Source organism: Massilia sp., assembly GCF_031995545.1.
Lineage (GTDB): Bacteria > Pseudomonadota > Gammaproteobacteria > Burkholderiales > Burkholderiaceae_D > Telluria.
In genome coordinates this window covers 1-40514 of record NZ_DAMAGA010000045.1, presented here as the reverse complement: position 1 = coordinate 40514, position 40514 = coordinate 1, and the positions used below count along the sequence as shown (strand labels likewise).

Below are 40514 nucleotides of genomic sequence, written 5' to 3'. Positions count from 1 at the left end.
GATGATGCGGAGGTTGGGCAGGCCGAACACCAGTTCGTCCATGCCGATGCCCGGCAACAGGCCGGATTCGCCGCGCAGCCGCTCGCTGGTGGCGTTGTCGAGGTCGAACAGGTCGCGCAGGGCGCTGTCATTTTCGGCCAGCGGAGCGAGCACCGAATCCTCGATGTCGGCGAAGCGCGACGGGATCAGGCGGCAGGTGTCGTACTGGCGCAGCAGGTTGAGTTTGGGGACGAGGCGCAGGGCCATGGGCGCTCGCTCACAGTCCGCCGCGGCGGGCGTCGAGCAGGCGGCGCACGTTCTGCATCGCCAGCAGGCCGCCGCCCAGCATGTAGGCCAGCGGGGTGCGGCCGGCGAATACTGGGTTGGTATTCGGCAGGTGCACCCATTCGTCGGCCAGCTTGTCGCCGTACAGGATGTGCAGCGCTTTATAGATGCCGAGCAGGTAGGAGATGCGCGTGATGCGGTCGACTTCGAGCACGCGCTCGGGATTCTTCTTCCATTCGTAGTACGACGACGATGACAGGCCGCCCAGCAGTTCGCGTGCATCGTCGTCGCGTACCTGCCAGGCTGTGGCCAGCCTGAAGAATCCGGTCAGGGCCGAGCGCGACAGGCGTTCGCGTTCGGCTCGGGAATTGAGGTCGACCAGTACCGCCGGCTCGAAGCGGCTCTTGGGATAGGCGTAGGCTAGGCTCATGATTCCTCCGGTATTGGAGTCTTTATACTCCGATTTAAAAAACATCGCAACCGTTGGTTGTAAAGACCGCGCGACAATGACAGAATTCCTGAATTGCCAAATCGCAAACCTCGCTCCCCATGCGCCTACGCTCGCTCTCACTCCTGGCAGTCTGCCTGGCGGCAGTCATGACGGCTGGTGGCGCGCGCCAGACCAACGCCGACCTGCGTCGGCAGGTGTTCGAGAGCGAAAGCGCGTTCGCTGCCACGATGGCGGCGCGTGATTTCGACGGCTTCGGGCGTTTCCTGGCGCACGAGGCGGTGTTCATGTCGGGGACGCAGGCGCTGCGCGGCAGCCAGGCCGTGCAAAAGGCGTGGCGCCGCTACTACGATGGTCCGCAGGCACCGTTCTCGTGGCAGCCGGAACAGGTAGAGGTGCTGGAGTCGGGCACGCTGGCCTACAGCAGCGGCGCGATCCGCGACCCGGCGGGCAAGCGGATCGGGAACTTCAATTCGGTATGGCGCCTGGAAGCGCCGGGGCGCTGGCGGGTGGTATTCGATCGGGTCGCGCAAGACCGCGGTTGCGATTGCCGGCAATAGGAAATCGAGGCGAAAAAAAAGCCGGCCCTCGAGGCCGGCTCCCGAGCCTCAGTCGCCGAGGCCCACGGTATTCATCATCGCGCTGGCACCAGCACCGGCACTCAGCATCCAGCCGTTCATGAACAGGAACAGCATCAAGAGCGCAAACAGCACCGAGATGCGGCGTGCCGAAACGCCTTCGAACAGCGCCGGCTTGTTGTACGCCACGCCGACGAAATAGGCGCCGAACACGGTGGCCATGTAGTGCACCGCGCCGAACAGTTCGCCCAGCTCGCCCTTGCGCGGGTGCTCGATGAAGATGTGCGACAGGATCACCAGGATCAAATACGGCACCGAGGCGGCCAGCGGCGGCAGGTACAGGCCGAAGCGCTCGACGAAGGTGCGGATCGCCGGACGCTTGCGCGCCAGCAGCGGCAGGATCAGGTTGTGGGTCAGGCCGGCGATGACGATGATCTTCAGCAGCACCGCCTTGTGCAGGCTTTCCTTGCCGAAGCCGAGGTTGTGCAGGTTGGTCTCGCCCTGGCGGTTATTCTGCAAGAAGAATTCCGACGACTGGATCTGCAGGATGCGCTGGAACCAGCTGATCTCTTCCAGCGCGGCCAGCGCCACCAGCGCCGACAGGCCGCCCAGCACCAGCACTTCCAGGCCGAAGCCGTTGCGCTTGTAGCGGTCCACCGTCACGTAGCCAAGCAGGCCGGCGGTCAGCGCGAAGGCCAGGAACTGGGTCCACTCGACGATGCCGTCCTCGACCAGCAGGCGCGACAGCTCATGCGGATTGTCTTTCCAGATCAGGGCCAGCAACAGCGCGAACGCGTTGATCACGCTCGCGGTGACGATCACCGGGTGCTTGTACCATTTTTGATTTTCCAACTACTTACTCCTTCACAGACGAAAATTGTTCCAGCGGTGCCGGCTGCAGCACGGGCGCCAGCGGCGCTTCCTGGCTGCCGACCACCCGGTCGCTGGCGCGGCGGCCGCTCTTGCGCACGGCGCCGGCAGCCAGGGTAAAGACGGCCCAGCCGCACAGCAGCGGATCGAGCATCGCATCCCACAGGTTGCCGGTCGGCAGGCGCAGCAGCGAGAACAGGGCGATCGCGCCCAGCATCGCCGACGCCGGGCTGCGCGCATGGCCGCGCACGATCGCCAGTGCGCAAGCCGCCGCACCCAGCGCCGCGACGGCCGGCGCCAGTGTAGGCCAGAAGCCGGCGTGATAGAAGCCGCGCGCCAGCAGCCCGAAGGTGTCCAGATACAGCAGCGTGCCGCATACCACCAGCACCCCGGCCAGCGTATGCGGCATGGCGCGGCTGCGGCGGATGCCGTGCCAGCGTTCGACCAGACGCAGCGCGCAGCAGCCGACCAGCAGGCCGCTCGGGTACTGGAACGCCAGGCCCAGCCACCAGGCCGGCGACAGTTCGCCCGGCAGCAGCATCGCCACCAATGCGCCGCCGAGGATCGCGGCCAGTACCGGCCGCGTCAGCGCCGGGCCGCGCCACAGCGCGGCGACGATGGTGGCGGCGACCACGGCCCAGCCGAGCCGGGCGTAGACGATTTGCAGTGCCAGGTCAGGCAAGGTCATCAGATGGTATCTCCGAGCGTGATCTTGTAGCGGTGGTGCGCGATGTTCTGACGCTGCCAGGTATAGGTGATGTGCAGCTCGTCGCCGACCTGCTGCATGGTCGGGTACGAGAATTCGTCGCCGGCCGGGCCCTTGGCTATGTCGGCCACCGTGCGCCAGGTGCGCAGGTCGTCCGAGATCGACAGGCGCAGCAGGTTGCGGTCCGAGCCGCCGGCAGCAATATGGTTATGCAGCATCAGGAACTGGCCGCTGGTCAGGCGGATCGCCGCCACCGACGTGCTCTTGTTCGGCAGATCCAGCGCCGGCAGGTCTTCCCAGCTGGCGCCGCCGTCGCGGCTGCTGGCGTGCTGCACGCGCATCTGCTCGCTATCGTCGCGCATCAGGGCCCGCACTTCGGTGGCGGACACCGGCACGATGGCCGGCTGCAGCGTCGAGGTGCTGTGGCCGATGCGCGCCAGCGAAGTCGGATTGCCGTCGGCGTCGAACGCCATCAGCATCGGATACTTGTTGCCGATCTCGAAATACACCGGCAGCCACCAGCCGCCGTCGCTCAGCGCCACCGGCGAGGTGCGCACCAGAGCGCTGGTGTTGAACAGCGGCGAAGTTGGCAGCACGCGGCGCACCGTGAAGCTGGCGCCGCCGTCGGTCGAGACGATATGCGCGATACGCGCCGCCGCCCAACCACCCAGGCCGGTGGCCACCACGTACAGGTGGACCTTGCCGGCGCGGTCGGTCCAGGCGACCGGATTGCCGATGCGGCGCACGCCGTAGCCGAGCGCCTTGCCGAGCGACTCGCGGCTGGCCACTTCCCATGGCGCGCTCCAGGCGCCGTTGCGCCAGCGCGAAGCAAATACCTTCACGTCCGGACCGCTCTCGCGGCTGCCGGCCCACCAGAACGCCAGCATGCCGTCGCCGGCCAGCGGCGTCAGGGCGCTGGCATGCGCCGACGGCATGTTGTTCGGGGCGGGGATGTGGGTGCGCGACAGTTCGGTCAGGGTCGCCGGCGCGGTCCTCGAGGCGGCATCAGCCGCACCCATGCTGGGCAGGGCGGTGGCGCGCGCGGCATGACTCCAGCGCAGCGCTTCGGCGCCGATCACGAGCAGCACGATGAGGGCACAAACGAGGACGGTCCAGTTGCCAATGAGGTGGCTACTAAGCGACCGGGGATTCCGGGATATTTCCATACGCTCCAGTGGTGGGAACCCAGCAGACACGTTCGGCACTCCGGGCTCGGACATCAAGTTCCCGGAATCGATGCGTTGCATCTTTGGAATCGCGGGATCGCCTTGGCAAACTTGTGCGTCGGCGAAAGGCGCTATCCTACCGGAAAGCGATCAAGAATGCATGGGCCGGGTGCAAAAATGGGGCGAATACGCCACCGTCTGTACACCTGGTTGGCGGTGTCGCTGCCGTGCCCGCCTTATGCCCGGCATGTGCTCATGTAATACTGGCGCTCCCGACAGCTTCTACTCAGCCGCATGCCCACTCTACGTCCAATATCCGTGCTGGTCCTTGGCCTGCTTCTTGCCGGTTGCGCGAACGTCAACCCGTATTTCGACTCTAACAAGCCGCACCACCGGCCTGAAGGATTCGCCAACAACTACCCACCGAACCCCGCCTATCAGCGCCCGAAGCTCGGCTTCTTCGAGGGCTGGGCGGCGCGCATCCGCAACTGGACCGAGGATGCGGATGCACGGGCACCACGCGCGCCGATCGAACCGGTGACGCCGGACCTGGCCTTCATCCACGCCAACCGTAGCGAACCGGCGCTGACCTGGATCGGGCACGCGACCTTTCTGTTCCAGACCGGGACCGGGATGAACATCCTTACCGATCCGGTGTTCGACGAGCGCGCGTCGCCGGTGCCGTTCGCGGGGCCGAAGCGGCACCAGCGTCCCGGCGTGGCGCTGGCCGAGCTGCCACGCATCGACGTGGTCTTGCTCAGCCATTCGCACTACGACCACCTGTCGAAGGATTCGCTGCGCGCGCTGTACCGACAGGCCGGCGGGCCGCCGCTGCTGGTGGCGCCGCTGGGCGTGGACATCTGGCTGGCGAACAACGTTACCGGCGGCGACCGTTCGCGCATCGTCAAGCTGGACTGGTGGGACAAGACCACGGTCGACGGCGTCGAGCTGCACCTGCTGCCGGTGTTCCACTGGTCGGCGCGCTCGCCGTGGGACCGCAACGAAACGCTGTGGGGTGGATTCGCGGTGACGCGGCCGGGGTTCTCGTTCTTCTTCTCGGGCGACCTGGCGTACTCAAAAGATATCCAGGACATCGCGGCGCGCTTCGACGGCTTCGACCTGGCGGCGGTGGGGATCGGGGCGTATCAGCCGGTGTGGTACCGCAATTCGCACGTCAGTCCGGACGAGGCGGTGCGGATTCATCGCGAGCTGAAGATCAAGCGGAGTGTCGGCATGCACTGGGGGACCTATCCGATGGGGCAGGAGCGGCTGGATCAGGCGCCGCTCGACCTGGCACAGGCGCGCGAGGCACAGGGCGTGGCCGAGGACGCCTTCTTCGTGATGAGGCACGGGGCGACGTATCGGCCGCAACAAGACCAGTAAGCGCTACGGTGCGCGCAGCGTCAGCTTGAGAATTTCGCCCGGCTGCCACAAACGCATGCGCGGTCCCCAGCCGCCGGCGCCACGGCTGATCAGGAGCTGCATGTCGCCTTCGCGGTGCAAGCCGACCATGTGCGGGAATTCGCGCGCCACCAGGTGGTTGAACGGCCAGATCTGCCCACCGTGGGTGTGTCCAGACAGCATCAGGCTCACGCCTTCGCGCGCCGCGCGCTGGACCAGCCCCGGCGCCGGGATGTGCGACATCAGGATCGTTGCACCTTCGCTGCGGCTGGGGATGGTGCGTCCCAAACCCGCGTAGATATCGCCACCACCGCGCATCGCGCGACCGATGTCGTCCAGCCCCGCCAGATGCAGCCCGGGCGCGATCTCGACCCGTTCGTCGCGCAGCCAGCGCACGCCGCCGGCGGCGAATTCCTCGATGGTGCCGCCGGCGTCGCCGTAGTATTCGTGGTTGCCGGTCACCGCCCATACGCCCATCGGCGGTTGCAGGCGGCGCAGCACCGGCGCCAGCTGGTCATCGTTGATCGGCTCGTCCTCGACCTGGTCGCCCAGCATCAGCACCGCGGCCGGCTTCAATTCGTTGATCTGGTCCACGCGCTTGCCCAGCCACGCTGCACGGCGCTGGGCACCCAGGTGGGTGTCGCTGATCGCCACCACCACGGTGCCGTCCAGCGCTTTCGGCAAGCCTTGCAGCACCAGTTCATGTTCGACGATCGCCGGCGCACGCACCGCCTGGAAGATGGCGAAGGCGCTGATCGTGACACCCGCGACCGCACCGATCAGGCGGATGCGCGGTCCGTGCTTACGCAGCCAGAAACCGAAGCCGGTAATGACGTCGGCCAGCAGCAGCCACTGCGTGGTCACGAACAGCACCCCGAGCCAGGTCATCGCGAATTGCCCCGGCCACCAGCGCCAGTCGAGCGCCGCGTCGCCCATGCGCAGGCCAAACATGTAGAGCAGCCACAGCAGCACGGCGCCGGCCCACCAGGCGCGCGCCGGAATGCGTGCGCGCACCGGGCCCAGCGCATACAGGCGGTGGGCGACGTAGAAATGCATCAGCGTGCCGATGACGTTCAGGATGATCGAAAACATGCGTGCTCCTGCCGGGTCCTGGCCGGCGACGTGAATCGAAAGGGATGTTGGCGCACCGTGGGAGCACGGCGCGGCGCGCCAATGATATTGGCAAAGTGGAATATATGTCGCCGGAATGTATCCCGGCGGCATATTTACGGGACTTGCCGGAGCGGATTCAGGCCGCCTCGGCGTGCTCGACCAGCAGCTGCACCTTGGTCACGCCGTTGTACTCGTTGGCGTCGAGCCGGAACGCGACGCGCGCACGTTCGCCCAGGCCGTCCGTATGCCCGAACCAGATCGCGTCGTAGCGCCGGCCGTTCCGTTCGAGCAGCAGCTTGAGGTGGCGTTCCTTCAGCACACGCTGGCTGACCACGCGGAATTCGTCGCAGAACACCGGCGGCGCGAAGCCCTGGCCCCACACCTGGCCGTCCATCAGTTCGATGAAGCCGGTCGAATAGAACTCGTCCTCGAGCGGGCCGTCGGTCTCGATGATGCGTTCCAGCTGGGCTTCGGTGAGCCAGGCCTGGCCGACCGCCTCGAACGCCTGGCAGAAGTGGTCGAACGCATCGTGGCGGATCGACAGGCCGGCCGCCATCGCGTGGCCGCCGAATTTGTCGATCAGGCCCGGCACGCGCTTGGACACCAGGTCCAGCGCGTCGCGCATGTGAAACCCAGGGATCGAACGTCCCGAGCCCTTGATCCAGCCGTCGCCGGCCGGAGCGAAGGTGATGGTCGGGCGGTAGAACTTTTCCTTCAGGCGCGAGGCGACGATGCCGATCACGCCCTGGTGCCAGCCGTCGTCGAACACCGCGATGGTGCTGGCGCTGGTCGGCTCGAAGCTGTCCAGGTGCAGCAGGGCGGTGTCCTGCATCTCGGCTTCGATCTCGCGCCGCTTGAGGTTGATCTCGTTGAGCTGCTGGGCGATGGCCCAGGCGCGGCCTTCGTCGTCGGTGGTCAGGCACTCAATCCCGAGCGACATGTCTTCCAGCCGGCCGGCGGCGTTCAGGCGCGGACCGACCGCGAAACCGAGGTCGAACGGCGAGGCGCAGCGCGCTTCGCGGCCGGCCACGCGGAACAGCGCCGCCACGCCGGCGTGCATGCGGCCGGCGCGCATGCGCTTCAGGCCCTGCGCCACCAGGATGCGGTTGTTGGCATCGAGCTTGACCACGTCCGCCACGGTGCCGAGCGCCACCAGATCGAGCAGGTGGTCGAGCTTGGGCTGTGATTGAGCATCGAACACGCCGCGCTTGCGCAGTTCGGCGCGCAGCGCCAGCAGCACATAGAACACCACGCCGACACCGGCCAGGTTCTTGCTCGGGAAGCCGCATTCGGGCTGGTTCGGATTGACGATCACGCGCGCCGGCGGCAGCGAGTCGCCCGGCAGGTGGTGGTCGGTGACCACGACTTCGATGCCGCGCCGGTTGGCTTCGAGCACGCCGTCGATGCTTGCGATGCCGTTGTCGACGGTGATGATCACGTCCGGCGACTTTTCGCGCGCGGTGAGTTCGACGATCTCGGGCGTCAGGCCGTAGCCGTACTCGAAGCGATTCGGGACGATGTAGTCGACGTGGGCGTTCATCGCGCGCAGGCCGCGCAGGGCCACGGCGCAGGCGGTGGCGCCGTCGCAGTCGTAGTCGGCGACGATGGTCATGCGCTTGCCGGCCTGGATGCAGTCGGCCAGGAAAGCGGCGGCGGCGTCGATGTGTTTCAGGCCGGCGGGCGGCGACAGCGCGGCCAGCTCGCTGGCCAGTTCGCGGGTGTGTTCCAGCCCGCGCGCGGCGTAGATGCGCGCCAGCACGGGATGGACGCCTTCCTGGCGCAGCAGTTCCGAGGTGCGGAACGGGCAGGGGCGGGTGGTGATGCGGGTCTTCTGGGTCAAATCGGTCTCGGTCTGTTCTTTACGTGGTCAGGCGGCTTTCAGCGCGTCGAGGGTCGGGCGGCGCCAGAATTTACGCTGCGCCATCGGCGTGGTGCTGGACTCCAGCAAGCCTTCGCGGCTGCTCAGCACCAGGCGCAGTTCGCGCACGCGGCCATCCTTGACGGCGGCCAGCAGCGGCGCGAACAGCGCGCTTTCGAGCTGCTGCATGCCCTGCAGCCAGGCGCTCCAGTCGGCGGCGATCGCCGCTTCGGCCAGGTTGGCGGCGACCAGCAGGCCGTCGTTCGTCAAGGCGCCAGCGAGCTTGTCGAGCGATGCCAGTTTGCGCTCGCCGAGCGCGGCCAGCCAGCCCGGCGCGGCGTAGGTGCTCATGGCGTGCTTCGGCGTCTGCTCGCCGCCCGCGCCCCAGACCCAGAACGCGTTCACGGCCGGCAGCCGGCGCGCCTCGCGCGCGGCATTGGCCGGATGGCCGTGCCAGGCCATCTGCACTTCGTTCTGCAGGCGCCGGAACGGCCGCGCATCGACGTGTTTGGGCATGAAGTCGGTCAGGTCCATGCCGACCACGGTGTCCGGGCTGGCGATGTCGAAGCTCCAGCCGTCGGCGCGCAGGAACCAGGTCTCGGCGTCGCCATACACCAGAGCGTGTCCCAGTTCTTCGCACAGCAGGCGCGCGCTGTCGAACAGGGCGAGGCTGTCGTCGTCGTTCAGCCGCAGCTGGCGCGGGTCGGCCATCATCAGGTGGCTGCGCGCGACCTGGATGTGGCCGGGCGTGACCAGGTGCCAGGCGCTGCCATCCGGATCGAGCCCGAGGCCGCGCATGGCGGCGTTGGCGAAGGCCGGGCGGCCGTCGGCGCTCAGGCCGAGGGTGCGCGCCAGCCAGGCTTCGTGCGGCAGCGCGCTCGGAAGCGGACTGGCCGCGGCCGGGCGCACCACCGCGCCGCGCGACAGCAGGGCGGCCAGGGACGGCGCGTCCAGGGCGCGGACCAGGTCGGGGGCGAATTCGGGGAGCGGGAGTGCGTAAGGCAGGACAAGCGTAATATGAGCCATCCCGCTATTTTAGGCCAAATGGCGCGCGTCCGGGCGGCTCGGATGCGCTTTCGCCACGGCGGTCCGAACCGTGGTTCGGCGCGTTTTCAAGGATGAAACATTGAATTCTGCGCCACGAATGTGGTTTGTCTGGCAAACTGCCGGGTTGGCACCGCATGGAGCGTGCAGTCTGGATCGATTTACCTGCTATTCGACCGCATGAATTTGACCGTATGAGCATCACCCACAAACTTCCCTACGAATGGCAGGTCGGCCTGCGCTATACCCGCGCCGGCAAGCGCAGCAGCCGCAACAGCTTCATTTCCTTCATCTCGCTGGCCTCGGTAGCCGGCATCGCACTGGGCGTGGCGGCACTGATCGTGGTGCTGTCGGTGATGAACGGCTTCCAGAAGGAAGTCACCAGCCGCATGCTGTCGGTGCTGGCCCACGTCGAGGTGTTCGACGCGCGCGGCGCCATGCCCGACTGGCGCGCCAGCGCCGCCCAGGCCCTGCGCCACCCCGAGGTGCGCGCCGCGGCGCCGTTCATCGATGCGCAGTCGATGCTGCTGGTCGACGGCGTCATGAAGCCGGCGTTGCTGCGCGGCGTCGATCCGGGGCTTGAGGGCAAAGTCTCCAGCATTGCCCAGCAGATGACGGCCGGGAGTTTCGATTCGCTGCGTCCCGGTTCCTTCAATGTGGTGCTGGGCCGCGCGCTGGCGACGTCGCTGGGCGTCGAGGTGGGCGACCGCGTGACGCTCCTGATCGCCAACGGCGAAGCGCTCGGCGCCGCAGCCACCTCTGGCCAGAACCCGCTGCCGCGCACGCGTGCGCTGACCGTCTCCGGCATCTTCCAGGCCGGTCACTTCGAATTCGATTCGACCCTGGCGCTGGCCAACGTCGAAGACGTGCAGACCGCTGCCGGCGTGTCGGCCCCCGCCGGCCTGCGGCTGCGCCTGGCCGATCTGCAGGAAGCGCCACGCGTCGCGCTCGAACTGCGTTCCATGCTGCCGGAAGAGCTGTACCTGCGCGACTGGACCAAGGTCAACGCCGTCTGGTTCGCCGCCGTGCAGTCGCAGAAGCGCATGATGTTCATCATCCTGACCATGATCGTGGCGGTGGCCGCCTTCAACCTGGTCTCGACGCTGGTGATGACGGTCAAGGACAAGCAGGCCGACATCGCGATCCTGCGCACACTGGGTTCCTCGCCGCGCTCGATCATGAAGATCTTCATGGTGCAGGGCACGCTGGTCGGGCTGCTCGGCGCCGGCCTGGGCGTGCTGCTGGGGGTGACGGTGGCGCTGAACGTCGACGTGATCGTGCCCTTCATCGAGCGCGTGCTGGGCGTGCACTTCCTGTCGCAGGAGGTGTACCTGATCAGCGAGATGCCGTCCGAGCTGGTGTGGAACGACGTGGCCTGGATCGGCGGCGTGGCGGTGCTGCTGTCGTTCCTGGCCACGATCTACCCGAGCTGGTCGGCGTCGCGTACGCGTCCGGCCGAGGCGCTGCGTTATGAGTGAGGCAAAGAGTGAAGCAAAAAGCGACGGTCGTATGAGTTTCATCCACAAACTTCCCTACGAATGGCAGGTCGGTCTGCGCTACACGCGCGCCGGCAAGGGATCGTCCGAACGGGGCGGCAATGGGTTTATTTCGTTTATCTCCTTGATCTCGGTGGCCGGCATCGCGCTCGGCGTGGCGGCCCTGATCATCGTGCTGTCGGTGATGAACGGCTTCCAGAAGCAGGTGACCGACCGCATGCTGTCGGTGCTGGCCCACATCGAGGTGTTCGATGCCTCGGGCAGCATGCCGGACTGGCAGGCCAAGGCGAAGGAGGCGATTCGCAATCCCGCGGTGCGCGGCGCGGCACCGTTCGTCGAGACGCAAGGCTTGCTGCTGCGCGACGGCGTGATGCGTCCGAGCGTGGTGCGCGGCGTGCTGCCGGGCGTGGAAGATCAGGTGTCGAGCGTGGCGCAGCAGGTGCGTGCGGGCAGCTTCGATGCCTTGAAGCCGGGCAGCTTCAACATCGTGCTCGGCTACGCGCTGGCACGCGCGCTCGGCGTCGGCCTGGGCGACAAGGTGACCATGGTGCTGGCGCAAGGGCAGATCACGCCGGCCGGCATCGTGCCGCGCACGCGCAGCTTCAATGTTGCCGGGATTTTCGAGGCCGGCCACTTCGACTTCGACGCCACGCTGGCTTTCGTGCACGTGGAGGACGCGCAGCGCCTGGAACGGCTGCCGGCGCCGTCCGGCCTGCGCCTGCGCATCGCCAACATGCGCGAAGCGCCGGAAGTGGCGGCGGAACTGAAAAAAACCATGAGCGGCGACCTGACCTTGCGCGACTGGCCCAAGCTGAATGCCAACTGGTACGCTGCCGTACAGACCGAAAAGAAGATGATGTTCATCATCCTCACCCTGATCATTGCGGTAGCCGCCTTCAACCTGGTCTCCAGCCTGGTGATGACGGTGACCGACAAGCAGCCCGACATCGCGATCCTGCGCACGCTGGGCTCTTCGCCCGCGTCGATCATGAAAATCTTCATGATCCAGGGCGCGGTGGTCGGCCTGCTCGGCACGCTGGCCGGTGTGGGGATGGGCGTGGGCGTGGCCCTGAACATCGATGTGATCGTCCCGTTCATCGAACGGTTGTTGGGAGTGGAGTTCTTGTCCAAAGATATTTACGTGTTCAGTACCGTGCCGTCCGACCTGCATTGGCCGGACGTCTACATCATCGGCATCGTCTCGGTGCTGCTGTCCTTCGCCGCGACCCTATACCCGAGCTGGGCGGCGTCGCGCGTCAAACCGGCGGAGGCGCTGCGCTATGAGTGATGCGATGAACAATGCCGGCACGCCGATCCTGGCTTGCCGCGGCCTCGGTAAAACCTTCAGCCAGGGCGATGCCCAGGTGCGGGTACTCGACAACATCGACTTCGCCGTGTATCGCGGCGAGCGGGTTGCGATCGTCGGCGCGTCGGGCTCCGGCAAGTCGACCCTGCTGCATTTGCTGGGCGGGCTGGATACGCCGAGCACCGGCTCGGTGACCCTGAAAGGCGAAGATTTCGCCAGCCTGTCCGAGACGCGCCGCGGCGACCTGCGCAACAGCGCGCTCGGCTTCGTCTACCAGTTCCACCATCTGCTGCCGGAATTCTCGGCGCTCGACAACGTCATGATGCCGCTCCTGATCCGGCGCGAGGCTCGGCCGGTGGCCTTGGAGCGCGCGCAGGCGATCCTGGAACGGGTCGGCCTGGGACGGCGCGTGGTGCACCGTCCGGGCGAGCTGTCCGGCGGCGAACGCCAGCGGGTAGCGCTGGCGCGCGCGCTGGTGACCCAGCCGGCCTGCGTGCTGGCCGACGAGCCGACCGGTAACCTCGACCAGACCACGGCCCAGGTCATCTTCGACCTGATGCTGGAGCTGGCGCAGACCCTCGGCACCGCGTTCGTGATCGTGACCCACGACATGGAACTGGCGCGCCGTTGCGACCGCGTGCTGCGCATGACCGAACACGGCCTGCAGCCGGTGGTGCCATAAGCATGTGGATCGACACCCACGTCCACCTCGATGCGCGCGAGTACGGCGGCGACGGCGCCGGCGTGGCGAGCCGCGCGGCGCAGGAGGGCGTGTCGATGATCGTGATCGTGGCGGTCGAACGCGGCAACTTCGAGGCGGTCAGGTCGCTGGCCCACGGCAGCCCGAACGCCTGCTATGCGCTCGGCATCCACCCGATCTGCGTGCCGCAGGCACAGGACGACGACCTGGTGTTCATGCGCGCGGCGGTGGAGCAGGCGATGAACGATCCGCGCTTCGTCGGCATCGGCGAAGTCGGCCTCGATTTCTTCATTCCCGAGCTGTGCACGCCGGAGATGCGCGACAAGCAGGAACGGTTCTTCCGTGAGCAGTTGCGCATCGCGCGCGACTTCGGCCTGCCGGTGCTGACTCACGTGCGGCGCTCGCAGGACCAGGTGCTCAAGCACCTGCGCCAGATCCGTCCGCCGGGCGGCATCGCGCACGCCTTCAACGGCAGCTTCCAGCAGGCGCAGAACTTCATCGACCTGGGCTTTCACCTGGGCTTTGGCGGCAATATGACCTTCACCCGCGCGCTGCAGATCCGGCGCCTGGCGACCGAGCTGCCGCTGGAGTCGATCGTGCTGGAAACCGATTCGCCCGACATCGCGCCTGCCTGGATTCACCCGGGTAGGAATAGTCCGGAGCAGCTGCCGGGCATCGGCGCAACGCTGGCCGAGCTGCGTGGCCTGCCGCTGGACGAGGTGCGGCGCGCTGCCTGGGATGCGTCGCTGAAGGCGATTCCGCGCCTGGCCGGCTTGGTATAAGCGCTGTGAGGGTCGCGCTTTTACCACGCGACAGAAGTTTTACCAGAAAAGTTCAGGCGAACTCACTCGACATTGCTGAGCCTTAGCAAGGCCCGGCCCGGGCCGCCATGCCAAGATGTTTTCCTCGCTGCGCAAGCGGCTACCTGACAGGAGAACCCCTTGGACAGCGCGAGCGAATTCCTGCGCATGTTGCAGCACGAGCGTTCGCTCACCACCGCCCACCGCCCGATCCGGCTGCGCCTCGGCCTGGCTGACGGCGGCGCCTTTGCCGACGAGGTGCTGCTGCCGCAGCGCGTCGCCGGGAACGAATCGATCTGCGGCGGCATCGACTACGTCGTCACCTGCATCGCCAGCACGCCGCGCCTGCCGCTCAAGGAACTGATCGCGCTGCCGGCCGAGATCCAGTTCGTCACCGACCAGGGCCAGTTGCGCGGCGCCTGCGGCATCGTGGCCGAGGCGCGCGCCGGCGACTACGACGGCGGCATGGCGGTCTACCAGCTGGTGGTGCGCGATGCGCTGGCGATCATGGAAAAACGCATCAACAGCCGCGTGTTCCGCAGCCAGAGCGAGCTGGCCATCGTGCAGCTGCTGTTCGACGAATGGCGCCAGTCGAATCCGGTGCTGGCCAGTGCCTTCCACTACGAACTCGACCCGCTGCTCGACCCGCGCCAGTATCCTGCGCGCGAACAGACCATGCAGTACAACGAGTCCGACGCCGCCTTCGTGCGGCGTCTGCTGCGCCGGCGCGGCGTGGCCTGGACCGTCCGACCCGGACAAGCGCGCGGCGGCAGTCTCGACGTCGAGCGCGACACCACCCCGGCCCACACCCTGGTGCTGTTCGCCGATCCCCATTCGCTGCCGCGCAACGCCGCCGGCACCGTGCGCTACCACCGCGGCGGCGCCACCGAGGAACGGGACACCATTGTCTCGTGGAGCGCGGCGCGCCGCCTGCAGCCGGGCAGCACCACGCGCCACAGCTGGGACTACCGCAATCCGGGCGGCAGCCAGTTCATGACCGCCACCGCCCACGGCAGCGCCGACCAGGGCCGCAGCGGCAACCAGCTGGCCGCCAGCCTGGACGACTACGTGGTCGAGATGCCGCACGCCGGCAACGACGTCGACGATCATTGGCGCCTGGGCCAGGTGCGCATGGGACGCCACGAATTCGAGACCAAGTGCTTCCACGGCGAAGGCACCGCGCGCGACCTGCGTGCCGGCGAATGGTTCACCCTGAGTGGACACCCCGAGATCGACGCCCATCCGGCGGCCGAGCGCGACTTCGTCGTCACCGCGCTGCGGGTCGAGGCCGAGAACAACCTGCCGGCCGACGTCGCTGGCCGCGTTCGGCGCCTGATGGGTGCCTGGCTGGACGGCGAGGGCGGCGCGTTCAGCGACACCACGCCGACGCTGCAGACGGTGCGGGTGCGGGTCGGCTTCGACGCCGTGCGGCGCGGCATTCCACTGGCGCCGGCATTCGACCCGCGCGTCGACCTGCCGCATCCGCAGCTGCAAAGCGCGATCGTCACCGGCCCGGCCGGCGAAGAAGTGCATTGCGATGCGCTGGGCCGGGTGCGCATCCGCTTTCCCGGCATGCGCCCGGCCGACCACGGCCACGCCCAGGGCGCGGGCGCCTCAGACACCGCGGCCGATTCGGCCTGGGTGCGCGTTGCCTCCAACTGGGCCGGCAGCGGCGCCGGCGCCCAGCAGCAATCAGGCACGCTCGGCCTGCCGCGCGTGGGCACCGAAGTCTTGGTCGCCTTCCTCGGCGGCGACCCGGACCGGCCGGTGATCCTGTCCCAACTCTATAACGGCCGCGCCCAGCCGCCGGCACTCAGCCGCGCCGGCGAACTGCCCGGCAACCGCTACCTGTCCGGCATGCGCAGCCGCGAAATCGGCGGTGCGCGCGGCGGTCAGCTGCTGTTTGACGACACGCCGGGGCAGATCGGCGTACAGCTGGCCAGCGAGCACGCCAATGCCGAACTCAACCTGGGCTGGATGTCCGAACCGCGCGCCAACGGCCAGGGCACGCCGCGCGGCGAGGGCGCCGAACTACGCAGCAGCAAGGCGGTGGCGGTGCGCGGCGGCGAGGGTGTCCTGATCAGCGCCGGCGGCAGGGACCATGACAGTGTCGCCCAGCTCGAGCGCAGCGGCCTGGTCGGGATTGCCGAGGTGATGCACGGGGTGCTCGACGAGCTGGGCCGGCTGGCGGCCGAACACGGCGAAGACGAGCAGGCCAGGCCGCGCCTGGCCGAACTGGCGCGCCGCCTGCGCGGCTGGCACGAGGGTAGCAATGTGGCGCCGGATGCCGCAGCAGACGGCGCGGGCGCCCAGCCGATGGCGGCGGTGACGGCGCCGGCCGGCGTGGTGCTGGCCAGCGACGACAGCATCGCCCTCGGGGCGCAGGAAAAGATCGACATCGTCTCGGCCGGCGACGCCGAGCTGGCCACCGGCCGCAGTCTGTTTCTGCGCGCCTCGCGCGCACTGAGCGTGTTCGCCTACGAGCTGGGAATGAAGCTGATCGCCGCACGCGGCAACGTGGCGATCGAGAGTCACAAGGGCGGCATCGAATTGAAGTCGTCCGGGCGCATCAGTCTCATTTCCGCCGAAGCGATCCATATCGAAGCGCCTTCCGTCAGGATCGTGTCGCAAGGCGCGCAAACCGATTGGGCGGACAGGAAAATCGTCCAGCAAAGCAGTGGCGAGCACGTGCTGAAGGCGGCGGCGATCGTGCGCGCCGGTGCCGGCGGCGGCAATCCGGTCGCGCCCGACTTCGCCACCAGCGACCTCAACACCGACGAGCGCCTGGTGCTACGGCATCTGCAAACGCGCGAACCTATTCCCGGTCAACGTTACATCGCGCACCTCGAGGATGGAAGAACGGTCGAAGGAATCAGCGACGAGCACGGACGCACGGCGCTGGTCCAGGGCGCTAGCCTCGGCACCGTTCGCTTCGAACTTCTTCCATAACCTTGCCGCAGGGGCCATGTTGTCATGAGCGAGTCGACCCGACCACTCCCATCGCTGATTCCCTTGCCGAACGGCGGGTGGCAGGCCAGTTCCTTCATGTCGTCGGCGCAGTACACCTTGCGCGGATTGGGGCTGGTCCCTCCCAACAAGATCATCCCGGTCATCTTTGTACCCGGCATCATGGGCACGAACTTGCGGGCCAAGAAGAAGCCACGGTTGGGTCGCGTCGAGGACGAGCGCCACCAGATGGTCAAGGCTGGCCAGCCTGTCTGGCGTGCGCCCAATGGAATCATCGAGGGGCTCGTCGCCGCACGTGTCTGGGACAACTATTCGGCGCGAGAGCGCCAATTGATGCTCGACCGCGCTACCCTCGAAGTAGACCCCGATGGTCCTGTCGTCATGCCGGATTCCGAAGACGGTTATGTCTTGACCGAGGGCGAGGTGCGCGCGCGCGGGTGGGGCGAGGTACATGCCGATGCGTATGGCGGCCTTCTGTACGGACTGCAGACGCGCCTGAATCAAACGTTCCGCTATGACGAGCAGATGAAGACGCGTTCTATCAGCCAGCATTGGAAGGACGTGATGACATGCGATCCGCAGCGTTGGGGGCTGAGCCGGTTTGCGCCGCTGACCGAAGAGCACCTGGTGAAGCATGCCCAGTTCTACTTCCCGGTCTATGCGGTTGGATACTGCTGGCTGGACGACTGTACAACGTCGGCCGAACTGCTGGAGAAGCGCATTCTCGCGATCATCGACACCTGGAAGAAGGCGCAGCGGCAGTGCTCGCAAGTGATCCTGGTGACGCATTCGATGGGGGGGCTGGTCGCCAGGGCGTGCGCGAAGCGCATTCCGGACCAGATCGCCGGCGTCATCCACGGTGTGCTGCCGGCACTGGGTGCGCCAGTTACCTACCGCAGGCTCGCTGGTGGCACTGAGCCGTTTTCCCTGAATAGCTATCCTCTCAAGAAGTTTGCAGATTCCAGGCTGGCGATGGTGTTGGGGGACAGTACAGAAAAAACCACACCTGTGATGGCAACTTCACCCGGAGCGCTTGAGCTTCTGCCCAATCACCTGTACCCGCACCCTTGGCTGCATGTGCGCGTGGTCCGGCTTGTCGCCAACCCAAAGGCGCACCATGGGTACTATGGCGTTGAGGCAAAGCATTATGACGCGCTGACTTTTCCGAATGCGAACCTGAAGAATCCCTATGATCTATATCGAGATACGAAGTCCTGGTTTCGCGTGATCGATCCAAATCTGGCCGATCCGGCAGATAAATATCGCGGCAAGGTAGATGGTGTGGAATCCAGGATTGGAAGAGCAGTGACTGCTGCGGAGGTTTTCCATAATACGCTTGGCGAGTATTACCATCCCAATACGTATGCGTTCTATGGCGACGATCGGGACCAGGCGTCATTCGGGCAGGTCCGTTGGATTGCTTTTCAACAGCCGGGAGCGAGCACCGCGCTCACCCCCGCCAACCTGACTGCAGCGCAGTATGTCGGCCAATCCGCTACCGGACAGCGCAGGGTGCTTGTCGAGGGAAAGACAGAATTGCGTTTCGCACTAGACCGCCAAGATGCGCGCGGCGATGGCACCGTGCCGCACCAGTCCGGCGCCGGTCCGGCCGGTAAAGTAAAGCAGGTGTTTGCGACCGAGGGCTATGACCACCAGGGATCGTTTAACAATGAGCACATGCTCATGTTGACGCTCCGCTTGGTTACCAAGATTGTGCAGGAGATCGCGTGAAAAGTTGGTTCCGCAGCAGGCTGGCGAAAATGCTGGCCGGGGCCCTGCTCGCGGGATTGGCGGCGACCTGGGCCGTGGGAAAGGCTATAGATAAACGCGAAGTGGATCGGCGGGATCAACATAAGGTAGCGCTCATGACCGACAAAATGAAAACAGTATGTGTCGGCAGGTTCTTGATTGACTTGCCGGAAGAGGCGCAGGTTGAATTGGGAAGGGCGAGTATCGACGGTTTCGACATCTCGGGATTCCATGAAAGCGAGGACGAGTTCCATAAACGGCTTGCCGATCGCGAGGCGCAACTCGGTGCCAAACCCGACTGGCGTGGTGGTAATAAGAACCTGGAGGTCGCGCGTGACGTCAAGACCAGTAGCGGCCTTGCCGGGAAGATTTTCTTCCACAGCCGGACCGTCGAAGAGGGCACGCGGGGCAATGGACTGGGTGGGGTGGAACGCTATCGCTATGAGGGGATTTCGACCGAAGCACTGGTTCATGGTCATGGGATCAGCATCGATTTGTTCTTTGAAGACCGTCGGCTTGACTGGCTCGAGGATCTGCCCCGGCTGGTCGAACAGCTGGTCACAAATCCCCATAACCGTATCCCAGCCGAGCCGGGATTTTGCATGGACCGGCTTTATATACGCGAACCCCTCCGCGCCGAGCAGCGCGAACAGATCATGATGTCTGCCCGACTGCCTAGTCATCCCGATGTCGAGATCATGTTCATCCTGGGGGCGGGAGTCAAACCTTCCGAGCACGGCCTATTGGCAAGGTCTGATGCTGCGGATGCAAAATGGTCGATTGCGGACCTGATGCGTGTGACGAGATTAAGGGGCGCGCCACGGGAAATCGGCGGCTTGGCCGGGGAAGAACTGGTCGAACGGGTGGTCGAGGTAAACGAGGCGCGCGTCCACAGCTTCTGGTGGGAGGTTGACGGAACCGAAGACAATGTTTTGGTTCCGCATCTCGTATTCAGGATGACGACCGGGGTCGGACGGGGCAAGCCAGTGCCATCCTCACTATCCGACGGCGCCGCGCTCGGGTTGTGGGACAAGATCACCTCCAGCATACGCCTGCGCCCGACGCAGCCAGCGGAGATCAGCCACGGCGAAGCGCCGGCTACTCCGCTCGGCACCTACGCCACGGCCGGCGAGCGCTGCCCTGAAAGCGGCTGGTGGCTGTGCAGTGATGGCGGCGATGGCATCGGTGTACTGGGCGGTCAGCGACAATACATCAGAAAAGGCGACACGGTGCCCCAGGCCCTGCTGCTTCCTCCACGCACCTTGTGGGACAAAGTGCGTGGCGTGCAGCCCAGCTTCGAATCGAAGAACGTGACTTTCTGGAAGCTGGTCGATAAGCGCAGTCAGAAGCGTGCGCCACCGTCTCCGGCACTGGCTTTGCCCGTCGCACCGTTCAGCACCGCCATTGCCCGCCACGGCGTTGCGATGAGTGATCAAAGTCGCGTGAGCGTCGGCAGTTTTGCCGTGACCGGAACGCCATGTCCGGCCAGCGGCTGGTGGCGTTGCGAACAGTCGCACGCGCTCGACAGCACTCGCTGGTTTGCGCAAGGCACCTTGCTGCCGCCGGCAACGTTTGCTGTGTCGCCTGGCGTATTCGGCAGATCGACGAATGTCCCCAAAACGATCCGGCGTCGCGGTGAATGGAGGCTTGTCCGCCTGGCGGACGAGCCGGGACAATCCTGTTCCGATGCGCCGGGAGCCGCGCTGGAAACCGCGGATCAATCAGTTCGGCATGCATAGTTGCGTGAATCAGGCCGTACACGTTACTGCATTGTTCAACCAGTCTGTCTGGCCGTTCCACTTACGCAAAGGCTGCCATGTATCGTCTACGCTTCTCCAGGAGTTGGGTTCGCGGCAGTTTGGCGAAAATGCTGGCCGGGCTACTGCTTGCGATAGTGCTGGCGAGCTGGGCGTTGGACAAAATCCACGATAGACGCGAGACGGATCGGCAGGATCGGCAAGAATTAGCTCGCATGACCGACAAATTGAAAACCGTATGTGTCGGCAGGTTTTTGATTGATATGCCGGAAGAGGCGCAGCTTGAATTACGGGGGGCAAGAATCGACAGCTTCGACATCGCGGGCTTCAATGAAACCCTAGACGAATTCGAGAAACGGGTTGCCGATCGCGAGGAACAACTCGGGGCTACACCGGACAGGCGCGGAGGCAACAAGAACCTCGAGTCGGTACGGGCGGTTGAAACCGGTAACGGCCTGATCGGGAAGATCTTCATTCACAGCCGGACTGTGACCGAAGGGACGCAAGGCAACGGACTGGGCGGCGTAGAGCACTATCGCGATGAAGGCATTTCGACCGAAGCCCTGGTGCATGGCCAAGGCATCAGCATCGATCTGTTCTCAAAGGACCGTGGAGTCGAATGGATCGAGGATTTGCCGAGGCTGGTCAATCAGCTGGCTGCAAATCCCGATAACCGCATTCCGGCCGAACCAGGTTTTTGCATGGACCGGCTTTACATGCGAGATCCGCTCAGCGCCGATCAACGCGAACAGATCACGATGTTCGCCGGGCTGCCAAGTCATCCGGATGTCGAGTTCAGGTTCATCCTGGCGGCGGGACTGAAGCCTGACGCCCAGGGGTTATTGGCGAGAACCGGCGCCGCGGACGCAAAATGGTCGATCATGGATCTGATGCGCGTCACGCGATTGCGGGGCGCACCACGGGAAATCGGCGGCGTCACGGGGGAGGAGCTGGTCGAACGCGTGGTCGAGGTAAATGACGCGCGCGTCCACAGCTTCCGGTGGGAGGTAAGTGGTACCGAAGACGATGTTTTGGTTCCACACCTCGTCTTCAGCATGACCACCGGAGTCGGCCAGGGCAAGCCAGTGCCATCCTCGCTATCCGACGGAGCCGCCCTCGGCTTGCGGGACAAAATCATTTCCAGCATTCGCCTGCGCCCCACGCAGCCTGTGGCAAGCACGCGCGTCGACGCGCCTGCCGCGTCAGGCTAAAGGCTGTCCTGTCCAGCCGTTCACTCACGCAAAGGCAGCCATGAATTACAAGCGCTATTACATTAGAGCCGGAGACACGACCACTGCCAACGGCGTCGTGCTTGCATCGAGCGATTTCAGCCGGGTCGACGGTCGCGCGCTCGCACTGGACGGGGACCCCGTGGATTGCCCCGCCTGTGATACGCAGGGGATGATCCGGATCGTGGGTCCGCGCCTGCCGGACAGTTTCATGGGCAAGCAATACGCGCTGAGCGACGACCTCTGTATCTGCGGCTGCAGTCCGCCACCAAAACTCATCGCCGATCAGGACGCTGAATGTCAACTCGTGGCGACGCCGCATCCGTGACGCGCTGACGCCTCCCCATGCGCTGCGCCATCCTTGCCTTCAGCGCCGGCGCCTGCTGCATCCAGGTCCAGTCGAGCTTGCCGTCATGGACGGTGCTGCTGGCCTGCGCCAGCGCCGCACTCCTGGCGATGCTTCTCCTGCGCGGCATTCCACGGTCGATCACAACCGGTTTCCTGTGCGGCCTGTGCTGGGCCGCCACCGTCGCCCACCTGGCACTGTCCGACGCGCTGCCCCATGCCGACGAAGGCCGCGACATTACCGTCACCGGCATCGTCGCCAGCCTGCCGCATCGCTTCGACGGTGGCGTACGCTTCCACCTGGACGTGGAGCGGGTCGAGACGCAAGGCGCGACAGTCCCGCCGAAGGTCGTCCTGTCCTGGTACGGCGAGCAGGCCAGCGATCCGGACAGTATTCACCCCGGCGAACGCTGGCGCCTGGTGGTACGCCTGCAGCGCCCGCACGGCAACGCCAACCCGCACGGCTTCGACTACGAAGCCTGGCTGCTGGAGCAGGGCGTGCGCGCCACCGGCTACGTGCGCCCGGCCGGGCACAAGAACGCACGCCTCGATACGTGGGTCATGGGCGCGGGCTACGCCGTCGAACGCATCCGTGGCCTGCTGCGCGAGCGCATCCTCGAGGCGCTGGCCGGACAGCCTTACGCCGGCGTGATCGTCGCGCTGGTGATCGGCGACCAGCGCGGCATCGGCCAGGACGACTGGGACGTGTTCAACCGCACCGGCATCAGCCACCTGGTGTCGATCTCCGGTCTGCATATCACGATGGTGGCGGGCCTGGCCGCGTGGACCGTCTCGATGCTGTGGCGCCGCTCGTTCTTGACCGACGCCCAACTGCCGCTACGCCTGCCCGCACAAAAAGCCGCAGCCCTGGCTGGCGCCGTCACCGCTTTGCTGTACGTGCTGCTGGCCGGCTTCGGCGTGCCGGCCCAGCGCACCTTCTACATGCTGGCGGTGGTCGCCATCGCGCTCTGGTGCGGTCGGATCGCATCGAGCTCGCACGTGCTGTGCCTGGCGCTCGGCGTGGTGCTCGTGCTCGACCCCTGGGCCATGCTGTGGCCCGGCTTCTGGCTGTCGTTCGGCGCAGTGGCCGCCATCCTGTACGCCTGTAGCGGCCGCGTCGGCATGCAGACGCGCGGCTGGCGCGCTTCGCTTGCGCTGGGCGCGCGTACCCAGTGGGCGGTGACAATCGGCCTGGCGCCGCTGACACTGCTGCTGTTCGGCCAGGTGTCGCTGGTCAGCCCGCTCGCCAACGCGATCGCGATCCCCGTCATCAGCCTGTTCGTCACGCCGCTGGCCCTGATCGGCAGCGTACTGCCGGCGCCGCTGAGCGGCCTGGTGCTGGGCACGGCGCACCTCGCGATCGAACTGCTGGCGCGGCTGTTGTCCTGGTTCGCGGCGCCGGCACTGGCCGTATGGACCGCGCCCGCGCCATCCGGCTGGATCCTGCTGCTGGCGCTGATCGGCACGGCGTGGATGCTGGCGCCGCGTGGCTGGCCGCACCGCTGGACCGGTCTTGCCGCCTGGACGCCGCTATTGACCCAATTGCCCGCCACGCCGCCCGCCGGCCAGTTCACCGTTACCGCCTTCGACGTCGGCCAGGACATGGCGCTGCTGGTCGAAACGCCGCATCACCGGCTGCTGTACGATACCGGCCCGCAGTACGCGCCCGGCGCCAGCGGCGCCACGCGGGTGATCCTGCCTTACCTGCGCGGGCGCGGCATCCGGCAACTCGATGCGCTGGTGGTGTCGCACAGCGACCTCGATCACGTCGGCGGCGCGTCCGAACTGCTGGGCGCGGTGCAGGTCGATGCGGTGACCTCGTCGCTGCCGGACAATCATGCGCTGCTGAGTATGGCCAAGTCGCATCGGCGCTGCACTGCGGGGCAATGGTGGCACTGGGACGGCGTCGATTTCGAGATGCTCGGCCCCGAGCCGGCCAGCTACGCCGACACCAGGCTCAAAGCCAACGCCCGCAGCTGCGTGTTGCGCATCGCCACCGGCGGCCAGGCGATCCTGCTCGCCGGCGACATCGAAGCGGCGCAGGAAACAGCGCTGCTGCGCGGCGGCGACGAACGCCTGCGCGCCGACGTCCTGCTGGCACCGCACCATGGCAGCGGCACTTCGTCGACCGTCGGGTTCCTGCGCGCGGTGTCGCCCACGCTAGGGATTTTCCAGGTAGGACATCGTAATCGCTACCGGCACCCCAAACGAGAGATCTATGCGCGCTACGCGGAGATGGGCATCGAACGCATGCGCACCGACCAGCGCGGCGCAGTCACGCTGCAGTTCGGCGCCGGACACGGAGTTGCCAGCAGTGCCTGGCGCGACACGAACGCCCGTTATTGGCATGGGAGATGATGCGCGCGCCGCCTTGCTTATGCCGCCGCTTTGCCGTGGCCGAACGGCAGCGTGATCGTCACCCGCAGTCCGCCTTCGTCGCGATTGGCAGCCGCGATCGTGCCGCCATGCGCATGCACCACGCGCTGCGCAATGGCCAGTCCCAATCCATGACCGTCCACGCCCGTGCGCGACGCACCGGCGCGGAAAAACGGCTCGAAAATGGCGGGCAGATCGCCCGGTGCGATGCCCGGTCCGCGATCCAGGACCTCGACCTGCACCGTGCCGCTCCCGGCGCGCAGCACCACTTCGACCAGCCCGCCCTGCGCGCCATGCTTGATCGCGTTGCGCACCACGTTCTCGATCGCGCTCCAAAGCAAATCCGGGTCGCCCTCGACCGGCAACGGTCCGGGAGCGTCGACCACGATGCCGGTCCGCGCCTTGCCAGCCTGGGTGACTTCGAAGCGGGCGTCGCCAACGATCGCGTCCACCAGTTCGGTCAGGTCGACCGGCTCGCGCCGCGCCACCTTGGGCGACGCTTCCAGGCGCGACAGCGTCAGCAGCTCGCCCACCAGCTTGTCCATGCGCACGCTCTCACGTTCGATGCGCTCGAGCGAATTGGCGACCTTGTCCGGCTGCTGATGCGCCAGGCCGACCGCCGCCTGCAGCCGCGCCAGCGGCGAGCGCAGCTCGTGCGAGACGTCGTGCAGCAGGCGGCGCTGGCCGTCCATCAGCGCGCGCAGCTGGCCGCTCATGCGGTCGAAGTCGCGTCCCAGGTCGCTCAGTTCGTCGCTGCCTTTCGGGCCGGCCGCGAAGCGCGGCGCCAGGTCGCCCGCGGCCGCCGCCTCGAAGGCGCTGCGCAGGGCGCGGATCGGACGCGAGAAGTACCAGGCCAGCAGCGCCGCGAACAGCAGGCTGGCCAGCACGGCGGCGACGATGCCGGCGATCTGGCCGATGCGGCGCCCAAAGCCCGGGTCCATGCCCGGCATCAGGCCGGGGCCCGGTCCGTCCGGACGCCGGCCGCGCGCGCCTTCCGGGCGGCCGTAGGTGCGCGACACGAACGCCAGGTACTGCGCGCCGTCGGGCGCGCGCAGGCGCCGCGCCGCCGCTTCGCCTTCGGCATCGCCGGAGGCCAGGATACGCTCGGCCTGTGCCAGCAGGTCGGGACGCACGCTGCGGCCGAGCAGGTCGCGCTGCTGTTCATCGAGCACGTAGATCTGCGGGCGCCGCACTTCACCGATCATCTGGCGCAGCGCCGGCAGGCCGCCGTGGCGCAGCGTGGCGGCGGCGGCGTCGAGCGCGATCGCGGCCGGCGGGCCGCTGTCGAGGGTCGGAGCAGGGCGCTGGCGCGCCTGGTCGCGCAGCCAGAATGCGCCGCCAATGCCGATCGTGGCCGCCACCTGAGCCAGCAGGATCGACAGGAAGAACTTCCAGAACAGGCGGCCCATCTCAGTCGCGGATCAGCTGGTAGCCCTGGCGGTAGATCGTCTGCAGGCACGAACGGCCGTCCGACAATGGCCCCAGTTTGTGGCGCAGGCTGCTCAGGTGGACGTCGATGTTGCGGTCGAAACGCGCCAGCGGACGGCCCAGTCCCTGTTCGGACAGCTCGTTCTTGCTCACCGGCCGTCCGGCGTTGCGCGCCAGGACTTCGAGCAGGTTGAATTCGGTGCTGGTCAGGTCGAGCGCCTTGCCGTCCCAGGTGGCGCGGCGCTGTTCCGGGATCATGGTCAGCTTGCCGACGCTGAGGGTCACGCCCGGGCCGTTGTCTTGCGTGGCGTGGGTGCGGCGCAGGATGGCGCGCACGCGCGCGGTCAGTTCGCGCGGGGTGCAGGGCTTCGGTACGTAGTCGTCGGCGCCCAGTTCCAGGCCCAGGATGCGGTCGGCGTCGTCGCCGCGCGCGGTCAGCATCAGCACCGGGATGCGGCTGGCGGCGCGGATCTGGCGCAGCGCTTCAATACCGCTCATGCCGGGCATCATGACGTCCAATACGGCGATGGCGTGGCGTCCGCCGAGCGCTTCGCGCACGCCGTCCTCGCCATTGTGCACGACCGTGACCTGGAAGCCTTCCTGCTCGAGGTATTCGGCGAACATGCCGACCAGTTCGACGTCGTCGTCGATGAGTAATACGTGATTCATGGCGACAGGATAGCAAAGTGCGGGGCGCTGGTCCGCCGCGGCGCGCGAAGTTTTACGCGGATTTACGCCGCTTGGCCGCGCTTTACATCGGCACGCAACAGAATGCGAGCTCCAAAACACTGGAGGACACCATGACCTTGCATCCCATCCGTACCGCCGTCGCCGCTGCCTTCGCGGCCTGCCTGCTCGCGGCGCCCGCCATTCACGCGCAACCGATGCCGCCCGGCGGAGCGCTACCTGCCGACGCCGGTCCCGGCTTCGGCCCCGGCGCGCCCTTCCTGCGCGGCCTGGACCTGAGCGAAGCGCAGCAGGACCGCGTGTTCGCGATCCTGCATGAGCAGGCGCCGAAGCGGCGCGAACTCGACAAGGCCGAGCGCAAGGCGCATGACGCCCTGCACGCGCTGGCGGGCGGCACCGAATTCGACGCCGCCGCAGCCACCCCCCACGCGCAAGCCTTCGGCCGCGCGATCGCCGAGCAGGAGCTGCTGAAGCTGCGCACCGATGCCCAGCTGATGGCGGTGCTGACGCCGGAACAGCGCGCGCAGCTGCGTGAAGACACGGATGACCGTCCGGCGCGCACCGGCCGTAAGGGCGAGCGCAAGGACGGCAACAAGGACGGCCAGCGCCGCCCATCGCGCGCCGATTCCGGCGAGGCGCGCAAATGAGCCTCGGTTCGCAAGGAGACGCCATGCACGACCATGATCACGGCCTGTCGGCCGACCTCGAACGCCTGTTGGGGCAACCGGCCAGCCGGCGCCAGTCGCTGCGCTGGCTGTTCGCCGGCGCCGGCTCCGCCATGCTGCCGCTGGCCGGCTGCGGCGGCAGCAGCGGCGACGATGGCTTCGGCATCTCGACCTCGACCACCACCGGCAACAGCACCGGCAGTACCGGCGCCACCAGCGCCGCCTGCTCGGTGATTCCGGAAGAAACCGGCGGCCCGTATCCGGGCGACGGCACCAACCGCAACGCCAACGGCGTGGCCAATGCGCTGGTATTGTCGGGCATCGTGCGCAGCGACATCCGCGCCAGCATCGCCGGCGCCAGCGGCGTGGCGGCCGGGGTGCCGCTGACGATCCGGCTGCAGCTGGTGAACGTGGCCACCGGCTGCACGCTGGCGCCGGGTGCTGCGATCTATCTGTGGCACTGTACCCGCGAAGGTGGCTACTCGATGTACTCGAACGGCATCGTGAACGAGAACTACCTGCGCGGGGTGCAGGAAGCCGACAGCGAAGGCTGGGTCACCTTCACCACCATCTTCCCGGGCTGCTATGACGGTCGCATGCCGCACGTGCACTTCGAGGTGTACCCGACGCTGGCGAAAGCCGGCAGCGCCGCCAACCGCGTCAAGACCTCGCAGTTCACGTTCCCGATGGCGACCCTGAACGAAGCCTATACCGCCAGCGGCTACGGCAGCAGCGTGAGCAACCTGTCGCGCATCAGCTACGCCACCGACAATGTGTTCAGCGACGGTACCACGCTGCAGATGGCGACCGTCAGCGGCAACGCGACCCAGGGCTATACCGCGACTTTGGTAGTAGGGGTTTCACTCTAACGGCGGTTCGCGGGACGGTGCCAGCCAGTACAATGGCCCGTCGAGTTCCACCACCGTCCCGCACCAATGACCGCCACCGCAACCAAGCCGCTGCTGCACTTCGCCCACGGTAACAGCTACCCGGCCGGCACCTATGCGCGCCTGCTGCAGGCGCTGGGCGAGCACTACGAGGTGCGCACGCTCGACATGCACGGCCACGATCCGCGCTACCCGGTCGGCGATGGCTGGGAGTCGCTGGTGGAGGAACTGCTGGCCCACCTGGAAAGCTACGGACGCCCAGCGATCCTGGTCGGCCATTCGCTGGGCGGCATGCTGTGCGCGATGGCGGCGGCGCGCCGTCCCGATCTGGCGCGCTGCGTGGTGATGCTCGATTCGCCGGTAGTCGGCGGCTGGCGCGCACTGGTATGGCGCCTGGCCAAGCGCTTCGGCTACGGCGAACGGCTGTCGCCGGCGCGCTTCTCGCACAAGCGGCGCTTCCTGTGGCCGAGCCGCGAGGCCGCGCACCAGCACTTCATTGCCAAGCCGATCTTCCAGGCCTGGGCCCCGGGCGCGCTGGACGACTATCTCGAGCACGGCCTAGTGCCGCATGCCGAGGGCGTGACGCTGCGCTTCACGCGCGAGGTCGAGACCGCGATCTATGCCACGCTGCCGCACCGCATGGGCAAGGTGCTGAAGCAGCCGTTTCCGGTGCCGGTCGGCTTCATCGCCGGTACCGATTCCGAGGAACTGCGCCAGGCCACGCTGGGACCGACGCGCAGGCTGGTGGGTGAGAATCTCGTCATGATCGAGGGCAGTCATCTGTACCCGCTCGAGAAGCCGGCCGAGACGGCGCGCCTGGCGCACACGATGATCGGCAGGCTGCTGGCGTCGTGATCTGGCGCTCCGTTCGCCATTTCAAGCGCGTTTTCAAGTAGAATCGCGGGATTTTCATCCCTGCCTGGAAACCGACAATGACTATCAAGAGCGACAAATGGATCCGCCGCATGGCGGAGAGCACCGGCATGATCGAGCCGTTCGAGCCGGGCCAGGTGCGCGAACAGGATGGTCGCCGCATCATCTCGTTCGGTACCTCGTCGTACGGCTACGACATCCGCTGCGCCGACGAATTCAAGGTCTTCACCAACATCAACAGCACCATCGTCGACCCCAAGAACTTCGATTCGAATTCGTTCGTCGATGTGAAGAGCGACGTCTGCATCATCCCGCCGAACTCGTTCGCGCTGGCACGCACCATCGAATACTTCCGCATTCCGCGCAACGTGCTGACCGTCTGCCTCGGCAAATCGACCTACGCCCGCTGCGGCATCATCGTCAACGTGACGCCGTTCGAGCCGGAGTGGGAAGGCTATGTGACGCTGGAGTTCTCGAACACCACGCCGCTGCCGGCCAAGATCTACGCGGGGGAGGGCTGCGCGCAGGTGCTGTTCTTCGAAAGCGATGAAGTGTGCGAGACCTCGTACAAGGACCGTGGCGGCAAGTACCAGGGCCAGCACGGCGTAACGCTGCCGAAGACCTGATAGCGTAGGGTTAGTGGCTCCGCCGCCAACCCTACAAAAAAAAGGCCCGGATCGCTCCGGGCCTTTTTCATATCAAACGTGTTCGATCACACTTCGTCCTGCTTCACGCAATCGACGAAGTAACCACGCTTGCCATCCACTTCACGCTTGACCAGCCCGTGCACGTCGGTCTCGAAGCCCGGGAAGCGCTCGTTGAAGTCACGCGCAAAGCGCAGGTAGTCCACGATCGTGCGGTTGAAACGCTCGCCCGGGATCAGGAGCGGAATACCCGGCGGATAAGGCGTCAGCAGGATCGCCGTGATGCGGCCTTCCAGCTCGTCGATCGCCACGCGCTCGATCTTGCGGTGTGCCATGTTGGCGAATGCGTCCGACGGCTTCATGGCCGGGATCATGTCCGACAGGTACATCTCGGTGGTCAGGCGCGCTACGTCGCGCTCGGCGTAGAAGCGGTGGATCTCGGTGCACAGGTCGCGCAGGCCGCGGGTTTCGTAGCGCGGGTTGGCCGCGGCGAACTGCGGCATCACGCGCCACATCGGCTGGTTGCGGTCGTAGTCGTCCTTGAACTGCTGCAGCGCCGTCACCAGCGTGTTCCAGCGGCCCTTGGTGATGCCGATGGTGAACATGATGAAGAACGAATACAGGCCGCACTTCTCGATGATCACGCCGTGTTCGGCCAGGTACTTGGTCACGATAGATGCCGGGATGCCGGTCTCGCCGAACTGGCCCGACAGGTCCAGGCCCGGAGTCACGATGGTGGCCTTGATCGGGTCGAGCATATTGAAGCCCGGTGCCAGCTTGCCGAAGCCGTGCCAGTTTTCTTCGGCGCGGATCATCCAGTCGTCCTGGGTGCCGATGCCTTCTTCCGAAAACTTGTCCGGTCCCCAGACCTGGAACCACCAGTCGTCGCCGTAGTCGGCATCGACCTTCTTCATCGCGCGGCGGAAGTCCAGCGCTTCCAGGATCGATTCCTCGACCAGGGCGGTGCCGCCCGGCGCTTCCATCATCGCGGCGGCAACGTCGCACGAGGCGATGATCGAGTATTGCGGCGAGGTCGAAGTGTGCATCAGGTAAGCCTCATTGAACGCATCCTGGTCCAGCTTGACCGATTCCGATTCGCGCACCAGCACCTGCGACGCCTGCGACAGGCCGGCCAGCAGCTTGTGCGTGGACTGGGTCGAGAAGATCATCGACTCCTTGGCGCGTGGACGGTTCTGGCCGATCGCGTGCATGTTCTTGTAGAAGTCGTGGAAGGTGGCGTGCGGCAGCCAGGCTTCGTCGAAGTGCAGGGTGTCGATTTTCCCGTCCAGCATTTCGCGCAGGGTCTCGACGTTGTACACCACGCCGTCGTAGGTCGACTGGGTGATGGTCAGGATGCGCGGCTTCTTGTTGACGGCTTCGCGCGCGAACGGATTGGCTTCGATCTTGCGGGCGATCGATTCGGGCGTGAACTCTTCGAGCGGGATCGGGCCGATGATGCCGAGGTGATTCCGGGTCGGCATCAGGAACACGGGGATCGCGCCGCACATGATGATCGAGTGCAGGATCGACTTGTGGCAGTTACGGTCGACGACCACGATGTCGCCCGGGGCGACGGTCGAGTGCCACACCATCTTGTTCGAGGTCGAGGTGCCGTTGGTGACGAAGTAGCAGTGGTCCGCGCTGTAGATGCGCGCGGCGTTGCGTTCCGACTTGGCGACCGGGCCGGTGTGGTCCAGCAGCTGGCCGAGTTCTTCGACCGCGTTGCAGACGTCGGCGCGCAGCATGTTCTCGCCGAAGAACTGGTGGAACATCTGGCCGATCGGCGACTTCAGGAAAGCCACGCCGCCCGAGTGGCCCGGGCAGTGCCACGAGTAGGAACCGTCGTAGGCGTAGTTGACCAGCGCACGGAAGAACGGCGGCGCCAGGCTGTCCAGATAAGCCTTGGCTTCGCGGATGATGTGGCGCGCCACGAATTCCGGGGTGTCCTCGAACATGTGAATGAAGCCGTGTAGCTCCTTCAGGATGTCGTTCGGGATGTGGCGGCTGGTGCGGGTCTCGCCGTAGATATAGATCGGGATGTCGGCGTTCTTGTGGCGGATCTCCTTCACGAACGCGCGCAGGCCGAGCAGCGCGGTGTCGGTCTCCTCGATCGAACCGCCGCCGAATTCCTCGTCGTCGATCGACAGCACGAAGGCGGATGCGCGCGACTGCTGCTGGGCGAACTGGGACAGGTCGCCATAGCTGGTCACACCGACGACCTCCATGCCTTCCTGTTCCATCGCGGCAGCAAGTGCGCGAATGCCGAGACCGGAGGTGTTCTCCGAGCGGAAATCCTCGTCAATGATGACGATGGGGAAACGAAATTTCATCGACAGCTCCAATGCGAAGCGCCGTGTCGGCGGCGGGCCCTTGCCCGGCTCAATCCGGAAGGCCCGGCCGCCGCACGGCACCGGTAAAAAATGAGAAGCGGATTTTCGCAGAAATCGCGGATCCCGGTGCAATTATTTTGCCAGCTTAGCCACAGAACGGGATCGGCGGCGCACTCTAGCTGGAATGCTCTGCCACTACGGCGCGGCGGGCGTAGGTGACGAAGGCGTAGCGCAGGCCCTTGGCCTCGTCCTGATGGGTTTCACGCGTCGTTTCGACCCAGATCGAAGGGTCGATCGGCGGGAAGAAGGTATCGCACGCGAAGGCCTGCTCGATGTGGGTGACGATCATGGCGTCGGCCAGCGGCATGGCCTGTTCGAAGATCTGGGCGCCGCCGATGATGCTGGCCGGCGCGCCGTCCAGTTGCGCGATCGCCGCCTCGAGCGAGGGCGCGGCCTCGGCACCTTCATGCGACCATTCGCTGTTGCGGGTGATGACGATGTTGCGCCGCTTCGGCAGCGGACGGCCGATCGAGTCGAAAGTCTTGCGGCCCATGATCACGGGCTTGCCCAGCGTGACGCGCTTGAAGTGGGCCAGGTCCTCGGGCAGGTGCCATGGCATCTGGTTGTCGATGCCGATGCCGTTGTTGGCATCGACGGCGACGACGAGGGTGAGTTGCGGCGGCTGGCTGGTCATGGGGAGATCCGATCAATGAAAGCAGGGCATGGTGGTTGTTTGGCGGCTAGGTGTCAAGGCTGCGCGTTGATGCGCGCCACGCCGTTGTCGAGCGCGATCAGGCCGGGCGCGCGGCCGTGCGCCAGCGCGCCGACGATGCGCGCTTCGGCGTCGGCGGTGGTGCGGGCGATGCCGAACAGCCGGCACACAGCGCGCGCCAGGCTGTCGACGGAGGTGCTGCCTTGCTGCTGCAGCACGTGGAGCGCGGCGTTGGCCAGCTCCTCGCGGCTGATCTCGTCGATTGCGCGGCGCGATTCCGGCTCTGGCGACGGGATGCGCACGCCGTCCCAGGTCGCGGGATCGGCGTCGCGCGGCCAGTACACGCCGGCGCTGTCGGGCGCATGGGGCGCCAGGCGCGTGAGCAGCTCTTCGATGCGCCGGCTCATGCGTGGCTGGCCCCAGGCGCGGGCCACGCGCCGGAACAGCAGCTCGCGCAGGATCGGGCCTTCGAGCTCGATCGCGTTGACCAGCTGCGCGCGCAGGGTGGCCAGGGCGGCGCGCTCGTGGAAGTCGTCGGGCGCGCCGCCTTCGAGCGCCGTGACGCGATAGTAGGGCAGGCCGGGGGCCTGGGCGGGCGTTGCTGCGGCAGTTTCCGGTTCGGGCTCGGCAATCTGCTCGACCGGCGGCGCCGGCTCCTGCTCGAGCGGCTGGCTGGCCAGTTGTTCGAGGCGGGCCAGCAGGCGCCGCGCAGGTGCGTCGGGATCGAGCCACCAGTCGGTCGACCAGATGCGGTGCAGCTCCCAGCCCAGGCCTTCGAGCACGAGCTGGCGCAGGCGGTCGCGGTCGCGCGCCGTGGCGCCGGAGTGATAGCTGGCGCCGTCGCACTCCACGCCCAGCAGGTAGCGTCCCGGCGCGCGCGGATCGACCACGCCGATGTCGATGCGGTAGCCGGACACGCCGACCTGCGGATGTGCCTCCCAGCCGTTCTGGCGCAGCAGCGCGATCACCTGGGCCTCGAACGGGCTGTCCGGCTCGCGTCCGGTCGGCAGGCTTTGCCCGGCCAGCGCGCGCGGACCGCGGATCGCGAATTCCAGATAATGCTTCAGGTCGCGCACGCCGCTGGCGCGCACGCGCGACAGGTCGATCTGTTCCGGCACCAGGGTGCTGAAGATGACTACATTTTGGCGGGCGCGCGAGATCGCCACGTTCAGGCGGCGATGGCCGCCTTCCAGGTTGAGCGGGCCGAAGTTCAGACTGACCTTGCCGGCGGCGTCGGGACCATACGTGATCGAAAAATAGATGACGTCGCGTTCGTCGCCCTGCACGTTCTCCAGGTTCTTGATGAACAGGGGTTCCTGTGTGGCCTGGGCCAGTGCCGCATCCAGCTGCGGCACGGCGCGCCGGCGTTCGTCGAGCATGCGCTCGATCAGGCTTTGCTGCGCCTGATTGAACGTTACCACGCCGATGCTGCGCCGGCGCTGCACCGGATCGAGGTAGTGCGCTTCGACCGCGCGCACGATCGCGTCGGCTTCGGCGCGGTTGGAACGCGCGCCGCCGCGGTCATATATACCGTGCACGCGCTGGAAGCGCACGCCGGTGTCCTCGGTGAACGGCGACGGGAACGTGATCAGGGCATTGTCGTAATAGGTCGCGTTGCTGAACGCGATCAGGCTTTCGTGACGGCTGCGATAGTGCCATTGCAGCGTCAGTTTCGGCAGGCCGATGCTCAGCGCTTCGTCGAGGATGCTTTCCAGGTCTTGCAGGTCGCCGTCCGCGCCGTCGCCGTCGTCGCTGTCGCCGCGGTTGAAGAAGCTGGTCGGCGGCAGCTGCTTGGTGTCGCCCACGCACACCAGCTGGCGCCCGCGCGCGATCGCTCCTACCGCATCCCATACCGGAATCTGCGACGCCTCGTCGAAGATCACCACGTCGAACTGGGCATGGTTGGCGTCCAGGTACTGCGCCACGGACAGCGGCGACATCAACAGGCAAGGCTTCAGGCGCGGCATCAGGGTCGGCAGGTTCTGCACCAGCTGGCGGATCGGCATGTGCTTCTTCTGCTTTTGCAGCTCGCGCCGCAGCTTGCCCATTTCGGAATCGGCGCTCGGCGCCATGCCGGTGCTGGCCGGGACCCGGGCCGCCAGCCGCGCCGCCACGTACTGCTCCGTCAGTTTCTGGAAGCGTTCATCCGCGACGCGGAACTCGGCGATCTTGCGCTCGTGGTCGGCGCTCGAGAAGGCACGCAGCACCGGCTCGGCGCCGATCGCCTCGCGCAGCCACCAGCTGCGATAGCTGAATTCGAAATACTCGGCGGTTTGCGCCAGCGGCGCGCGGCCCGCTTCTAGTGCCTGCACGATGCCGTGCAAGCCGTCCTCGATCGCTTGACCACGCGCGCCTCGCCACAGGCACCACGGCTGCAACTGGCGCGCCGCCACGCGCCAGCCCTGCAGCATGGCCTGGATACGCGCCAGAACGCCGGCGGCGCCGTATTCCTCTTCGGCCAGCGACGGGCTGGCAGCCAGCCGTTCGAGCGCGTTACGGCGCTCCTCGAACGTGCGCCAGGCATCGCGGTAGGCCAGCATCACGTTGGCCGTGGCCATACCGGGTTTGAGCTGGGCGCGGCGTTCGGCGACCAGCGGCGCCAGGCGCGCCTGCAGAGCAGCCAGCAGATCGGCATCGGCAACGGCCAGGCGCTCTACCGCGTCGGCGAAGCGCGCGGCCCACAGGCCGGCATTGTCGACCAGATTCCAGTCGGTGCCATGGCCGCTGAATTCATCCTGCAGCAGTTCGCGTGCTTCACCGGTCATGTTGTTGAGGACACGGTCTTCGGCATTGACCACCGCTAGCGCATCGAGCACGCCCGGCACCGCGTCCGGCGCTACAGCGCCACCGTCGGCGCGGCAGGCACGCAGGCGCGCGACCAGGGTGCGTTTGGCGAACCAGCTCCTGGGCCACCAGGTCTGCTGCGCTGTCGCCCATTCCTGGCGCAGGGCGCCGGCATCGAGCGCTGCGACATCGTCGCGGTAGGCACCGCCGAGCGTATCCCAGGCGGCGGCGCGCGCCGCGCCGTGGCGCGCCAGTGCGGCCAGGCGAGTGCGCGCCGCTTCGTCATGCGCAGCGCGCGCGACACCGGCCGGCATGCGCGGGGCCGCGAGCAGGATGTCGGCCAGCTGGTTCAGGATCGCCAGCTCGGCGTGCGCCAGGCCACTGTGGTCCAGCTCGAGCAGGCCGAAGAACTGCGCGGCGGCGGTCTGCAGCTTTTCCGTAGCCGTTTCCAGCGCGGCGCCGGCCTGCAGCAGTTGCTGCTCCCAGGCCGGGGTCCAGTCGCGCCAGCCGATCATCGCCAGCGGATTGTCTGCCAGCGTATCGAGCCGCCCGGCCAGCGTCGCCATGCGGCGGCAGGTCTCGCGCAGGCGGTCCAGTTCAGCGCGCGTGTGCGTGTCGTGACGCCCGAACGCCATCGGCGCCGGCTGCCAGTCACGATGCGCGACCGTGGCGCCGATCGCCTCATACACGGTGAGGTCGTTGTCGTGGATGCGGTGCAGGGCCGCGGCCACGCCGTTCAGATCCTGGCGCAAGGCCCACAGGCGCTCGGCCTCGCGTTCCCATTCGCGCACGCCACGTTCGCCGGCCGCGTCCAGGGCGTTGCCGAGCTGCTTGAGCACGTCGGCCTTGCGCGCCTTGGACGAATGCAGCTCCAGGCAGAACGCGCCCAGGCCGATACCGGACAGGCGCCGGTGCACCACCTCCAGCGCCGCCATCTTTTCGGATACGAACAGCACGCTGCGCCCGGTCGCCAGCAGGTGCGTGATCAGGTTGGTGATGGTCTGGCTCTTGCCGGTGCCCGGCGGCCCCTCGATCACCAGGTTCTTGCCGTCGCTGGCGGCGAGAATCGCGCGCAGCTGCGACGAGTCGGACAGCATCGGCGCGAACACTTCCTGCGGGCGGAAGGTGTCGTCCAGCGTGCGCGGGTCGAACCCGATGCCTTCGCTGGCGAAGGCCTGGCCCGGGTTGTTGATCAGGTGCGCGACCACGCTGTTCTGCATCAACTGCTGCTGGCGGTCCTGCAAGTCCTTCCACATCAGGTATTTGGTGAACGAGAAGATGCCCAGTTCCACCGTGTCGCGAACTTCCCAACCGCTGATCTCGCCGACGTGCAGTCGGAAGGTCTGCAGGATGCGGCCGACGTCGAGGCCCTTGTCGTCCAGCGGCAGGGTATCGAACGACGGCAGGCGCAGGCTGAAATCCTGGGCCAGTTTTTGCAGCAGGGTCGGATTGACCAGGGCGTCGTCGTCGTGGCGCGTCAGGCGGAAACCGCTGCGCACCGACTGCCGGGTGAGCGTCACCGGCACCAGCAGGATCGGCGCCAGCAGCGTGGTCTCGGCGCTGGGCTCCTCTTTCCACTGCAGGAAGCCGAAGGCCAGGTACAAGGTGTTGGCGCCGCCTTCTTCCAAGCCGGTCGAGGCGGCGCGGAAGATCTCGAGCAGGCGTGCATCGAGCACGTCTTCGGCGACATCGACGACGATCTCGCCGCGGCCCAGCGCATCCTGCGCCAGCACGTCGAGCGGGTCGGCGCCGTGGCGCGCGGTATAGACGGCGGCGTCGCGGTTATCGGGCGCGGCAGCGCCGGCCATCAGCTGCGGCATGGCGCGGATCCTGAAATCCTTGCCTTCGGCCAGCGCATCCTCGAAAGCCGCCAGGTCTGGACACAGCACGCGCAGCGTGGTCTTGGACGATTTGAAGTTGAGCAGGCGGTTGCGCAGCGTGAGGTCGAGCAGGCGGCTCTTCCACTTGGCCAGGCGACCCTCGGGCGTGTCGACATTGCCGGCGTCGCGGCCCGGTAGCGCGGCCGGGTCGAGCGGCGGCAGGGCCGGCATCTCTTCAATGGCGGGCGCTGCGTGGTCCAGTTCGGGCAGCGCGGTGCTGCCCGGCGCAGCGCGCGAAGGCAGCGGGCGCACTTGCAATTCACGCGCGCGGCGGATATCGATTGCGCAGATAAAACCGGCTTCGTCGGCCAGATGGGCGTCGCCATTGGCGCAGGCCGAGCGCAGGCTGACGTGCTGCGACTGGGTGACCATGGTGGTTTCGAACACCATCAACTCACCCGAGGCGACGCGCTTGCGCACCGCCTGCAGGTCGTCGATGCAGCCGGTCGGGAACGACTGCTCGACCAGCCAGACGCCGACCCAGGCATGGCCCTCCTTGAACAGCACCACCGGGTGCAGGCCGCTTTGCTCGAGGCAGGAGGCAAACAGCATGGCCAGGTCGAGGCAGGTGGCGATGCGCCCGTCCAGGATGCGCTCGGGCGTGCGGATCTTCTGGCCGTTGCTGCCGAAGGAAGCCGGAGGATTCGCGTAGTGCAGCTCCTCGCCGGCGATGGTGCTGTAGATGCCCGAGACCTGCTTCCACACGTGTTCGCGGTTACGGGTCTGGTAGCCGCTCAGCGCCAGATCGGGCGCGGCGCCGCGTAGCAGAATCGACGCCTTGGCCAGCAGACGGTCCACCACCGGCGAATTGGGCATGCAGAATGCGGCCAGCAGTTCGGGCAGGGCGCGCATGCCGGGCCACCCGTCGTAGGCCAGCACCTCGATCGGACTGGTGGCGTGGCCGACGACCTGTCCATTGACGCGCGCCGTGGCTTGCAGGCTGGCCTGCTCGGCCTCGTCGAGCGATGCCAGATAGTGATGGTCCGGCTTCAGGTCCACCGGCGACACGGTGCGCGTCTCGCCGGCTTCGATGCGCTCGAAGCGAATGCGCTCGCCGGTCGCGAAGGCCGGCGTGCAGGCTATCGTCAGTTCGACGTCGTGCATTGGTGACGCGCCGGCGTTGGCGATCGTGATCGAGCGCAGCACCGGGATGTTGTTCTGGATCGCGGCGTAACCAGTAGTCGGGTCGGCGGTGATCGCCAGGGTGAGTAATGACGACTGAAGCGGTTCGTCCGCCGCCTCGTTCAGTGAGGGTTGTGCGAGCGGCTCCGGCGTCATGTCACGATCCTGAAAAAACAATGACCCGCGAGCGGGCCGAATAGGGGAAGTACGATAAAAGTCGAAATGGTCATGCTGGACTGGAGCATACCAAATATCGGCACGATTGCGCGGGCGCTACGTGTCGGAACAGGGGACACGATCAGGACGGCGCGCGCGCCGTCCTGTACTGTTACACCGCGACCGGCGCCTTGATGCCCGGATGCGGGTCGTAGCCCTCGATCTCGAGGTCCTCGAATCGATAGTCGAACAGGGAATCAGGCTTGCGCTTGATGACCAGACGCGGCAGCTCGCGGGTCTCGCGCGACAGCTGCAGCTCGACCTGTTCCATGTGGTTCGAATACAGATGGCAGTCGCCGCCGGTCCAGACGAAGTCGCCCACTTCGAGGCCCGCCTGTTGCGCCATCATGTGGGTCAGGATCGCATACGAGGCGATGTTGAATGGCACGCCGAGGAAGATGTCGGCGCTGCGCTGGTACAGCTGGCACGAGAGCTTGCCGTCGGCGACGTAGAACTGGAATAGCGCGTGACATGGCGGCAGCTTCATCTGCGGCACGTTGGCCACGTTCCAGGCCGAGACGATCATGCGGCGCGAATCGGGCGTGTTGCGGATCTGGTCCAGCACCTGCGAAATCTGGTCTATATGCTCGCCGTTCGGGGTAGGCCAGTTGCGCCACTGGTAGCCGTAGATCGGACCGAGATTGCCTTCGGCATCGGCCCATTCGTCCCAGATCGAAACGCCGTTTTCCTTCAGGTAGGCGATGTTGGTCGAGCCCTGCAGGAACCAGATCAGTTCATGGATGATCGACTTCAGGTGCACCTTCTTGGTGGTCAGGAGCGGAAAGCCCTGCTGCAGGTCGAAGCGCATCTGGTAGCCGAACACCGAGCGGGTGCCGGTGCCGGTGCGGTCGGTCTTGATGGCGCCATGCTCTTTTACATGGCGCATGAATTCGAGATATTGGCGCATTGCGGTAGGTAGATGAAACTGGATGAAACAGCGCGCCATTTTATCATTGTCGATCAGTCACCCTCCAGATGCTGCGTGAAAAGGCGCAGAGCGCCGCGCAGCGTCTCGTCGCTCATCAGCATCAGGTTCTCGCCGACATAGATCTCGACCACCGCGGTGTCGGGCAGGGCGCCATGCACCGCACGGCTATACATCCAGATGCCGTGCTCGCGCGCCAGCGTGTCGCGTACCGCCAGCGCGCGATCGCGGCTGACCGGCAGGTGAAGGTGCAGCATGTTGGCTTGCGGCGCCGCCGGATTGACGCGCAGCGCGGGATGCTCGCGCAGCGCTTCGTACAGGAATTCGGTACGGCGGAAGTAGTCCGGCATGGCGGCGATGCGCGCGTCGAACTGCATCGCGGCGGCGACCACGTACGGAGAGCGGTGGATCACGTTGCCGCCCTGGCGCCGGAACCATTCGGCGGCGCGTGCGACAAAGGCGTGGCCGCCGGCGAGCATGGCGCCACCCAGGCCGCCGATGCCCTTGTACAGCGAGACGTAGACCGAATCGAATCCGGCCGCGATCTCGGATACCGGGCGGCCGTAGCCGGCGGCCGCTTCCCACAGACGCGCGCCGTCCATGTGCAGGTGGGTGCCGCGCGCCTGGCAGTGCTGCTTGATCGCTTCCAGCTGGTCCCAGGTCGAAAGCTGGCCGCCGATCTCGCGCATCGGAATCTCGAGGCCTACGGCGCCGAGGTGGTCTGGGATGGCTTCGAGGTCAGCCACGGTCCAGGGCCGATGACGGTCGCCGGTTGGCAGTGCGTGGAAGTGATCGAGCAGCTGATGGTTGCCGCGTTCATGCACGAAGATATGCGAAGTCGGGTGCAGCGCGACCAGGCGGCTCCCACGGTCTTCGCATGCCAAACGGAGCGCGGTGACCTGGGTCATGGTGCCGCTGATGCAGAACACGGCGGCCTCGAAGCCGAGCAGCCGGGCGACCTTGGCTTCGAACTCCTGGATCAGCGCGCCGTTGCCGTAGACGTCGTGGTCGATGTCGTGCTGCTCGCACCAGGCGGCCATGGCCGCGAACATCTCGGCCGGGCGGCGCGGGCGGTGGCCGGGGAAGATCGTGTGGCAGCGGCGCTGCAGGTCGGGCTCGGACAAGGCGGACTCCTGGGGTGTGAGGTCGGTACTCTACACCGGGGAGCTGCAGGAGGAAAGATGAGGG

General features: G+C 66.5%; 30 protein-coding genes and 1 pseudogene. 16 read left to right on the top strand and 15 right to left on the bottom strand.

What is annotated here, in order from left to right; genetic code table 11:
- Both RTQ83_RS21545 and RTQ83_RS21540 read right to left on the bottom strand, forming a co-directional pair.
- Nucleotides 1-246: pseudogene (locus RTQ83_RS21545) on the bottom strand (RES domain-containing protein); the annotation flags it as partial.
- A gap of 10 nt (nt 247-256) precedes the next feature.
- The gene (locus RTQ83_RS21540; protein WP_312519231.1) at nt 257-694 is read right to left on the bottom strand and encodes an MbcA/ParS/Xre antitoxin family protein; all 438 of its coding nucleotides are present in this window, start codon (nt 692-694) and stop codon (nt 257-259) included.
- 167 nt (nt 695-861) lie between these two features.
- On the opposite strand from RTQ83_RS21540, the gene RTQ83_RS21535 reads away from it, so the two are divergent.
- The gene (locus tag RTQ83_RS21535; protein WP_312519229.1) at nt 862-1272 is read left to right on the top strand and encodes a DUF4440 domain-containing protein; all 411 of its coding nucleotides are present in this window, start codon (nt 862-864) and stop codon (nt 1270-1272) included.
- A 48-nt stretch (nt 1273-1320) separates the two neighbouring features.
- On the opposite strand, the gene RTQ83_RS21530 is transcribed toward RTQ83_RS21535, so the two are convergent.
- The 3 genes from RTQ83_RS21530 to RTQ83_RS21520 are packed head-to-tail and all read right to left on the bottom strand — an operon-like array spanning nt 1321 to nt 3954.
- A complete protein-coding gene (locus RTQ83_RS21530; RefSeq protein ID WP_312519227.1) occupies nt 1321-2142 on the bottom strand; it encodes a hypothetical protein in 822 nt (273 codons plus the stop codon).
- Nucleotides 2143-2146: 4 nt separating this feature from the next.
- The gene (locus RTQ83_RS21525) at nt 2147-2848 is read right to left on the bottom strand and encodes a hypothetical protein (RefSeq protein WP_312519224.1); all 702 of its coding nucleotides are present in this window, start codon (nt 2846-2848) and stop codon (nt 2147-2149) included.
- Nucleotides 2848-3954, bottom strand: coding sequence for a sialidase family protein (locus tag RTQ83_RS21520; protein WP_312519222.1), 1107 nt, complete (start codon nt 3952-3954; stop codon nt 2848-2850). Before RTQ83_RS21520 ends, RTQ83_RS21525 begins: the two co-directional genes overlap by 1 nt.
- 396 nt (nt 3955-4350) lie before the next feature.
- Here RTQ83_RS21520 and RTQ83_RS21515 point away from each other — a divergent pair, with 396 nt between their 5' ends.
- On the top strand, nt 4351-5415 hold the full coding sequence (locus tag RTQ83_RS21515) for an MBL fold metallo-hydrolase (protein WP_312519219.1): 1065 nt from the start codon (nt 4351-4353) through the stop codon (nt 5413-5415).
- A gap of 3 nt (nt 5416-5418) precedes the next feature.
- Here the strand turns inward: RTQ83_RS21515 and RTQ83_RS21510 are convergent, their stop codons facing one another.
- The 3 genes from RTQ83_RS21510 to RTQ83_RS21500 form a co-directional block, all read right to left on the bottom strand.
- Nucleotides 5419-6525 (bottom strand): metallophosphoesterase, encoded by a 1107-nt coding sequence (locus RTQ83_RS21510; RefSeq protein WP_312519216.1) that lies wholly within the window; start codon nt 6523-6525, stop codon nt 5419-5421.
- A gap of 157 nt (nt 6526-6682) precedes the next feature.
- Nucleotides 6683-8386 carry a single-stranded-DNA-specific exonuclease RecJ gene (gene recJ, locus RTQ83_RS21505; RefSeq protein WP_312519214.1) on the bottom strand — a complete coding sequence of 568 codons (1704 nt, stop codon included), beginning with the start codon at nt 8384-8386 and terminating at the stop codon, nt 6683-6685.
- A 27-nt stretch (nt 8387-8413) separates the two neighbouring features.
- Nucleotides 8414-9430 carry a hypothetical protein gene (locus tag RTQ83_RS21500; RefSeq protein WP_312519211.1) on the bottom strand — a complete coding sequence of 339 codons (1017 nt, stop codon included), beginning with the start codon at nt 9428-9430 and terminating at the stop codon, nt 8414-8416.
- Between the two features lie 212 nt (nt 9431-9642).
- Here RTQ83_RS21500 and RTQ83_RS21495 point away from each other — a divergent pair, with 212 nt between their 5' ends.
- The 10 genes from RTQ83_RS21495 (at nt 9643) to RTQ83_RS21450 (ending at nt 24155) form a co-directional block, all read left to right on the top strand.
- Entirely contained in the window at nt 9643-10926 is a 1284-nt protein-coding gene (locus tag RTQ83_RS21495) for a lipoprotein-releasing ABC transporter permease subunit (protein WP_312519208.1), read from the top strand.
- A gap of 31 nt (nt 10927-10957) precedes the next feature.
- Nucleotides 10958-12232: a lipoprotein-releasing ABC transporter permease subunit gene (locus RTQ83_RS21490; RefSeq protein WP_312519206.1), complete on the top strand. Its 1275-nt coding sequence runs from the start codon at nt 10958-10960 to the stop codon at nt 12230-12232.
- Entirely contained in the window at nt 12225-12932 is a 708-nt protein-coding gene (gene lolD, locus RTQ83_RS21485; RefSeq protein ID WP_312519204.1) for a lipoprotein-releasing ABC transporter ATP-binding protein LolD, read from the top strand. Before RTQ83_RS21490 ends, lolD begins: the two co-directional genes overlap by 8 nt.
- Before the next feature lie 2 nt (nt 12933-12934).
- Nucleotides 12935-13732 (top strand): TatD family hydrolase, encoded by a 798-nt coding sequence (locus RTQ83_RS21480; protein ID WP_312519202.1) that lies wholly within the window; start codon nt 12935-12937, stop codon nt 13730-13732.
- A gap of 159 nt (nt 13733-13891) precedes the next feature.
- Complete coding sequence (locus RTQ83_RS21475; RefSeq protein ID WP_312519199.1) at nt 13892-16699, top strand: type VI secretion system Vgr family protein; 2808 nt, start codon at nt 13892-13894, stop codon at nt 16697-16699.
- 24 nt (nt 16700-16723) lie between these two features.
- Entirely contained in the window at nt 16724-18448 is a 1725-nt protein-coding gene (locus RTQ83_RS21470; protein ID WP_312519196.1) for a hypothetical protein, read from the top strand.
- A complete protein-coding gene (locus tag RTQ83_RS21465; protein WP_312519195.1) occupies nt 18445-20205 on the top strand; it encodes a T6SS immunity protein Tli4 family protein in 1761 nt (586 codons plus the stop codon). The genes RTQ83_RS21470 and RTQ83_RS21465 overlap by 4 nt, the downstream gene beginning before the upstream one ends.
- A 233-nt stretch (nt 20206-20438) precedes the next feature.
- Nucleotides 20439-21434 (top strand): T6SS immunity protein Tli4 family protein, encoded by a 996-nt coding sequence (locus RTQ83_RS21460; RefSeq protein WP_312519193.1) that lies wholly within the window; start codon nt 20439-20441, stop codon nt 21432-21434.
- 40 nt (nt 21435-21474) lie between these two features.
- Nucleotides 21475-21780 (top strand): PAAR domain-containing protein, encoded by a 306-nt coding sequence (locus RTQ83_RS21455; RefSeq protein WP_312519190.1) that lies wholly within the window; start codon nt 21475-21477, stop codon nt 21778-21780.
- A 17-nt stretch (nt 21781-21797) separates the two neighbouring features.
- The gene (locus RTQ83_RS21450) at nt 21798-24155 is read left to right on the top strand and encodes a DNA internalization-related competence protein ComEC/Rec2 (protein WP_312519188.1); all 2358 of its coding nucleotides are present in this window, start codon (nt 21798-21800) and stop codon (nt 24153-24155) included.
- Between the two features lie 17 nt (nt 24156-24172).
- Here the strand turns inward: RTQ83_RS21450 and RTQ83_RS21445 are convergent, their stop codons facing one another.
- Together RTQ83_RS21445 and RTQ83_RS21440 are read right to left on the bottom strand one after the other, a co-directional pair.
- A complete protein-coding gene (locus tag RTQ83_RS21445) occupies nt 24173-25582 on the bottom strand; it encodes a sensor histidine kinase (RefSeq protein WP_312519185.1) in 1410 nt (469 codons plus the stop codon).
- A 1-nt stretch (nt 25583) separates the two neighbouring features.
- Nucleotides 25584-26270: a response regulator transcription factor gene (locus tag RTQ83_RS21440; protein WP_312519183.1), complete on the bottom strand. Its 687-nt coding sequence runs from the start codon at nt 26268-26270 to the stop codon at nt 25584-25586.
- Between the two features lie 131 nt (nt 26271-26401).
- Here RTQ83_RS21440 and RTQ83_RS21435 point away from each other — a divergent pair, with 131 nt between their 5' ends.
- From RTQ83_RS21435 to dcd, 4 genes are all read left to right on the top strand, one after another.
- The gene (locus tag RTQ83_RS21435; protein WP_312519181.1) at nt 26402-26935 is read left to right on the top strand and encodes a Spy/CpxP family protein refolding chaperone; all 534 of its coding nucleotides are present in this window, start codon (nt 26402-26404) and stop codon (nt 26933-26935) included.
- Between the two features lie 23 nt (nt 26936-26958).
- The gene (locus tag RTQ83_RS21430; RefSeq protein ID WP_312519179.1) at nt 26959-27822 is read left to right on the top strand and encodes an intradiol ring-cleavage dioxygenase; all 864 of its coding nucleotides are present in this window, start codon (nt 26959-26961) and stop codon (nt 27820-27822) included.
- A 66-nt stretch (nt 27823-27888) separates the two neighbouring features.
- Nucleotides 27889-28695: an alpha/beta hydrolase gene (locus RTQ83_RS21425; protein WP_312519177.1), complete on the top strand. Its 807-nt coding sequence runs from the start codon at nt 27889-27891 to the stop codon at nt 28693-28695.
- 77 nt (nt 28696-28772) lie between these two features.
- Complete coding sequence (dcd, locus tag RTQ83_RS21420; RefSeq protein WP_290420490.1) at nt 28773-29339, top strand: dCTP deaminase; 567 nt, start codon at nt 28773-28775, stop codon at nt 29337-29339.
- 86 nt (nt 29340-29425) lie between these two features.
- Here dcd and RTQ83_RS21415 read toward each other — a convergent pair whose 3' ends face one another.
- From RTQ83_RS21415 to RTQ83_RS21395, 5 genes are all read right to left on the bottom strand, one after another.
- The gene (locus RTQ83_RS21415) at nt 29426-31687 is read right to left on the bottom strand and encodes an arginine/lysine/ornithine decarboxylase (protein ID WP_312519172.1); all 2262 of its coding nucleotides are present in this window, start codon (nt 31685-31687) and stop codon (nt 29426-29428) included.
- A 175-nt stretch (nt 31688-31862) separates the two neighbouring features.
- A complete protein-coding gene (locus RTQ83_RS21410) occupies nt 31863-32381 on the bottom strand; it encodes a dihydrofolate reductase (protein WP_312519169.1) in 519 nt (172 codons plus the stop codon).
- A 53-nt stretch (nt 32382-32434) separates the two neighbouring features.
- The gene (locus tag RTQ83_RS21405) at nt 32435-38341 is read right to left on the bottom strand and encodes a DUF3320 domain-containing protein (protein WP_312519167.1); all 5907 of its coding nucleotides are present in this window, start codon (nt 38339-38341) and stop codon (nt 32435-32437) included.
- A 172-nt stretch (nt 38342-38513) separates the two neighbouring features.
- A complete protein-coding gene (gene thyA / locus RTQ83_RS21400; RefSeq protein WP_312519164.1) occupies nt 38514-39308 on the bottom strand; it encodes a thymidylate synthase in 795 nt (264 codons plus the stop codon).
- A gap of 53 nt (nt 39309-39361) precedes the next feature.
- Nucleotides 39362-40450, bottom strand: coding sequence for a beta-eliminating lyase-related protein (locus RTQ83_RS21395; protein WP_312519162.1), 1089 nt, complete (start codon nt 40448-40450; stop codon nt 39362-39364).
- Nucleotides 40451-40514 lie beyond the last annotated feature (64 nt).

Bases quoted from the DNA above. Each gene is read 5' to 3' on its own strand.
- RTQ83_RS21540 (WP_312519231.1), bottom strand. From the start codon at position 694: ATGAGCCTAGCCTACGCCTATCCCAAGAGCCGCTTCGAGCCGGCGGTA.
- RTQ83_RS21535 (WP_312519229.1), top strand. From the start codon at position 862: ATGACGGCTGGTGGCGCGCGCCAGACCAACGCCGACCTGCGTCGGCAG.
- RTQ83_RS21525 (WP_312519224.1), bottom strand. From the start codon at position 2,848: ATGACCTTGCCTGACCTGGCACTGCAAATCGTCTACGCCCGGCTCGGC.
- RTQ83_RS21510 (WP_312519216.1), bottom strand. From the start codon at position 6,525: ATGTTTTCGATCATCCTGAACGTCATCGGCACGCTGATGCATTTCTAC.
- RTQ83_RS21500 (WP_312519211.1), bottom strand. From the start codon at position 9,430: ATGGCTCATATTACGCTTGTCCTGCCTTACGCACTCCCGCTCCCCGAA.
- RTQ83_RS21495 (WP_312519208.1), top strand. From the start codon at position 9,643: ATGAGCATCACCCACAAACTTCCCTACGAATGGCAGGTCGGCCTGCGC.
- RTQ83_RS21490 (WP_312519206.1), top strand. From the start codon at position 10,958: ATGAGTTTCATCCACAAACTTCCCTACGAATGGCAGGTCGGTCTGCGC.
- lolD (WP_312519204.1), top strand. From the start codon at position 12,225: ATGAGTGATGCGATGAACAATGCCGGCACGCCGATCCTGGCTTGCCGC.
- RTQ83_RS21480 (WP_312519202.1), top strand. From the start codon at position 12,935: ATGTGGATCGACACCCACGTCCACCTCGATGCGCGCGAGTACGGCGGC.
- RTQ83_RS21470 (WP_312519196.1), top strand. From the start codon at position 16,724: ATGAGCGAGTCGACCCGACCACTCCCATCGCTGATTCCCTTGCCGAAC.
- RTQ83_RS21460 (WP_312519193.1), top strand. From the start codon at position 20,439: ATGACCGACAAATTGAAAACCGTATGTGTCGGCAGGTTTTTGATTGAT.
- RTQ83_RS21455 (WP_312519190.1), top strand. From the start codon at position 21,475: ATGAATTACAAGCGCTATTACATTAGAGCCGGAGACACGACCACTGCC.
- RTQ83_RS21450 (WP_312519188.1), top strand. From the start codon at position 21,798: ATGCGCTGCGCCATCCTTGCCTTCAGCGCCGGCGCCTGCTGCATCCAG.
- RTQ83_RS21445 (WP_312519185.1), bottom strand. From the start codon at position 25,582: ATGGGCCGCCTGTTCTGGAAGTTCTTCCTGTCGATCCTGCTGGCTCAG.
- RTQ83_RS21440 (WP_312519183.1), bottom strand. From the start codon at position 26,270: ATGAATCACGTATTACTCATCGACGACGACGTCGAACTGGTCGGCATG.
- RTQ83_RS21435 (WP_312519181.1), top strand. From the start codon at position 26,402: ATGACCTTGCATCCCATCCGTACCGCCGTCGCCGCTGCCTTCGCGGCC.
- RTQ83_RS21430 (WP_312519179.1), top strand. From the start codon at position 26,959: ATGCACGACCATGATCACGGCCTGTCGGCCGACCTCGAACGCCTGTTG.
- RTQ83_RS21425 (WP_312519177.1), top strand. From the start codon at position 27,889: ATGACCGCCACCGCAACCAAGCCGCTGCTGCACTTCGCCCACGGTAAC.
- dcd (WP_290420490.1), top strand. From the start codon at position 28,773: ATGACTATCAAGAGCGACAAATGGATCCGCCGCATGGCGGAGAGCACC.
- RTQ83_RS21415 (WP_312519172.1), bottom strand. From the start codon at position 31,687: ATGAAATTTCGTTTCCCCATCGTCATCATTGACGAGGATTTCCGCTCG.
- RTQ83_RS21410 (WP_312519169.1), bottom strand. From the start codon at position 32,381: ATGACCAGCCAGCCGCCGCAACTCACCCTCGTCGTCGCCGTCGATGCC.
- RTQ83_RS21405 (WP_312519167.1), bottom strand. From the start codon at position 38,341: ATGACGCCGGAGCCGCTCGCACAACCCTCACTGAACGAGGCGGCGGAC.
- thyA (WP_312519164.1), bottom strand. From the start codon at position 39,308: ATGCGCCAATATCTCGAATTCATGCGCCATGTAAAAGAGCATGGCGCC.